A 57,671-nucleotide genomic window follows, 5' to 3' on the forward strand; every position below is an offset into this window, starting at 1 on the left:
TAAGAAGCGACTCTATGAATGACTGTTCTTATATAGAACACTCTTCAATGAGATAAATCGTTGTCGATGTATCTTCACTGTGAGTGCCCACACAGATTTGCTTGTCTCATTAATTGTTAAAGAGCAGATTCAGGGTTTACCCTGAACAGGGATGTGCATTCTACACTTTCCCGCTTTGGCGTCAAGTGGCTTGGCCACTCTTTTTTAACGCCGCTGATTAAGCTGCGTTTACGCTGTTTAATCAACCCTGTCACACCGTTAGCGTGTCGCTGTTGCCGTGTCAGTGGGTGCGCATTATAGGCCCCTTGACGGTTTGCGCAAGGGCTAATTTAAAGTTTTTATTTGTTTGTTCAAGAAACCATCCAACTGTTTAAAAGTTAAATGATTTGGGTGCAAAAATGCGCCGAATGGCCAGCCTTGGCAGGGAATTGAAGTGAACGTCCGTCTATTGAGTGTAGGCAATCATGACAATTGTGCCTAAAAAATTAGCAATACCGTGATGACGGTTGTGGCATTCTGTACTTACTATCGATGTGGGCCTTAAAGTATGATGAAGGCACCTCATGTAGCAGTGAGCAGGAAGGTAACATATGAGAGGGTGGATTATCTTGGCTGGTGTTGGTGGCCTTATCTATTATTTGGCAACCCAAACCCATACGTTGGATGAGCCCATAGCCACAACGGAAGTGTTGCTCAACAAAATTGAGCAGCGACTGGATGCGATGACGGGCACGCAGATCATCCGTATGGAGAAAAAGCACGCCCAGCTAAAAGCTGCGCTTTCAGAACGTTTGTCCAACGCTGAGCTACAAGAACTGAACCATGTGCTGGAATCCCAATATACAGTGGCGGATTTCAAGGCGGAGTACTGTAGGGGCAATGTGCTGACCCATCCGGTATTCAGTAAGGATAATCTGCAGTTTATCTGTGATAACTTCTAATCGTTTATCCTTTTAGGCCATCATACTATTCATATGACAGTGACCTCGGGTCACTTTCTTTTTTTATTTAGGGGCAGCAACCATGTCGCAATTTGTTTCAGATATTTTTGACGCCGAACGCTGGGAACAGGTTCCCGGTTTTGACTTTGAAGATGTGACCTACCACAGGGCCAAGGATCAGGGGACGGTTCGCATTGCCATCAACCGGCCAGATTGCCTGAATGCTTTTCGTCCCAAAACCGTGGATGAACTTTATACCGCACTGGATCATGCCCGCCAATGGTCAGATGTGGGATGTGTATTGCTGACAGGTAACGGCCCATCGGCCAAAGGCCAGTACTCGTTTTCTTCCGGCGGGGATCAACGCATTCGTGGCAAAGATGGCTACAAGTATGAAGGTGCGGAAGGCGGCAAGGCAGACTTGGCCCGCATGGGACGACTGCATATTTTGGAAGTGCAGCGCTTGATTCGCTTTATGCCTAAAGTGGTGATAGCAGTAGTGCCTGGCTGGGCAGTTGGTGGCGGCCACAGTTTGCATGTGGTGTGCGATTTGACCCTGGCCTCCAAAGAACACGCCGTGTTCAAGCAAACCGATCCGGATGTGGCAAGTTTCGACTCTGGCTATGGCAGTGCCTATCTGGCCAAAATGATTGGTCAGAAACGGGCCCGGGAAATTTTCTTCTGCGGCTTTAACTACAGTGCTGACGAAGCCTTTGCCATGGGCATGGTAAACCGTTCCGTGCCCCATGCCGAGCTGGAACAGGAAGCGCTGCGCTGGGCAAAAGAGATTAATTCCAAGTCACCCACCGCCATGCGCATGCTCAAATACGGCTTTAACCTGCCCGATGACGGCCTGGTGGGACAGCAACTGTTTGCCGGTGAAGCCACCCGTTTGGCTTATGGCACCGCCGAAGCACAAGAAGGGCGGGATGCGTTTTTGGAAAAACGGGATCAGGATTTTTCTGATTTCCCTTGGTATTACTGATAATTACCAAAAATATGGATACTGCAGACATCGTGGCCTGCGGTATCCATCATAAAAAACGTTTGGATTAATCTGGAATTTCCTCTTTTGTTTTTAATGAGAATCATTATCATTAAATTATCAACCAAGGGGGGAACCAGATTATGATTAAGACCATGACATTTGCCGTTTTGCACTTTAGTGTGGCATTCACCATTACTTATCTGTTAACCGGTAGCGTGCTGATTGGCGGAGCCGTTGCACTGATAGAACCCAGCGTGAACACCGTGGTGTTTTATTTCCATGAAAAAGTGTGGAAGCGCTACGAGATGAAAAAGCAACAAATGATGCCTCATTTGCCGGTGTAGCGGAGTAAGCATTTTGTGTGTGCCTGTCATCGCTGACAGCAACAGCCAACATCCGCCATCATGCGAAGCTCAGGCAAACAGTCCGGAAGACAGGTAGCGATCGCCCCGGTCACATATCATGGCCACCACCACCGCATCCTGCTGCTGACGGGCAATCTCTAATGCCGCAAACACCGCACCACCGGAGCTGACACCGGCACATATCCCTTCTTGCTGTGCCAACAGGCGGGCGGTGTTTTTGGCATCTGTTTCTTCCACGTCCCGGATCACATCCACCAGCGAGCGGTCAAATATCCCCGGCAAATAGGCTTCTGGCCAGCGGCGGATACCAGCAATGGCACTGCCGGGCGCAGGCTGCAACCCCACAATGGTCACATCCGGATTGCGGCTTTTCAGATAACGGGAGACCCCCATGATGGTACCGGTTGTGCCCATGCTGGATACAAAATGGGTGATCCGGCCATGGGTTTGCTGCCAGATTTCCGGGCCGGTACTCAAGTAATGGGCGTTGGCATTATCCTGATTGTTAAACTGATCCAGCACTTTGCCTTGCCCCTCGGCCTGAAGCTTTAACGCCAAGTCCCTCGCACCCTCCATGCCGGAGTCCACCAACACCAACTCAGCACCATAAGCCCCCATAGCATCCTTACGCTCCTGAGTGGCATCTTGCGGCATGATGAGTGTCATCCTATACCCCTTGATGGCCGCTGCCATTGCCAACGCAATGCCGGTATTGCCACTGGTGGCTTCAATCAGCCGGTCACCGGGGTGAATTTCCTGACGCAACTCGGCCTGACGGATCATGTTAAGGGCCGCGCGGTCTTTCACCGAACCTGCCGGATTATTGCCTTCCAACTTCACCAGCACACGGCTGTTGCCGCAGTTAAGGCGCTGCAAACGCACCAAGGGCGTATTGCCAACACAGGCTTCAAGGGTAGAAAAATCAGGCACGGTAGGGTCCTTTTTGTCACATCAAACGGCACTGAACAGAAGCGTCATTCTATGGGGATTGTGACGTTATGGCACGCCGCCGGTGCTTTTTTGGCTACAATAAATCGCTACTACATATTCCTAAATGATATATAAATTAGATTTATTATAAATATTAACTCCTATTAATCTAATGCTTCTCACGTCGAGCCATTGCCAGATTAAGGAGCCACACATGCCCGTGAAATTGATAAAGGCGCTGTTCATCCCGCTACTCTTGGGAAGTTCCCTGAGCGTTTCAGCCACAGAGCAAACGCTGCTTAATTCGTCCTACGATATTGCCAGAGAGCTGTTCAGCGCCTACAACCCTATGTTTGCCAAACACTGGCAGGCCCAAACCGGCAATACGGTCACTATCAAGCAGTCCCATGCGGGGTCTTCGGCCCAGGCCCGCTCCATTTTGCAGGGATTGCCCGCCGATGTGGTGACCTTCAATCAGGTGACCGACGTGCAAATCCTTCATGACCGCGGGCAGCTCATTCCTGCCAACTGGCAACAACAGTTACCCAATGCCAGTTCCCCCTATTACTCCACCATTGCGTTTCTGGTACGCAAGGGCAACCCCAAACAGGTGCATGATTGGGGCGATTTGGTCAAAGAAGACGTCAAACTGGTATTCCCCAACCCCAAAACCTCGGGCAACGCTCGTTACACCTATCTGGCGGCACTGGGCTATGCCCAGAAAACCTTCGGTAAGGACCACCAGCTGCAACAAGATGAATTCTTACGCCACATGCTGGCCAATGTGGCGGTATTTGATACCGGCGGACGGGGTGCCACCACATCGTTTGTGGAGCGAAACATCGGGGATGTGCTGATAACGTTTGAGTCGGAAGTGAACAACATCCGCCAGCAATACGGCGCTGATGACTATCAGGTGGTGGTGCCCAAGACCTCCATTCTGGCGGAGTTTCCGGTGGCGGTCATTGAGAAAAACACCCGGCGCAACGGCACAGAAGCACTGGCAAAGGCGTACCTCAGTTACTTATACAGCGAAGATGCGCAGCGCTTGCTGGCGGGATTCAACTACCGGGTACACAACCCCAAGGTGCAAGGCGAATTTGCCAAGCAGTTTCCGGCGGTAGAGTTACTCACGGTGGAACAGATTATCGGTGGCTGGGATAACGCCATGAAAACCCAGTTTGCCAATGGCCGCAAGCTCGATCAGCTGTTAACGCGCTAACGGGCATCCCCACTATCAGGGCAGTGATGACTGCCCGTTCTCCAGCCAGCTTCCAAGTAGGTGATGATATTGTCGTTAATTTTCACTAACCGCCGGTTTCGCCCGCTGCGGGTATTGCCGGGGTTTGGCATCAGCCTGGGAGTATCGCTGCTGTTTGTCAGCCTCATCCTGTTACTGCCCACCACCGGCCTTATCATGCAAACCAGCACCATGAGCGTAGCCCAATACTGGCAGGTCATAAGCGACCCGCGGGTGGTTGCCAGTTACCAGGTAACGCTTTTGGCAGCATTGTTGGCGTCTCTGCTCAATGGCGGTTTTGGCCTGTTACTGGCGTGGGTGCTGGTGCGCTATGAATTTCCGGGCAAACGGCTGCTGGATGCACTGGTGGATTTACCCTTTGCCTTACCCACTGCGGTGGCGGGCATTACCCTGGCAACGTTATATGCCGAAAACGGCTACATCGGCAGTGCGTTTGCCCAAATGGGGATCAAAGTGGCCTATACACCGCTGGGCATCATGGTGGCCATGATGTTCACCAGCATTCCGTTTGTGGTGCGCACGGTGCAGCCAGTGCTGGAAGCCCTGTCAAATGACGAGGAAGAGGCCGGCATGACTCTGGGGGCCAGCGACAGCACCATTTTTCGGCGGATTATTCTGCCCGCGTTATGGCCGGCACTGATGATGGGCATGGCGCTGTCGTTTACCCGCAGCCTGGGGGAGTTTGGCGCGGTGATCTTCATCGCTGGCAACATGCCTTATGTCAGCGAAATCATCTCGCTGATGATTTTTGTCCGGCTCCAGGAATTTGATTTTGCCGGTGCCAGTGCCATTGCATCGGTGGTGCTGCTCACGTCGCTCACTTTACTGCTGCTGATTAACTTGTGGCAGGGGCGTTATCTGCGCCGCATTCACGCGCATTAGGAGCCGGCCATGCACACACATAAAGCATCACGTATCGGGGATGGCGCGCTGATAAAATGGGGACTTGTCACTCTGGCGGTGTTACTGAGCGCACTGTTGCTGTTACTGCCGCTGTTGACCATTTTTCAGCAGGCGCTTACCAGCGGTTGGCAACGTTACCTGCAGCATCTGAGCCAGCCGGATGCGCTGCATGCCATAGGCTTGACCCTGATGGTGGCAGCGCTGACCATTCCGCTGAACCTGCTGTTTGGCATTTTACTGGCCTGGTGTGTCACCCGCTTTGCATTTCCCGGCCGCAAACTGCTGATGACGCTGATAGACATTCCGTTTGCCGTCTCCCCGGTGGTTGCCGGTTTGCTTTATCTCTTGCTGTACGGCAACAGCGGCTGGCTCGGCCAATGGCTGTTTGCCCGAGACTTGCAAATCATGTTTGCCTGGCCGGGAATCGTGCTGGTCACCCTGTTTGTGACCTGTCCGTTTGTTGCCAGAGAGCTTATTCCACTGATGCAACAGCAGGGCAGCGCCGAAGAGGAAGCCGCCGTGATTCTGGGCGCCTCCTGGTGGCAGCTGTTTCGCCGGGTCACCCTGCCCAACATCAAATGGGCATTGATTTACGGAGTTATTCTCACCAATGCCAGAGCCGTTGGGGAATTTGGCGCCGTTGCCGTGGTTTCGGGCAACATTCGCGGTGAAACCAACACCTTGCCTTTGCATGTACAGCTGCTGTACGAGGACTATCAGGCAGAAGCCGCATTTGCCAGCGCCTCGCTGCTGGCCCTTATCGCCCTGTTGACCCTGCTGCTGAAAGCCCTTGTGGAATGGCGGCAGCAACGCAGCCTGTCCAACCATCACCAACCGAGTCGTGTATGAGTATTCGTCTTAGCAACATTGCCAAACAATTTGGCCGCTTCCCGGCGCTTTCGCCACTGGATTTGACCATTCACCAAGGCGAAATGATGGGCTTGCTGGGGCCATCTGGCTCCGGCAAAACCACCTTGCTGCGCATTATTGCCGGACTGGAAACCGCTGATGACGGCACCATCCATTTTGGCGAACGCGAGGTAACCCGGCTACACGTGCGGGAGCGGCGAGTGGGGTTTGTATTTCAAAATTACGCGCTGTTTCGCCACATGACAGTGGCCGACAATGTCGCCTTTGGCCTGCAGGTAATGCCCAAGAAACAGCGGCCAGCAGCCGCGGTCATCGCCCAGCGCGTGGCCCAGTTGCTGGAAACCGTACAACTGGGGCATTTGGCCCAGCGCTACCCGGAGCAGCTTTCCGGCGGACAAAAGCAGCGCATTGCCCTGGCCCGGGCGCTGGCAACCCAGCCGGAGGTGTTACTGCTGGATGAACCCTTTGGCGCACTGGATGCCAAAGTGCGAAAGGAGCTGCGCCGCTGGCTGCGCACCTTGCATGATGAGCTTAAATTCACCAGCGTGTTTGTCACCCATGATCAGGATGAAGCACTGGAACTGTCTGACAGGGTGGTGGTCATGAGTCACGGGCGTATCGAGCAAATCGACACCCCGGCACAGCTTTATGCCAATCCCAACAGCCGTTTTGTATTTGATTTTCTGGGCAATGCCAATGTGTTTGACGCCCGCTGGCACGCGCAAGGCTGGCATAATGGTGCCGCGTTCTTGCTGCCCCCTGAGCAGCCCGCCTTGCAACAGGACGGACAGCTTTATGTGCGCAGCCATGAACTCATGCTCACGCACAAAGCCAGCAGCCAGGCATGTTTGCCCTTTACCGTGGTGAGCATTACCCCCATTGGCGCCGAAGTGCGGGTAGAGTTGTCACCCCGTGGCTGGCTCAGTGAAACATTATGGGAAGCCCGCTTGGCTCATCAGCAACTGCAGGAGCTTGCCATTACCCGGGGCAGTCAGGTGTTTGCCACCCCCACCACAGGTTACTTTTTCGGGGCGCAGCCCCCTGCAGACACGCCGCACGCCAGCGCCCCGGTAAAAATCCACTGGCCATTTCTGCCAAAAGGGATACTGGCATTTGATATTTAAGCATCGGCCTGGATGACGACGTCTAAGCCAATGGGTTGAATTTCAATGGTTACCGGCCCACATAAAAACAGGCCCTGCCGACATTTGACTGCCGCAGCGCCTGTTTTTACTCAATCAACGCATTAGTGGCTAATGCATTAGTGGCTATGGGACGCCTCGTCATCATGCTCAACGGGTACGCCTAACCAGCTAACGGCCGCTGGCACGAAATCCAGCTCAATATCACTCACGATGCTGCCATGGACGATATCCACTTGCAGCACATGTTGTGCAATGGGGTCGCTGATGTACACATACTCGCCATCCTGGGCGATGGCCATGGAAAAGCTTAATCCCGCAGGCATGGCGCCAAGGTCTTGCTCTGTAATGGCAATGCGCTGAGTCATTTCCCAGTGATGGTGATCATCATGTTCATGGGCAGTCAATACGGAAAGATACCCGTGATCATCCAGCACCATGAAGCGTTCACCACTGCTTGAAAACCCATAAGCCAAGGGGTTGGCACCGTCTTGCCCCTGCCAGTCAACCAGTTCCATTGTTTCATGGGCAGCAGAGATGGCCACCAGCATGGCGTTACTGCCTTTTTGTGATGCCACCCCAAAAATGTCATCGCTGTCATGATGGGCATACAGCGCGCCAACACGCCGCTCACCTAACGCCGCCAGGTTAGCGATTTTTTCAGCATGAAAGTGGTCATCATGCTGGTGCGCCAGCAATACGCCATCACTGCAGCCAAAGATCACATGATCCTCATTCTGGGCAGCGCCATGCAAATCGGGACAACGCACATCCAGGGTTTGCGTTAATTCATACGCTCCGTCATGGGCGTGAAATACGCCTACGGTATCGGGCAATACCGGATTGGCGGATTCACTTTCCACATCATCGCGCCGCACGGTTGCAAGCAGTGCATCACCCCGGGGTTCGGCCACGCCGTGCATGTTAATGGTGTAATCCAGGGTAGGAATATCGCGGCGCGCTGCGGCAATGTCCGTATCGGTTAACACCTGTACTTTGGCGGGCACGGCGCTGGCGGCATTACCATCAAAAAATACGGCCAGTTGCCCGTCATGGGCCACCAGGTGGGCAGGCGAAGTACCGCTTAAATTAAACGAGCTTAACGCCGGGGCTTCACTGTAATCATGCGCGTGATCCACATGATCTTCTTGCCACAAGCCACCATCAACAAACTCGATTAAGCCGTTATCCTTATGGGTGATAACGGCATAGCGGGCACCGGCAGAGGCCGACAGTGCGCCACCGCCATAACTTAAGCTGAAAGTGTCTAGCAGGCTTGCCTTGGCAATGTCGAACACGGCAACCTGGTTGCTGTCAGCCGCAAGTACCGAAAGACGCCCGCCAGCCACTTGTGCATCATCATGATCATGTTCATCAGCAGCTTCAATGGCGGGTTGCTCCACAATGGTGGTTTTGGCGTCACCGCACCCCGTTAGCATGAGCATGCTCACCAAGCCCGCCATATAGCTCATCTTCATAGTTGTCATGAATAATTCCTTTAATGCTTTAATGAGAATGGGTTAAAACGAACCTCGTAAGCCCACGGCGATACTGCGTCCCGGCCGTGGCGCGATATTTTTCAGAAATGACGAATGAACCCGTGCGGCTTCATTGGTGAGGTTGCTGCCTTTGAGATAAAAAGTGATGTCCTGGGCAAGTACGTAAGTGCTGTATGACACGGAAGCATCCACCAGCGTGTAGCCGTCGGTGGGGGTTTCATAAGCCGCTATGCGATCTTGCTTGCCGTAACGGGTGATATCCAGGTCGGCCGCAAAGCCCTCATGCAGATAGCTGAAACGGGAGCCGTAGCGCAACGGTGGCGTGTAAGGCAGGTCGCCGCCGCCGTTTTGCAATCTGGCACGCACATAATCGGAAAACACCGAGGCCTTGAAATCGTCAGTTACCTGCCATGAAATTTGTGCTTCAAAGCCGTGCAGCGTGGCGTCTGCCATTTGAAACAGGTACACCGGCAGTTCTGCGGCGTGGTCATGATCCGCATGTTCCTCACCGCCTTCATCACCGTGATGGTGACCGCTTTCGGCATAAAGCCCGGTGTCGATTTGGTAATAATAGTTATCTACCTGATTGTAAAAAGCGTTGATAACAAAACCGACATCGCCCTCGGTTTTACGCAAGGTCAGGTCAATGTTGTTGGCGGTTTCCAGCGCTATGTCGGTGTCCGATAAACCGATGGCCGGTTCCTCCTCGCCAGTCAGGCCGAACAAGGCCCCGACTTCGTAACTCCCCGTGCCAATATGGGGGCCAAATGAAAGCAGCTCAGAAGCTGATGGCGCCCGTTGTGAACGGGATACGGCAATCCCCAGGTTATATCCGGGGGTAAAATCCCACACCAACCCGGCTGAAAGGGAGATGGGGGTGAATTTTTGCGATACGTCAAACACGCGGGTAAGTGCCTCGCCGTGATCATGGTCATGATCATCGTGCCCCTCATCATGGGAATGGGCGGCCAATGAGGGTAATTTCACCGTATTCGCATCCAGGGTTACCCGCTCAACCCGCGCACCGAGTTGCAATAAAACGTCACCAAAGCGGCGCTCTTCCATCAGCGCTAACGCCTGCATTTCAAACTCGGATGGCGGGGTAAAAGCCTCGTCCCCCTGGGCCGCGACATCACTTTTTTTATAATGAAAGCTAATGCCGCCCTGCCAATCAGCAAATGCTGCGTGAAGAAAATCAAGACGCAATTCATCGGTCTTGTTTTTAAACACCGTACCTACTGCGCCATGCTCGATTTCAGCATGTTCGTACTTGGTATGGCCGGCCCTGAACAACAGGCGTTCAAGCCAGTCGCCATTGACATTGTATTCTCCGATGAGCTGGATTTTTGTTTGATCCAGGTCCGCATAAACATGCTCGGCTGCATCATCATGGTCATGTTCATCACCGCCATGTGTATGGCCAGGGATCCCGTATTCCCGGTTGAATTGCTCCACCGCTACGCCAACATAACCATCATCCATCAGGTAACTGGCCCCGAGCGTGAAACCATTGGACTCTTCACCACTATTGGCAACGAAATGCTCGCCTTGCGGATCATCCGCATCTGCCGCCACAGGGGTTTTATAGTCGTTGGACTCTCGCCAGTAACCGTCGGCATACACGGCAATGTTTTCCGTGCCGCTGGTAACATTAAATGAGCCTAACCGCTGATCATTTACCGAGTCCGTCTCCAGTAGCCACTCGCCACGCGTGTCACTGTTTGTGGGGATGCGATTGTCAACAATGTTCACTACGCCGCCAATGGCGCCGCTGCCATAAAACAAGGTGGCCGGGCCACGTAAGACTTCAATTTGCTGTGCGGTAGAAGCCTCGCCGGCAACGGAATGGTCAGGCCCCACCCGTGACACATCACTGACATCCAGCCCATTTTGGGCAATCTGTACCCGCGGGCCACTCAAGCCGCGGATAATGGGGGTGCTTGCCACATTACCGTGAAAATTTGATTGAACACCCGGCAGTTTCTCCAGGGTATCGCCCAAGGTGGCTGATTGCTCCCGTCGCAAAGCGTCACCCGCAAGCACACTCACTGGCGATGCGGACTCCATGGTCGACATGTGCATGGGCGTTGCCACCACATCAATGACCTCAATGGATGAGCGCTGCAACTGAAACTGCTGCCGGCTTATGGCATCAACAACGGACACTTTCTGGTGTAAGTGCGCGAATCCCGGAGCATAAACATGAAATTCATATTGCCCGGCGGGAATATCTTGAATACTGAACTGGCCGGACGCATCCGCTGTCACCGTAATGTTTTTCGCTTTTATCTCAACAATGGCGCCGCCAATGGGCTTTCCGTCCGGATGGGTGATTTGTCCTTGAAGGCTTTGTGCAGATGCGGCGAAAGGCAATGCCATGCTGATCAATATGGCAAGACGACTGGGTTTTAACATTTTGTTCTCCGTAATAACGCACGCTAAATTCGAACCGTATGACGCAATGTGGCAGTGCAGTATGGATAAAAGCGCTAACTGCCATTTTTAATTTGAAAACATATTTACAATTAAAAACAGCATCTTACCTATCAAATGCGGGTTATGAACGCTTTAAAAATAATGTTATAACATAACATGTGATTGCAAATCAAAAAATTCATGCTGGTTTAAGGGTGGGGAAATTACCGGGCAAAAGATGCTCGGCATCAAACGTCATTCACGATGTATCGGCTTACAGTGTCATCCTCTCCGTAATCCGCTTACCGGGAAAATCATCAAAATGTTATGATATAACGCTTTGGTGATTGAAATATGACATTGGGAGCCATGAACAAGCATGAATAACAAAACTCCGCTTATCATTTTGAGTGGCTTCCTCGGTGCCGGCAAAACCACACTGCTAAGAAACCTGCTACAACAGGCCCACCAGCAGCATGTTGCGATAAGCGTCATCGTGAACGACATGAGCACGCTGGATGTAGATGGGGTGGTCATCGCCAATACGGAATGGGTGAGCTCGGCAAAAGGTAACTTTGTAACCATCGCCGGATGCAGCATTAGCAGTCCCCAAGGCATGCAAAAACTGGCCGAGGCAATTGAAGAGCTTGTGCATCAAGGCCGGCCAGACTTGATCATATTGGAGACTTCAGGCGCAAGTCACCCGCTGCCTCTGGTTGAATATCTACAGTGGCATCAAGATGTGAGGCTCACAAGCATTCTCACGGTGGTGGATGCCTCGATGTTGGCGCAAGATTATGCCAATGGGCAACAGTTCATCCCCGCCCTGCAACAGCGCTTGCAACAGGGCTGCCGTGCCACGGAAAACCTGCTGGCGGAACAGATCATGTTTTCCAGCCAACTGCTTTTGAGCAAACATGACAAGGTTTCCTCCGGGCAACTGCAGTTGATTGCCCAAGCCATCCATCCGCTGAATCCTTACGTGGCAATCACGGCGGTATCTTGGGGTAACCTGTCCCTGGATGGCTTGCTTAATGCGCCCGCTTATGATTTTCAACGGGTCAGCACCCTGATTGCTGAACTGCGTGAAGAAGTGCAGCAAAGCCTGCAAGCCAGCCACAATCCCCAACAACCTTGCCACCAAGTAATCGCGGATGACAGGCCTTTTCACCCCCAACGCCTATGGGATGCCTGTCACCATCACCTGGGGCAAGGGATTTATCGCAGCAAGGGGTTTTTCTGGCTTCCAACGCGGGATGACATGGCATTGCTATGGAATCAAGCGGCGGGAAATATCAATTTGGAACTCATCAGCTACTGGAAAATCGGTGTACTGGCGCAAAGAAGCGGAAAACTGAACAGTGTGGAAATTGCCAGACTGCAACAACAACTGGCCAAGACCAAAGGGCGTTTTGGCGATCGTCGTTGCCAACTTACGGTGATTGGCGAAGCCGCTGCAACAGCTGCATTTTGCAACGCCTTGACAGCCTGCTTTCTCACTGATGCTGAAATTGAGCACTGGCAAGCCGGTGGAAAATTTGCAGATCCTTGGCCACAACGTTTTGCCATGCTCAAGTGAAATGCCGCGATTGCTGCACAACCTGCCAAAAGTTGACCAAGACGACAAAAGGTCATTTCTCTCGCGGGATTTTGTTGCCTGAGCCCAAACGGGCTAATAACCCGGATAAAGAATCTATATACTAGGCACGTATCAAGAATTGTTGGTGAATTGATGATGAGTGTTGAAAGTATTCTGGACCATGCAAAAGTGCGCTGCAAAGCCCAAGGCGGACAATTTACTCACAAACGCCAAATTGTACTTGCGGGCCTGTTGGCATCCGGCAAAGCGGTGTCGGCCTACGAACTGGCAGATTACTGCAAAAACGAGCTTGGCGAGAATATTCCGGTAATGTCGGTGTATCGTATTTTGGAATTCCTGCAATCCATGCACCTGGCGCACAAACTGAGTTTGGTCAACAAATTCGCCGCATGCTCCCACATACTGGATGATGACGAACATCAGCATCACGCCTCAACCATGTTTCTTATCTGCAATCAGTGCCAGACCATCAAAGAAGTGCCACTTACCCGTGACATTTTTCACGGCCTGCAAAAAAGCATCAACCAGGCCGGCTTCCAGTTCAAAAACAAACAGTTGGAATTCGATTGCATCTGCGATGCCTGCGCCGCCCGCCTGTCTTCGGATGCGTGATCATTCATTTCAAAATGGGCTCCCTCACATACCGCATTGCAGGTTGCAAGGGAGCATCTCAGTGCCTTCCAAGAGGCTTGGCTTCCTAAATCGGTTGAACTAACGCTTCTAACTTGTTGGATTACTTCAGGTGTGTTTCAAGTGTACTAGCTCAGACCTGATCTGACAGTTACCCCGTTTACTGGTGCCTTCGTCAGATTAGATTTGAGCTAAATTCTTTGTATTAGTGTGATTACCAAGGGATACAGGCGATATAATTACCGAGCAATTTTGACGTAATCACACTAGTACAGTTCAATTACCAGCGAAACAAGTTATCTTTCATCCCTTTGAGGCTATCAACAGCAACTGCTTTTAAAATGAAAAGCGCCCTTGAGCATTTAGTCAACGTCGATAGCTTCAGTTAAACAGAATTGCGCCAGAAATAGCGGGGCTAGAAAGGTTGCCCTTTCAACACCTTTTTGGACAAAAGTTTGTTAGGACGGTGGCTAAATCAGGCGAATTTCAGATAGGAATTTTTATGGGCTAACGCCTCAATAACCGGCGCAGCTTCGCTGCGTCCGGCGCCGAAGGCGCGTAGTTGATTGACTTGTTAAGCACTTACACCTTCAGCCAATTTAAGTAATTCGGTTTGATCTGCTGTGATTTTACCCCTTTCTACAGCATCATAGTATAAATTAACAAGGCTCTTTATATCGTCATCGATCAATAGCCCGTTCTCTTTTGCAGATCTAACTGTTTCAATTATTTTATTAACAAGCAATTTTGACCGAATATTACTTACCCTTTCAATGAGAAAGAAAGCTTGCGCATTAGTTGGGTTTTTCTCTGTATTACCCCAGAAGTGATTCATGGCTGCGACAACACCAAAGCATCGACGCTCGAAGCGCACGGACGAGATATAAATATCTAGAATTAGATCTTTACTAAAAACGCTCGTAATCCACGGTGCCAATGCCAACTCAATAAATTTACGCCTTTTTGTTTTGCTTAAATCTGTAATAAATAGCGTTCGCACAAGCTGCTGCACAATGGTTGAACCTCCGGATCTTGGCTTAAGATTAATCAAGCCTAATAAACTTCGAGCAAGCGATTTATAGCTAATTCCAGAGTGACTATAGAAGTCTTTATCCTCAATGAAAACGAGAAACTTCTTGATATTTATGGTAGATATTTTGAGCCTGTCAGTTTCATAGACTGCCAATTTAGCTCGATATGCGATGTACTCAGTATTTTCAGTTAATGGCAGCCCTATGATTCTAGATAAGAACTTATAAAATAGAAGCCGAGATGTTTCATGAGTATCTAACAAAGATAACCGATAGATAACCATTGCAGTTAAAAACCAGAGAAATCCCATTAACAAAATAAAAATTGAATTAATTTCCGTTGGAATAATACCAGGATTCTGTTTAATAAAGTAGGCGCTCAAGAATAATACTACCGAGCTTGAAATAATTGAAATAATCCAGAAAGGGTAAGCCGCATATGTTAGCCAACCGGGGAATAATCTCAGAGCAAGCGGCTGATCCGCTCCTTCGATTCTCCAGTTGGGCAGCAAGAGCTGGACATTTCCGTAACTTAACCCCAGCATTCGCCTCAATATAATGACCTTTCTTCCGGAAAAAACAATTGCCCTTTGTCGGTCAGAAAAATACTTTAGACTTATAAATGAGAACCCAATAATTATAGACAATAAAATTAATGAAATAATGTACGGTGGAATTACTCCACTAAAAACGCTTATTAGTTGGCTTGAAGAACCAACCAATAACGACCCTAATGCAGCCGATGAAACAAGCGTCACATTTGATGCGTTTAGAAAAACCCTTTCTTCTGACTCTAGGTTCTTGGCTGAAACCTTATACTCCTCTAAAGCAATATCGCGATCATCAAAATGGTAAGTAGGAAAGTGCTGTCGCCATCCTTGTTTATAGTCTTCTTCGATCAATGTACGATTTCCATTTTATTGCTTAACGCTTTGCTCACCGGAAAATTGGGAGCGCAGCGAGTAATTTTTCCGTGTGCAGCAACTTGTTATGCATTGGACTGCAGTGATTGTCCAATAACTCGAACCACGTCATCACCTGGTTCGAAGGTCATGGGAAAACCGCTGACATTAAGTATTTTGCTATTCATTTTAATTACCAGCTTGTTATTTTCTATTTCGAGATCAAATATTGCTGCTCTTTCTCTGAGAATAGTTTTAGCCAGAATTCTAATGTCTTGGGTATTAGTGCCAGAATTCAACTTAGCCATTGCTGGAGCTGCAATCGAAAGAAGTACATCCCTCAAGGATTCAGCTTCATTGATTTTCTCGCCCTGCGAAGCGTATTCAATACACCTAACGACCTCAGGAAGGAAAGAGATGATATTCTCATTATTCTGATTTTCTAAGAAATCAATTTCATCTACAGCAGCACTAGGTTTACCTTCAGAGGTAAGCCGGTCTGATGATTGATAATATGATTCAATTGCTCCACGACGGAGAATAAAGCAACCGGCAAATTCTAAAATATCAAGAGCTGCCTCTAGTCGTCTCTTCATTGCTATCCAGTCAGATCCAGAAACTAAGTCTGCTAAAGCACTTTCATCAAGTTCGAAAATAGTTGAAAAGCATGACCGTCTTTTAGCCAGAGACTCATCAATATCTTTCTTATTGATCCAGTAAGGATGTTGCATCGAATGACTAGATATTTCATTCCATTTTTCAGTCACCAAACTGCAGAAGTCTCTATAAATACTCGTAACTAGACTAGAGGCAGATGAAGCCCCCGATAAGGCAGCTTTCTGATCAGATTTTTCACAGCCAGTAAGAAGGTTATTTGCTAACTCAAGCCCATCTGCAAATGCATCTGCATCTGCGAGAACAATAGGCTTTTTACCTAATAATTTCATAAACTTGGATACAACAGGCATTTGCCCTGTACCTATAACAGGAAGTATTTGTGAACCAGCCGCTTCCAGATGATATTCCAATCTATGGGATAGAAAACTACATAGCAAAGCATCAGAAGGCCCTTCAACAAGAAGAGGCCGTTTACAAAATAATGATAATTTGTGCTCCTGCCCTAATCTAGCTACTAAAGTTTGTAACTTTCTGTTTTGCAACTCACCAGCCGATGGGTCAACTTGGGTGGGCGGTGTGTCTAAGTCATGGCAAAATACTAATGAGGAGAGATCTTCACATTTAGAGATTTTGAGCATTTCAGTTGAATGCGTCGCCATTATTATTATTTTTTTGAAACCGCCTTCGTCTGGGTGGCCTGAAGCCTCAACGATTTCGTTAAGGAGGAATGCTTGAAGCTGAGGATGAAGGGATACTTCTGGTTCATCCAATAATAGCGCTCCAACTTCATCATCATATAGTGCAGATAGAATACCAACTAAATGAAGTAAACCAGACGCCTCTCTTCCAGATGAATATGGCTGTGTATCATTATCTAATCGCGCAAATACGACTTTGAGAGTTCCTCCGTCCCATTCAATAATCAAGTCACGTTTAAATAACTTTCTCAATCGTTCTTGTACTTTTACAAGTATGTCAGCCCTTTCAGAAAGTGTCTGAAAATCACCGTTCAGAGTTTCAATATTATGCCTTCTTGACACATCGCTCTTAGAACCGAAATTAGCATCATCAAATCTGATATGACCTGATCTGTGGCCATCATAATCAGACCTAAAGTTTTCTAAAGAGCCCATTCGACCGGCAGAAACAAATCTTACCTTTTTACCGGCAACGTGAGCTGGTAATGAGTTTTTAATACCTCTTAAAAGATGCGTTTTTCCGCTTCCATTAGGTCCAATTAATACAGTTAGTCCACCTCTGATAAATAGTGTTCGTTGATATGAACCATTGTGGCTTTGAATAGTTGAGTTCAATTCAATCGGAAAAGTCATCGTAATCCTTTATAAATGCATAACGCCTTGCTAATGGGCGCGAAAATGCTTGGCTAAAATTAGCGACGAAGGAGCGCAAGCCAAGCGTTTTGCGTCCTTTTGAGCAACTTGTTATATGTACATTGCTCATTTTATTGGATTTTTATTTAGTCGTAACTTGGTTTTAAGGGCAATAAACAATGCTGGAATCTGTAAAACTATGAATGAAGTGCCTAAACCTTTAACAGAAATTTCAGCAGTTCCAGTCAAAATAAGAACCGAAGCCAAGATAAGCCAAATCACGAAGAAAAATAAGCCGTAACCGATCAGTGATTTGAAAACTATTTGATTATCTGGTGACATACTTTCCTGTACATATAACAGCTTATTAGCGAGACCTTGCAAGGTACGCTACCTTGTAAGGTAGGAGGCCAAGCATGTATAGACACACTAGTAAGACTCAAAAAACTTATTGTAAATTATACAGTAAAGTAAATTATGCTTCAGCACAATACGATCAGGGTGATGTATTAGCTAAACGAATTCCTGAGCTTCGTAGAGTTATTGAAATTACCGATTACGACAATGGCATACCAACTACGCACACGTTAAAGTTATATAAAAACAATCGTATTGACTGCTACAGAGTAATAGTTGATGGCAAGCTTTGGAAAGAGCGTATTGGGTGGAGCAACATTCTTGCAGGCATTAGAAAAGCACTACCAAGATTATCTAGAGAAGGGTAAGCCTCTAGAAGAGTAGACACTTTGTAGCATTACTGAAATTTGGTCAACAGAACAGTACCAAGCAAAGCTAGTTCAGTCATGCGAAACAAGCTTTGGGGCATTTTCGATTTAGAAATGGCAGCGTACCGATGTGAACGCTGCCATTTTAGATCTTAATTGTCAGACCACAACCCTATAATTGTTTGATTATCAAACTATTCCACTGTCACTGATTTGGCGAGGTTGCGGGGTTGGTCCACATCGGTGCCTTTTATCAGGGCAACGTAATAGGACAACAGCTGCAACGGGATGGTGTAAATCAATGGGGCCATGTATTCATCACAGTGAGGCACGGGGATGACTTTCATGGTGTCATCAGAGGCGAATTCGGCATCCACATCGGCAAACACGTACATCAAGCCCCCGCGGGCGCGCACTTCTTCCACGTTGGATTTGAGTTTTTCCAGCAGTTCATTGTTGGGGGCCACCACAATCACCGGCATATCCGCATCAATCAACGCCAGCGGGCCGTGTTTCAGCTCGCCGGAAGCATAGGCTTCTGCGTGAATGTAGGAGATTTCCTTGAGTTTCAGGGCACCTTCCATGGCAATGGGGTACTGATCACCCCGGCCAAGGAACAGGGCATGGCTCTTGTCGGCAAAATCTTCGGCCAGTCCGGCAATGGTTTCATCCAGCCCCAGAATTTGCTCGACCTTGGCCGGCAGTGATTGCAGGCTGTGCACCATGGCGGCTTGCATGTCGGCGCTCATGCCGTTGTAGCGGCCAATCACGGCGGTCAGCATCAGCAGGCCCGCCAGTTGCACGGTGAAGGCCTTGGTGGACGCCACACCGATTTCAGCACCGGCTTTCATCATGTAGGCCATGTCGGATTCGCGCACCAGTGATGAGCCGGGCACGTTGCAGATGGTCAATGACGAGGTGTATCCCATCTCTTTGGCCAGACGCAATGCCGCCAGGGTGTCGGCAGTTTCGCCAGACTGGGAGATGGTGACAAACAGGCTGTTGGGGTAGGTGAAGGATTTGCGATAACGAAATTCGGAGGCAATCTCCACATTGCAGGACACGCCGGCCCACTGTTCCAGCCAGTAACGGGCGGTCATGGCGGCATGGTAGCTGGTACCACAGGCGATGATTTGTACGTGGCGAACATCTTGCAGTAATGCTTCGGCATGATCACCAAAGGCGGATGCCAGCACTTCGCCCTGGGCGATGCGTCCTTCCATGGTGCGGGCCAGGGCCAATGGCTGCTCGTGGATTTCCTTCAGCATGTAATGGCGAAACTCGCCTTTATCGCCGGCATCATGGGTGATTTCAGATTCCTTCACTTCCCGCTGCACCACCTCGCCCTGACGGTTATAAATCGTCACGCTGCGGCGGGTGATTTCCGCCACATCGCCTTCTTCCAGATAGGAAAAAGAACGGGTGACCGGTAGCAGGGCCATTTGATCAGATGCCACAAAGTTTTCGCCCAGGCCATATCCCACCACCAGAGGGCTGCCGCTGCGGGCCACCACCAGGCGTTCGCTGTCGCGACGGTCAATCACTACCGTGCCGTAGGCGCCTTTGAGCAGTTTCACGCTGGCCTGCACCGCACTGAGCAAGGAGGTGGTTTGTTGCAGTTGCTGATGCACCAGATGGCAGATGACTTCGGTATCGGTGTCTGACTGGAACTCATAGCCCTTGGCAATCAACTGCTGGCGCAGTTCGGCATGGTTTTCAATGATGCCGTTATGCACCACGGCAATGTCGCCGTGGGACTCATGGGGATGGGCGTTGCGTTCGTTGGGTTCGCCATGGGTGGCCCAGCGGGTGTGGGCAATACCGGTACCACCTGCCAGAGGATGCTGCACCAGGGCGTCAGCCAGTTCCTGCACTTTACCCACCCGGCGGATGCGCTCCAGTTGCTGCTCGTGGATTACTGCCATGCCTGCTGAATCATAGCCGCGATATTCCAGTCGCTTCAGGCCTTCCAGCAGAATTTCCATCACATCCCTTTGCGCTACTGCGCCAACAATTCCACACATGTTATTTCCTGCATTAATGCTTAAATTATGAATGCTGCCAAGGCACCAATAAGACGTTGATGCCATGGCCGCGAATGGTGTCTGCCGCCTCACACGAGAGGCGGTCATCAGTGACCAGGGTTGACACGCTGCCCCAAGGCAGCTCCAGATTGGGAATGCGCCGCTGCATTTTGTCGGATTCCAGCATCACCACCACTTGCTGGGACACTTCGGCCATGACCTTGCTCAAGCGGGTGAGTTCATTGAAGGTGGTGGTGCCCCGTTCAAGGTCGATGCCGTCGGCACCAATGAACAGCTGGTCAAAGTTGTAAGAACGCAGCACCTGCTCGGCCATTTGCCCTTGAAAAGACTCGGAATGGGGGTCCCATGTGCCACCGGTCATCAATAATGTGGGCTCGTTTTCCAGTTCATGCACCGCATTGGCCAGTTGCAGGGAGTTGGTCATGACCACCAGCCCCTGTTTTTGGTTCAGCTCGGGGATTAACCCCAGCGTGGTGGAGCCGCAATCGATGATGATGCGGTTATGATCGCGGATAAGCCCGGCGGCTTTGCGGGCAATGGCCAACTGATTGGCTGAGGGCCCGCGCATGGGGGCTGCCACCAGCTCTTGCGGTAACGATACCGCGCCACCGTAACGGCGCAGCAGCAAGCCGTCGTTTTCCAGTGCCGCCAAATCCTTGCGGATGGTGACTTCCGAGGTGTCGAATGCTTGGGCCAGTTGCTCTACGCTCACTTCGCCCCGTTCATTCAACAGGGTGATAATGGTGTGACGCCGTTGTTGGGTATTGCGTTTGGTCATGCTTGCCTCAAGTTTCGATTCGAAAGAAATTATATTCAATCGAAACTTAAATGCAATCTGCCGCCATAAAAAAAGCAGCCGGATGATACCTGGCTGCTTGATGGGATGGGGGTTACCGGTTAGAAGCGGCTTTCCAGTGCCAGGCTCAGGTGACGGCCTTCACCCACGGTGACATCGGTGTTGCTGCCGCCATCAAGGTAATCCTTGTCGAACAGGTTTTTAACGTTCATGCGCACACTGACATCCGCCCCCAGAATGTTCATGGTGTAGGCGGCGCCCATGTCAAAACGCACATAACCGGCCTTGCTGATGGTGTTGGTCTGGTTGGCAAAGCGTTCGCCCACATATACCGCACCAAAGTTAAGTGCCAGGTCTTCGGTCATTTCATAACGGGTCCAGACGTTGGCCGACCATTCGGGGGCATCGATGGGGGTCTTGCCGTCCAGCTGCTGCGGGTCGTATTCATCGCGCACATATTCCGCATCCAGATACATCATGGAGCCGGTCATGAACCACTGTTCGCTGAGGCGCCCTTGCGCGCCCAACTCCATGCCGCGATGGCGTTGCTCGCCGCTTTGAGTGGTGATGGATTGCTTGCCATCGGCCGTGACGTTAGCCAACTGCTGGGTAACGGTGACGTTGGACACCTTGATGTCAAATACCGCGCCGGTCAGCAACAGGCCGCCGTCAAACAGTTCCCATTTGGTGCCAAGTTCGTACTGCTCGCCGTATTCCGGATCCAGATTGAGCTTGTAGTTGACGTCGTTTTCATCATTCACCAACCCTTGGGGCGTAAAGCTCTTGGAGTAGTTAACGTAAAAATTGCCGTAATCCACCGGTGAATAAATCACGCCGAACTTGGGCGACACGGCATAGCTGTTATTGCCAACGCCGTCTTTTTTCTGCTCGTCGTAACGCACCCCGGCCAGCACTTTCCACTGTTCGTTCAAGGTGATCAAATCTTGCAGATAGAAACCGTAATGCTTGTAGTCACTTTCCGACTTGGTGTCATCATCATGGTAATCCAGCGCCGGTCGCGCAACCGGCGAGCCGGGCATCACCAACTGGTTTTTAGTGCCGGATACCCGTAACTGGCCGTAGTAGTACTTGAGCATGTTGCCGCCCAGCAGCAGCTGGTGCTCGATGCCTGCGGTGGTGAACTGGCCGGTAATGTCCACAAACCCGGTCTTGTGCTGCCAGTCGTCGTAACGGTCAAAGGCGCTGATGGTGTACCCATCGGCAAAAGGGTCTTGTGAGTTTTTTGCCAAGGCCGGCGCGGAGTCCAGCCGTTGCCGGTTAAACTGCTGGTCGTTGTAACCGGTTTTTACCTGCCACTGGCTGTTGAAGTGATAGGTCAGTTCAGCCCCCAGATTTTCTACCGTGTTATCGGTAAACGCCCAAGGCATGTCCCAGATAATTTCCCGGCCGCCAATCAGCTGGCTGTCATCATTCAACCAACCGCCCCGATCGATACCGGTCTTGTCTTCGGTATGGTCATAGCGCAGTGCCAACAGCAGGTCGTCGGTCACATCAAATTCCAGGTTCAGGTACCCCAACCAGCGATCCCGCTCCTGATTGTCGCCGTTTTGGTATTCACGCCAATACTGGCTGTCCTGCTTAACCAGCACCGTGCGATAACGTATGCTTTGGGCCTCATTAAGGCTACCGCCGGCATCCAGCTGCAAGCGGGTGGAGCCGTTGTCATCGGTATCAAACCCCAGATTCAGCAAACGATCATGGGTGGGCTTTTTGGTCACCATGTTAATCAGGCCACCGGGGCCGGACTGGCCATACAGCATGGATGACGGCCCCTTGAGCACTTCAACCTGCTGCAGGGTTTCAATGGGCTGCACATAGTGTGACCACTGCTGGTGGCCATTGATCAGGTAACCCGAACCAGAACTCAGCTCAAAGCCACGGATGTTGAACACCTGGCGGTTCCATTTTTCACTGCCGCCGGTAACGCTGGAGTCGTTGACCAGGACTTCTGAGAGGTTGGTTGCCAGCTGCTCATCGGTAACAAAGTCTGGAATGACGGTAACGGACTGAGGGGTTTCCATCAGGCTGATATCGCCGCGCATGGCACCTGACGCAACACCGGTTTTATAGTCGTTAAACCGGTTGCCGGTCACTTCCATCCGTTCCATGTCCTGCGTCATTTGCTCAGCAACTGCCGGAACAGCGGTGAGTGCTGCCATAACGGCCATGCCTGAAGTGGAAAGCTTGAACCTCATAATTACCTCATTTTTAATGCTGGTAGATGATCGATTAATAAATTAGAGGCAAATATAAATGAGAAAGATTTGCATTTAAAGTGTTTTGATCATATTTCGCCATTTTTTATGTTTCATCCCCCAGTGAGGCGCCATAAACACGCTGATGATTTTTGCCATTACACAATGAGTTTTATTTTGTTTATTAATGAGATAAGCAATAAAAAGGGGAAGTGTTTGCCACTTCCCCCATAACCGTTGTTAAATTCGGGTATTGCTTTATTTGGGTTGTTTCACCGGCCGTTTCCATTCCGGGATATGTTTCTGCTTCACTCGGGTGATGACCAACTCATTGGCGCCCACATTGCGAGTGATGGTAGACCCGGCTCCCAAGGTAGCCCCTTTGGCAATGGACACCGGTGCCACCAGCTGGGTGTCACTACCAACAAACACGTCGTCTTCAATCACGGTAAGGTGTTTGTTGGCACCATCATAATTACAGGTAATGGTACCGGCGCCAATGTTAACGCCATTGCCGATTTGCGCATCCCCAAGGTAGGTCAAGTGCCCGGCCTTGGAGCCTTCCCCCAGCACCGCTTTTTTCATCTCGACAAAATTCCCCACATGGGCCTCGGCTTTCAGCTCTGCCCCCGGACGCAAGCGGGCAAAGGGCCCGGCATTGGCATTTGGCCCGATTTTGGCGCCTTCCACCACCGTATAGGGTTTTACTTCACCGCCATCGGCAATTTCACAATCCACCAAAATGGCACCGGCGCCAATGGTCACGTTATTGCCCAGTACCACTTTTCCTTCAAAAATGACGTTGATGTCAATCATCACGTCCCGGCCGATAACCACATCGCCGCGTACGTCGATGCGGGCAGGATCTCGCAAATTGGCCCCGTTTAGCATCAGTTGCTCGGCCATGCGTGCCTGATAGGCCCGCTCCAGCGTGGCCAGTTGCAGCCGGTTATTGGCGCCTTCGGTTTCAATAGCATCCGTAGGGTGGGTGGTGGTAATGCATGCCCCGTCCCGATGGGCCATGGCTATCACGTCGGTGAGGTAATATTCGCCTTGGGTATTGTGGTTATCCAGTTGTCCCAACCACTGTTTCAGCTGTTTGCCAGGAAGCGCCATAATGCCGCTGTTCACTTCCGTAATGGACAGTTGTTCTGTGGTGGCATCTTTTTGTTCCACAATGCCAACCACCTTGCCGTTTTCCCGCAAAATCCGGCCATAACCCGTAGGATTTGCCAGGTTGACGGTGAGCATGGCCACACCATCCTCGGCGCGGGTAGCCAGCAAGGCCTGCAATGTTTCGCTACGGATAAGGGGCACATCGCCATACAGCACCAGTACGGTGTCATCATCGGCAATGGCTGGAATGGCCTGGGCAACGGCATGGCCTGTGCCCAATTGCTGCGGCTGCGCCACCCAATGGATTTGCGGATCGTCAATGGTGGCCTGTAACTGCTCGCCACCATAACCGTACACCAGGTTTATCTGCTGGGCTTCAAGCGCTTTGGCGGTATCGATGACATGCTGCACCATGCTTTTATGAGCAACTTTGTGCAACACTTTGGGCAAATCGGAACGCATCCGGGTTCCTTTCCCGGCCGCGAGGATCACAACATTGAGCGACATAACCACTTCCTTTATCCAAATGACCGGCACATTCTAACCAAATTGGCAGCCATCTGCAGTGTTCAAATAATATCTTGGCGCTGCCAACATCAAATGCAGGCAATAAAAAAGGCGCCTGTAGGCGCCTTTTTTTGCAGAGTTACATTATCTGGCAATGTTTTTCTTGATGGTCTCGACCACACGCAACTGGGCAATGGCTTTTGCCAGCTCAATTGTTGCTGCCGCGTAATCAAAGTCAGCCCCCGCGTTAGCCATTTCGGCTTCGGCGCGACGCTTGGCTTCTACAGCGGCCTGTTCGTCAATCTCATCGGCACGCATTACGACATCAGCCAATACGGATACAGAAGAGGGTTGCACTTCCAGGAGTCCCCCGGACAGATAAAACACTTCTTCTGAACCATTTTGTTTGACGATGCGCGCCATGCCAGGTTTGATATTCGTCAGCAGTGGAGCATGTCCGGGCATTACACCCAGCTCCCCATCCGCACCGGTTACCTGCAAACTGGCAACTAAGCCGGAATAGATTTTGCTCTCGGCACTGACGATATCAAGTTGTACTGTCATGGCTGCCATCCCGTTCTCCTATCAAAACCAGAGTATTCTCTGATTACTTCTTGTTGGCTTTCTCTACTGCTTCTTCGATAGAACCAACCATGTAGAACGCCTGTTCTGGCAGGTGATCGAATTCACCGTCCAGAATGCCTTTAAAGCCACGAATGGTGTCTTTCAAAGAGACGTACTTACCTGGAGAACCGGTAAACACTTCAGCCACGTGGAATGGCTGTGACAGGAAACGTTCGATTTTACGAGCGCGGGATACTGTCATCTTGTCTTCATCAGACAATTCATCCATACCCAGAATGGCAATGATGTCTTTCAGCTCTTTGTAACGCTGCAGTACGTGCTGCACGCCGGTAGCCACATCATAGTGCTCCTGGCCAACCACTTGAGGATCCAACTGACGAGAGGTGGAATCCAGTGGGTCAACCGCTGGGTAGATACCCAGAGAAGCAATCTGACGAGACAGTACCACGGTAGCGTCCAAGTGGGCGAAAGTGGTTGCAGGGCTAGGGTCAGTCAAGTCATCCGCAGGTACGTAAACGGCCTGTACTGAAGTGATGGAACCCACTTTAGTAGAGGTAATACGTTCTTGCAGAACACCCATTTCTTCAGCCAGTGTAGGCTGATAACCCACCGCTGAAGGCATACGACCCAGCAGTGCTGACACTTCAGTACCCGCCAGGGTGTAACGGTAGATGTTGTCGATGAACAACAGTACGTCACGACCTTCGTCACGGAATTTTTCAGCCATGGTCAGACCGGTCAACGCCACACGCAGACGGTTGCCTGGTGGTTCGTTCATCTGGCCGTAAACCATTGCCACTTTGTCCAGAACGCCTGAGTCTTTCATTTCGTAGTAGAAGTCGTTACCTTCACGGGTACGTTCACCTACACCTGCGAACACAGACAGACCTGAGTGGGCTTTGGCGATGTTGTTGATCAGTTCCATCATGTTAACTGTCTTACCAACACCCGCACCACCGAACAGACCTACTTTACCACCCTTGGCAAACGGACAAACAAGGTCGATTACCTTGATGCCGGTTTCCAGCAATTCAGTGGTGTTTGATTGTTCTTCATAAGAAGGAGCTGCACGGTGAATGACGTAACGATCGTCTTCCCCGATAGGGCCCACTTCATCTACTGGCTCACCCAATACGTTCATGATACGGCCAAGTGTTGCATGACCTACCGGAACAGAAATGGGGGCACCAGTATTTTCCACCTCGATACCACGACGCAAACCATCGGAAGAACCCATGGCGATGGTACGAACTACACCACCACCAAGCTGCTGCTGTACTTCCAGCACCAGGCCTTTACAGGCGCCTTCACCAACGATTCTCAGAGCGTCATATACCTGAGGTACGGCATCATGTGGAAACTCTACGTCCACAACCGCGCCAATTACTTGGACAACAGTACCTGTGCTCATGATTAATCCTCTAAAACTTGTCTTGGTTACCCAGCCTAAACCGCAGCTGCACCGGATACAATTTCCGACAGTTCCTGCGTAATCGCAGCCTGACGGGCTTTGTTATATACCAGTTGCAGATCATCAATCAGGTTGCCTGCGTTGTCTGTTGCTGCTTTCATGGCCACCATTCGGGCAGCCTGCTCAGAAGCAATATTTTCTACAACGCCCTGATAAACCTGAGATTCCACGTAACGAACCAATAATTTTTCCAACAGTTCTTTTGGATCTGGCTCGTAAATGTAATCCCAGCGATGTTGCACATCGTCATCGTCGGATTTAGGCAGAGGCAGCAGCTGCTCGATCACGGGCGCCTGGGTCATGGTGTTAATGAACTTATTGAACACCACGTACAGACGATCCAGTTTGCCTTCGTTATAAGCCTGCAGCATTACCCGCACAGTGCCTATCAGGTCTGCCAGCTTGGGTGCATCACCCAAACCGGAGGCTGAGGCCTGCACCTTGCCACCAAAGCTTCTGAAAAACTGCACACTACGAGCACCGATAGGGCAAAATTGCACTTCGGCACCCTGTTGTTCCCAGTTTTTCACGTCTGCGACAACCTTTTTGAACAGGTTGACGTTCAGACCACCACAAAGACCACGGTCGGTTGCCACAACAATGTATCCAACCCGCTTGGCTTCTCGCACCTCCAAATAGGGGTGTTTGTATTCGAGAGAACCTTGCGCTACGTGACCGATCACCTTACGCATACTTTCCGCATAAGGACGACTGGCAGCCATGCGATCCTGCGCTCTGCGCATTTTACTGGCTGCCACCATCTCCATGGCGGAAGTGATCTTTTGTGTGTTTTTCACACTGGAGATCTTTGATTTAATCTCTTTTGCGCCGGCCATCTCTACTCTCCAATCTGGACCAGAGGTGCCTTATGGGCACCTCGCGTGTTGTTACCAGGTTTGGGTTGCAACGAACTTCTCGATGCCCGCTTTCAGTTCACCTTCAATATCGGAGTTGTAATCACCAGTATTGTTGATGAGCTTCATCAGCTCGGCATGCTCGCTATGCATAAAGGAGAGCAGGGCAGCTTCAAAATCACCGATTTTCTTCAGTTCGATGTTTTTCAGGAAGCCTTTTTCAGCAGCGAAAATGGACACAGCCTGATCTGCAACGCTCATCGGTGAATATTGCTTCTGCTTCATCAGTTCGGTTACACGCTCACCATGCTCCAACTGGGCACGGGTGGCGTCATCCAAATCGGATGCGAACTGAGAGAAGGCAGCCAACTCTCGGTACTGTGCCAGAGCAGTACGGATACCACCGGACAGTTTCTTGATGATCTTAGTCTGAGCTGCACCACCTACACGGGAAACGGAGATACCTGGGTTAACCGCTGGACGCAAGCCAGAGTTAAACAGGTCGGTTTCCAAGAAGATCTGACCATCGGTAATCGAAATTACGTTAGTCGGTACGAACGCAGATACGTCACCAGCCTGGGTTTCAATAATAGGCAATGCGGTCAAAGAACCGGTTTTGCCTTTTACTTCACCATTAGTGAATTTTTCAACATATTCTTCGTTTACGCGGGAAGCACGTTCCAGCAAACGAGAGTGCAAATAGAAAACGTCACCTGGGTAAGCTTCACGTCCTGGTGGACGACGGAGCAGCAATGAAATCTGACGATATGCAACGGCCTGTTTGGACAGGTCATCATAAATAATCAGTGCATCTTCACCGCGGTCACGGAAGTATTCACCCATTGAACAACCGGAATATGGCGCCAGGTACTGCAGTGCTGCAGCTTCTGATGCGGTAGCCACAACCACGATGGTGTTGGCCAGCGCGCCGTATTCTTCCAGTTTGCGTACCACGTTGGCAATGGTGGAGGCCTTCTGGCCAATTGCTACGTAGATACATTTAACACCAGAGTCTCTCTGGTTAATAATGGCGTCAATTGCCAGTGCAGTTTTACCCGTCTGACGGTCACCAATGATCAGCTCACGCTGACCACGACCGATGGGGATCATGGAGTCAACTGCTTTATAACCGGTTTGTACCGGCTGTGATACTGACTGACGCTCAATAACACCAGGGGCAATCACTTCAACAGGTGCAAATCCATCGTTATCGATAGGACCCTTACCGTCGATAGGTTCACCCAGGGTATTAACAACACGCCCCAGCAGACCACGACCTACCGGTACCTGCAAAATGCGACCGGTAGTTTTTACTTTGACGCCCTCAGCCAAATCGGCATAAGGACCCATTACCACGGCACCGACAGAATCACGTTCAAGGTTCAACGCGATTGCATAACGATTGCCAGGCAGCTCGATCATTTCACCCTGCATTACATCGGCCAGGCCATGAATGCGGATGATACCGTCACTTACCGAAACGATAGTACCTTCGTTACGGGCTTCGCTGACAACGTCGAACTGCTCGATCCGCTGCTTAATCAGATCGCTGATTTCAGTGGAATTCAGTTGCATGCTCAAACTCCCAATTACGATTGCAGCTTATCAGACAAACGGTCAAGTTTGCCGCGAACTGACCCATCAATCACCAGGTCACCCGCTTTGATAATCACGCCAGCGATAAGCTGGGCATCCACGCTGCAATTCAGCTTAACTTTGCGTGCGAGACGTTTCTCTAAAGAAGTGCTGATCTGCTCAAGTTGTGAGTCAGAAAGTGATGTCGCAGACACCACACTGGCCTCAACTTCCTTGGCCCATTCCAGTCGGTATTCAGCATATTGCTGAGCAACTGCAGGCAGTACTTCCAAGCGATCGTTTTCGGCCATCACCTTGATCAGATTTTGACCATTGGTATCCATCTGTTCGCCACAAACCTTAATGAAAAGCTCTGCAAGACGATCACTGGCCATAACACCAGCGAGTAGTGGCTGCATGGTCTCGTTTGCACTGACCAATGCGGCAAAGTCGAGCATTTCTGCCCACTTGTCCACAGCCTGATGTTCAACCGCAAAATCAAAAGCTGCCTTTGCATAAGGACGAGCAATGGTGGTTAACTCAGCCATAACTCCACTCCCTTATCAAATTTCCGCAACAAGTTTATCAACAATGTCACGCTGGGCGGCTTCATCAATAGAACGCTCGAGGATTTTCTCTGCACCAACAATGGCAAGAGTCGCGAGCTGCTTGCGCAGATCCTCTTTCACACGGTTACGTTCAGCTTCAATTTCTGCTTGACCCTGAGCGATGATTTTTGAACGCTCAGCGTCTGCTTCGGCTTTGGCTTCGTCAATGATCTGAGCCTTGCGTTTATTCGCAGACTCAATGATTTCGTTGGCGGTAGCTTTGGCTTCTTTGAGTTGATCAGAGGCTTTCTCCTGAGCCAACTCCAGGTCTTTAGCTGCACGGTCAGCGTCTGCAAGACCGTCAGCAATCCTTTTCTGGCGCTCTTCGATGGCATTCATCAAAGGCGGCCAAACAAACTTCATGCAGAACCACACGAAGATAAAAAAGGCGACCGTCTGACCGATTAGGGTAGCGTTGATATTCACAACAGCCTCCTATTTAGATTAAAGACAGAAGCGTTTTTTACAGCATTGCACCCAGAGGGTTGGTGAACAACATATACAGCGCAATACCCACACCGATCATGGTTACGGCGTCAAGCAAACCCGCTACGATGAACATTTTCACCTGCAGCATAGGAGCCATTTCTGGCTGACGAGCAGCACCTTCAAGGAACTTGCCGCCGAGCAGACCGAAGCCAATAGCGGTACCTAAAGCACCCAGACCAATGAGCAAAGCAACAGCAATTGCGGTAAAGCCCAGAATCGTTTCCATCTGTATCTCCAGTTTCTAAATCTATGTTAGTTAATGATTTAGTTTAAAAATTTCTTCAGCAATCCTTAATGATCTTCATGCGCCATGCTTAAGTAAACGATTGTCAGCATCATGAAGATAAACGCCTGCAGCGTGATAACCAAAATATGGAAAATCAGCCAGCCCAGGTGCAAAGTCACACCCAGTGCAGCAATTGCCATATTGGCACCATACATCAGCGCAATAAGGATGAAGATCAACTCACCAGCGTAAAGGTTACCGAATAGACGCAAAGCCAATGAAATAGGCTTAGCAATCAGGGTAACTGTCTCAAGCACGAAGTTGACCGGTATCATTGCCTTTACATTAAAGGGCTGCAGTGTCAGTTCTTTTACAAAACCTGAAATGCCCTTGATCTTAATGCTGTAATAGATAATCAGCCCGAACACACCCAGTGCCAGACTGAAAGTCACGTTAAGATCTGCCGTCGGAACCACCCTCAGATGTTGGTTGTGATCACCAGCAACCAGCGCTGCCACTTGTGGCAACCAGTCAACCGGGATCATATCCATGAAGTTCATCATGAATACCCATACGAAAATGGTCAGAGCGAGAGGTGCAATCAGTTTGTTGCGGCCATGGAAGGTTTCCTTAACGCTGCTATCCACAAACTCGACAATCATCTCGATAAAACATTGAAGTTTACCGGGAACGCCGGTTGTGGCTTTTTTGCCAACGCTGCGGAACAACCACAGGAACAGAACACCAAGCCCTACAGAAAAGAGCAATGAATCAATATGCCATGTCCAGAAACCACCGTCATGTCCTGAAGCCCAGAACGTCAGGTGGTGCTGGATATATTCCTGCGATGACACTTCACCAGTTGCAGACATGATTCATCCCACTTAACTTTGCTTGAAGTATAAAGGAGCTGTCCAATGCACAATTAACCCCAGCAAATAACAAACAAAAAGCGGCATGAATGCCGTTTTTAGTAAAATAAATGCCATTGAAAACAATGCGATAGTTAACAGCAACTTTACCGCTTCCCCCCAGTAAAAGCCTTTGAGCACTTTTGCTGCAGCGCTAGCCCCCGAATGGGAGAACGCCAGGGTCGCGAACACGAAATTAGGGACAACAGCAATAACAGCACCGGCTAATGCCGACATACCGCCATTCTCCCCTTGCATAACGAAGAACACCACCGAAGCCAATCCGGTAACCGCGGCTTGAAGCATTATCAGTTTGTAGGCTGACTTGCGGCCACGACGAGCCAAATTAGCAATCAATCGATCTTCTCCGTAATTCCTTTTTGTTTCGGTGACCGAGTATGAAAAAAACTGGGCGCCGGCGCAAAAAGCTTGCGAAAGTATACCTTTTCGATGCATTCACGCAACGTTGACAACACTAAAAAAAAACTACCCAAAGTTTCTTTAGTATTAAGTTATACAATCACTTATCATTTTAATTTGTAATTAATTTACAGATTTCTTTTTTGAAATAAGTTTTATTTACCAAAATCAGTTTATCTTGGCGATAATTCCGTCTAATTCCGATAAATCGTGGTAATTAATTACAATTTTACCTGCACCCTTGGCAGTATGGGTAATATTAACTTTTGTGCCCAATTTTTGAACTAATTCGCTTTCCAGCCGTGTCAGATCTGCATTTTTTATATTTTTTTCAGTTTTCTCTGGAGGATTTAACACTTTGTTGATCAGTCTTTCAGTTTCACGAACTGTCAATTCTTTTGCCACAACAACCCGCGCCACGTGCAATTGTTGATCCCCATCAAGTGCCAACAGGGCCCGAGCGTGGCCCATGTCAATATCGCCACGTTCAAGCATCACTTTCACGCCGTCATTCAGGGCATTGAGGCGCAACAGATTCGACACGCTTGCCCGCGATTTACCAACGGCATCGGCAATCTGTTGATGGGTCAGGGAAAACTCTTCAATGAGGCGATTGAGCGCAATGGCTTCTTCCATGGCGTTAAGATCTTCCCGCTGGATGTTTTCTATCAGGGCGATGGCAACAGCGCTTTCATCCGGGACCTGCTTGACGATGCAGGGGACTTTGTCCAGTTGTGCCAACTGGGCGGCCCGCCAGCGACGTTCGCCGGCAATGATTTCATAGTGTCCGTTATCAATCTGACGCACCACGATGGGCTGGATGACGCCCTGGGCCCGAATGGATTCGGCCAGTTCTTCCAGTGCGTCCGGAGACATGTCTTTACGCGGCTGGTATTTACCGGGTTTTAGCAAATCCAGGTCAAGATTCAGTAATAATTCACCCTTGCTGACATTGGATTCAGGCCCATCCGTTGTTTCCCGCTTTTGATTGGCGGCATGACTGGTGCTAAGCAGTGCATCCAGGCCTTTTCCCAAACCGCGTTTTTTCAATGTCATTGTGGTTCCTTTCGCTTTTTATACTTGTTCTGCCTGATGGGTTTGTTGCTCGGCGCGGCGGATGATTTCGCCGGCCAGTGCCAGATAGGCTTTGGCGCCGGCACTGCCCTTGTCGTAATACATGGCGGGGGCACCAAAACTTGGCGCTTCTGCCAAACGCACGTTGCGGGGGATGACGGTGCGGTACACTTTATCACCGAAATGCTGTTTAAGCTGATCGGAGACATCATTGGACAGGCGATTGCGCGGATCGTACATAGTCCGCAAAATGCCTTCAATCCCCAGCCCGGGATTGACCATGGACGCCAATTTGGAGACGGTGTCCATCAAGGCGGTCAATCCCTCCAGGGCATAATATTCACACTGCATGGGTACCAGCACGGAATCCGCCGCCGACATGGCATTCACCGTCAGCATGTTCAACGATGGCGGGCAGTCGATAAAAATAAAGTCATAGTCATCCCGCACGGCAGACAAGGCGTTACGCAGGCGGATTTCCCGGGCAAAAAACTCAATCAGTTTAATTTCTGCGGCGGTCACATCCCCATTGGCGGCAATGAGATCGTATTTGCCCACGGTATCCCTGATGACCACCTCATCAAAGGGTTTTTCATCCACCAACAGTTCATAGGCGGTGTTTTCCACTTCGTATTTGTCAACACCACTGCCCATGGTGGCATTTCCCTGGGGATCTAAGTCAATCAGCAATACCCGACGCTTGGTTGCCGCCAAAGATGCCGCCAGATTGACACTGGTTGTTGTTTTCCCTACGCCACCTTTCTGGTTGGCTACGGCAATGATTTTCGCCACTCTGTCACCTTATCCATCAAGATTATTTTTTACCCGATTGTTACCAAGTTGCTTGATACGCCAATGAATTGCAAGAAGCTCAGTCCCTTGGAGTGATGATCAACAGGTGCCGCTGTTCATCCAGTTGGGGCACGTTGAGGCGAATAGACTCCGCCACCGCGTATTTGGCTGGCAACATGGCAAGCTCTTCATCATCCAGCTGCCCCTTGAGCGCATAAAAGGCGCCGTGGGCAGCAGGCAAATGACCACACCAGTTCACCATGTCGCTTACCGACGCAAAGGCCCGGCTCAGTACGCCATCAAAGGGGGTTTCAGGCTGATAATCCTCCACCCGGCTTTCAACGGATGTAATGTTGTTAAGCTTCAGTTCTATTTGCACCTGCCGCTGAAAACGGATGCGCTTGCCCAGGCTGTCCAGCAGCACAAACTGTTTACCGGGATTCAATATGGCCAACGGGATCCCCGGTAATCCGGGCCCGGTTCCCACATCAATGAAACGCTCCCCTCGCAGGTAAGGTGATACCACCAGACTGTCCATGACATGGCGAACCAGCATCTGTTCCGGCGCCCGAACCGAGGTGAGGTTATAGGCCTTGTTCCATTTGTGCAAAAGCGCAATAAATGCCAGCAATTGCTGTTGTTGGGTGTCGCTCGCCACAATTTTGGCGTCGTCAAGATAGTGTTTCAGCTGCGCTGTCAGCACAAAAATAACTCCTGATTATGATGCGGAGGTTATTATGAAGCCCCAAAAAGACTAAGGGAAGCCTGACACTTCCCTTAAATGCCTTTAAAGGCGGGGATCAGGCACTGCGGCGCAGTAATCCACGTTTTTTCAGGTGTACCAGCAAAATGGAGATGGCCGCCGGTGTGACGCCGGAAATCCGCGATGCCTGACCGATGGTTTCCGGTTTGTGCGCATTGAGCTTGGCAATCACCTCATTGGATAACCCGGGCACTTCCTGGTAATCCAGTTCCAGTGGCAGGCGGGCATTTTCATTGCGCAGCGCTTTTTCTATCTCGTCCTGCTGGCGTTGGATATACCCGGCATATTTCACCTGGATCTGAATTTGCTCGGCTACATGGGGATCGCTGACGCCGGGGCCAAACCCTTCCACGGCCATCAGTTTTTCATAATCCATTTCCGGCCGGCGCAGCAGTTCCTCAAAGGAGGCTTCCCGGGAAATGGGGGTGTTAAGCTGCGGATTAAGCGCATTTACCAAAGGAGAGTTCACATGGACCCAATGGCTGCGTAAACGCTGCATTTCGGTGTCGATGGCTTCCATTTTTTCAGAAAAAGCCGCCCAGCGCTGATCGTCCACCAATCCCAGCTCACGTCCTTTCTCGGTCAGACGCAGATCGGCATTATCTTCCCTGAGCAACAAGCGGTATTCCGCCCGGCTGGTAAACATCCGGTAGGGTTCTTTGGTGCCAAGGGTGGATAGGTCATCCACCAGCACGCCTAAATAAGCCTGATCCCGCCGAGGGCACCAACTGTCTTTTTCCTGCACTTTAAGTGCCGCATTGGCGCCCGCCAGCAACCCTTGGGCCGCGGCTTCTTCATAACCTGTGGTGCCATTGATTTGTCCAGCAAAAAAGAGTCCGTCAATGGCTTTGGTTTCCAATGAGTTTTTCAAATTTCTCGGATCGAAATAATCATACTCAATGGCATACCCGGGACGCAGGATTTCAGCGTTTTCCATGCCTTTAATGGATCTGACCAAATTGATCTGCACATCAAACGGCAAGCTGGTGGAAATGCCATTGGGATATAACTCATGGGTATTCAAGCCTTCTGGCTCCATGAATACCTGATGGGAACTCTTGTCGGCAAAACGGTGGATCTTGTCTTCAATGGAAGGGCAATAACGAGGGCCAACCCCTTCGATGATCCCGGAATACATGGGGCTGCGATCCAGTCCGCCACGGATGATCTCATGGGTACGCTCATTGGTATGGGTGATATAGCAAGAGATCTGTTGCGGATGCTGAGCCACGTTTCCCATGAATGACATTACCGGCAACGGAAAATCGCCTTTTTGTTCCGTCATTTGGGAAAAATCCACAGTGCGGGCATCAATGCGTGGCGGAGTGCCGGTTTTTAGGCGGCCCACAGGCAATGCCAAGTCCCGTAAACGTTTGGCCAAAGCAATGGAGGGTTCGTCGCCGGCTCGTCCGCCGCTGTAATTTTGCAGCCCGATATGAATTTTACCGCCAAGGAAGGTGCCGGTTGTCAGTACCACCGCTGAGGCGGCAAATGCCAACCCCATTTTGGTGATAACGCCGGTCACTCGGCCATTTTCAACCACCAGATCATCTACTGGCTGCTGAAATAAACGCAAATTGGGCTGATTTTGCAAAATGCGTTGAATGGCTTGCCGATACAGGGCCCGGTCAGCTTGAGCCCTGGACGCCCTGACCGCAGGGCCTTTACTGGAATTAAGAATGCGGAACTGGATGCCGGCATGATCGGTAGCGGTTGCCATCGCACCGCCCAAGGCATCTATCTCTTTTACCAGATGCCCTTTGCCTATGCCGCCAATGGCAGGATTGCAGGACATCTGCCCAAGGGTGTCAAGGTTATGTGTCAGCAACAGGGTTTTACACCCCATTCTGGCCGCCGCCAACGCCGCTTCGGTTCCGGCATGCCCTCCACCGACAACAACTACATCAAACCGTTCATGAAAACGCATTTTAAACCTTCTGTGACACCAAATAATCAAAAACCAAGTAGCCGATCATTTTAGCATTTCAAAAGAGGTAGGTGAACGATCTATTTAGGGATTAGATCCCGTCAAGGATCAGGCTATTAGATCTTAAGATCTTTATATAGATCTGTTTATTACTCTTACTATTAGGATCGTCACTTTCTGTGGAAAATGGTATTTTTTAAATAAATACATAAGGTTATTTAAAAATTAAGCTGTGATCTATTGTCGATCTACAGGCGGATAGGGTGGGGATAGATCGGCAAGTTATCCACACCCCGGTGAGGTGGCCAATCGGGAGGATCATCCATGCAACGGTTGATCAGATCAATATGACATTTTATCCACATATTTATTATTTTATATTTATTTATGTGGATAAAATGGTACTTATCTGTGTGTATATGGGTATGAATTATATCGCCTAGATGATCACAGTTCGCCAATCCAGTTTCTAAGCCAATGTAAAGCAGCATCTTCCGGGACAGGATCCCGTTGTACATCAATCTGAATCTTATCCACAAAAGCCGTTGCGCCTTTTTCCGTTAACAGGGCGGCGAGTTTTTCTGGCCCCTGACAAAAAGTGTCATAGCTGGAGTCGCCAATGGCGCATAAGGCATATTCCAGTTGCTGGAAAATATCATCTTCATCGGCCACTTGTTGATAGAGGGGTTGCAGGTTATCCGGCAGATCTCCCGCGCCATGGGTGGACGATACAATCAGCCACAGGTTTGTGGGGTCCAGCTGCGATAGCTCCGCTGCCAAATGGATATTGGCGTTATGTCCCTGCTGTTGCAGTTCTGTTGCCAACTCATCCGCTACATATTCTGCGCCGCCCAAGGTGGTGCCTACCAGAATCTCAATTGTTGCCATGTTGTGTCCTTGATAATGCATCGGTAAAAACCGGGAAAAATGCTGGGGGCATGGTAATTCATTAAGGGTTAAGGCTGAAAGTGGTGGCTCACATCCGTTAAAAGGCTTTGTGTTAACTGTTTGTTTATTTGCCAGCTTTGCCCCTTGCCATTGTGGGTCAGCAGGTGCGCGTGGCTTGCCTTTCAGGCCGGTTAGGGTTAACAACCTGGGCAAAACTTATGCATTTTATTCATTAACAAGCCTGAATAAATGCTTTTTTATCTACCTAAACAGACATTAGGTTTAACCACTTAACCATTGTGTGTTCAGAAATATTTTGTGATAATCTTCACGTTTATCGAACTACTCAGACAAAAATCACATTTTGTTTGTGTGGAAAAGTGGCATCAATCAATCATCAATTGCGCCATGAGTGCAAATTACATCAAAACAAAATGTTAACACTTTGTTTTGAATGTAAATATAACAACGATGATGAGAGATGAAATGAACGATGCTTGGGCGATTGAACAAGGGTTTATTTTTCCGCCACTATCCAATGGTTTGATTTATACGGAATGGTGCTGACGTCTATGATGTCGTCGCCGAGCTGTTATCGGTTCGATATCAATAGCGTTGTTCACGCTGCTGCCTTTCTGGCAGTGGATGTTATCAACCTCTGTCATTAGAGGAAGGTTCTTTGTGTTTATTCGTAGCCTAAGTAAAGTCGCTTTGGCCAGCATGGTGTTATTCCTGGCTGGCTGTGAAGGGGGCGTGCTCGACCCGAAAGGACATGTAGGGTTGCAGGAAAAAAATCTGATTATTGTCGCCACGGCATTGATGCTGTTGGTGGTGATTCCCGTCATATTTATGACCCTGTATTTTGCATGGAAATACCGCGAAGGTCGCGATGAGCCCTATACGCCTAAATGGGCGCATTCAAAAACAATCGAAACTGTTGTGTGGATAGTTCCGGTTATCATTGTCATTATTCTTGGCACTATTGCCTGGAAAACCACCCATGAGCTGGACCCTTACCGGCCACTGGATCATGAACGTGATCATTTGACGGTAGAGGTGGTGTCACTCAACTGGAAATGGCTGTTCATTTACCCGGAACAGGGAATTGCCGCCGTTAATGAGCTGGTATTTCCAACAGATGTTCCCGTGCAGTTTAAGGTCACGTCCGATTCGACCATGAACTCGTTCTTCATTCCCCAGTTAGGTAGCCAGATATATTCCATGGCGGGTATGGAAACCAAGTTGCACTTGATTGCCAATGAGCCCGGCACCTTTAACGGTATGTCTGCCAACTACAGCGGAGCCGGTTTTACCGGGATGAAGTTCAAGGCCACGGCAACAGCAACAGACGCTGATTTTGAAAAGTGGGTTGCTTCCGTGAAGGCCACAGGTTCAGTGCTGAATTCTCAGAGTTATGCTGAGCTGGCCAAAACCAGTGAAAACAATCCTGTGCAGTATTATGGCGCTGTGTCAGACGGTCTGTTCCATGAGATCGTGATGAAATTCATGCAGCACTACAACGACTGGAGCAAGGACGGTAAAGCACATGGCGAACATCAGGGACACGGTAATGCTGAAGCGGCACCGTCTGATATGCATATGATGCATCATGATTCGTCATCTACCGTTGAACACGCCAAAGCCAATGGGGAGGCGTAGGGATCAACATGTCTTTATTAGGTAAACTTTCTCTTGATGCGGTTCCTTTCCATGAACCTATTGTAATGGTGACGCTTGCTGCTGTTGCTGTGGGTGGTTTGGGATTGCTGGCCGCAATTACCAAGTTCAAAAAGTGGGGCGTACTTTGGCATAACTGGATCACTTCAGTGGATCATAAACGCCTGGGGATCATGTACATCATCCTGGCGATGGTGATGCTTATCCGTGGTTTTGCCGACGCCATTATGATGCGTACCCAACTGGCGCTGGCCACCAATGGTGCAGAGGGCTATCTGCCACCTGAACACTATGATCAAATCTTCAGTGCTCACGGCGTCATCATGATCATCTTCATGGCCATGCCATTTATGGTCGGTTTGATGAACATAGTGTTGCCGCTGCAGATTGGGGCGCGGGATGTGGCTTATCCGTTCCTGAACAACCTGAGTTTCTGGTTAACGGCTTCGGGTGCGGTACTGATTAACATCTCCCTTGGGGTTGGTGAATTTGCCAAGACAGGTTGGGTGGCTTATCCGCCGCTGTCAGAGCTCACGTACAGTCCAGGGGTAGGGGTTGATTATTACATCTGGGCGCTACAGATATCGGGGCTTGGAACCTTGCTCACGGGGATTAACTTCCTGGTGACCGTGTTCAAGATGCGGGCGCCTGGCATGAAGCTGATGCAGATGCCGGTATTCACCTGGGCATGTACCTGGGCCAATATCCTGATTGTGGCTTCTTTCCCCATTCTGACCGCCACGCTGGGCATGCTGACGCTGGATCGTTACATGGACTTCCACTTCTTCACCAATGAAGCCGGTGGTAATGCCATGATGTACATCAACCTGTTTTGGGCCTGGGGTCATCCCGAGGTGTACATCCTGATTTTGCCCGCGTTCGGGATTTTCTCTGAAATCGTCTCCACATTCAGCTCCAAGCGGTTGTTTGGTTACACCTCCATGATTGTGGCCAGTGGTGCCATTTCGGTGCTGGGCTTCATTGTATGGCTGCACCACTTCTTTACCATGGGGTCCGGTGCCAACGTCAACGCCTTCTTTGGGGTGATGACGATGATTATTGCCGTACCTACCGGGGTGAAACTGTTCAACTGGATTTTCACCATGTACCGGGGCAAGGTGCGCATTACCGTCCCCATGATGTGGACACTGGGTGCGATGACCACCTTTACCATCGGTGGGATGACCGGGGTGTTGCTGGCGGTGCCTGGTGCGGATTTCGTGCTGCATAACAGTTTGTTCCTGGTGGCTCACTTCCATAACACCATTCTGGGTGGCGCAGTATTCGGTTACCTGGCCGGGTTTGCCTACTGGTTCCCGAAAGCCACCGGTTTCCACCTGAATGCCAAATACGGCAAGGCCGCTTTCTGGGGCTGGCAGATAGGTTTTTATGTTGCCTTCATGCCGTTGTACGTGTTGGGCTTCTTGGGGATGACCCGTCGTTTGAACCATACCGATAATCCGGATTGGAACATTTGGCTGTATATCTCCACAGTGGGTGCCTTCATTATCCTGTTTGGCATCATCTCCCAGTTCATTCAGTTGTATGTGTCCATTCGCGATCGTGAGCAAAACCTGGACACCACCGGGGATCCATGGGATGGCCGCACGCTGGAATGGTCGACTGCAAGTCCGCCACAGTTCTACAACTTTGCCAAATTGCCCGATGTTCACAGCATTGATGTGTTTGCCGAGCAGAAGGAAGAGGGCACCGCTTATGCGAAGCCGGCACAATATTCAGCTATCCACATGCCAAAAAATACTGCGGCAGGGGTGCTGATTGGCGCTGCGCTGACAGTCATGGGCTTTGCGCTTATCTGGCATATTTGGTGGTTGGCTGCGCTTAGTTTTGTCGGAACCGTGGGGCTGTTTATTGCCAGATCCTACGATTCAGACGTGGATTACTACGTACAGCCCGATGAAGTTAAGCAGATAGAAGAAGCCCATCTTAAAAATGTTGCGGAGGTAGCGGCATGAGCACCCTGAGTCACACTGTGGATGCCGGCGCACACGACGAGCATCATCACGATACCGGTAATGTCACGCTGTTCGGTTTCTGGCTTTACCTGATGACGGACTGTCTGTTATTTGCTTCCGTCTTTGCCACCTATGCCGTGTTGTTCATGAATACGGCCGGTGGGGTATCCGGTCACGATATTTTTGAGCTGGATTACGTGGCGGTAGAAACCGCGGCGCTGCTGCTCAGTAGTATCACTTACGGCTTTGCCATGTTGGCCGCCCATAAGAAGAATGTGTCAGGCACCTTGGGGTGGCTGATGATCACCTTCATTCTTGGGGCCGTCTTCATCGGCATGGAAGTGAATGAATTCTACCATCTGATTGCCCAAGGGAACGGGCCGGATCGTAGTGCATTCCTTTCCGCATTCTTCGCGCTGGTGGGCTTGCACGGCTTACACGTTACCGCCGGCTTGATCTGGATGGCCATCATGATGATGGAAGTGGTTAAACGGGGACTGGGTAACCGTACCATTACCCGCCTTGGCTGCCTGAGCATGTTCTGGCACTTCCTGGATGTTATCTGGATTTGTGTGTTTACCGTTGTATACCTAATGGGGGTTATCTAATGAGTGATTTAGCTAATCAAGCGGCTCATGATGAAAGCCATGGCAGCGTAAAATCCTATCTGACAGGGTTTGTGTTGTCGGTTATTCTGACGGCTATCCCTTTCTGGGCGGTAATGACCCAGGCATTCGATAAAACCACCACCATCGTGCTGGCGGTAACCTTGGCCGTTGTGCAGATCATTGTGCATCTGAAGTATTTCCTGCATCTGGATTTCACGCCACATGGCAAGGAAAACACCATTGCATTTTTGTTCTCTGCACTGATTATCGGTCTGGTTGTCGGGCTGTCTATCTGGATCATTTACAGTGCCAATGCACTGATGATGTATATGTGAGTTTGCCATGATGAACCCTTATCTCAATGTAACCAAACCCGGCATTATCATGGGTAACCTGATTTCTGTGGCTGGAGGCTTTTTCCTGGCATCCCGCGGGCAGATTGACTGGTTGCTCATGCTGGCAACCATCGTGGGATTATCACTGGTGGTGGCATCAGGTTGTGCCATTAATAACTGCATAGACCGCGACATTGACGCCAAGATGAAGCGTACCCGCAACAGGGTAACGGTCACGGGGGAATTGTCTGCGGCTAAAGCATTTTGGTTTGGGGTATTACTGGGAACGGTAGGGTTCACTGTATTGGCTGTTTACACCACCCCCATGGCCACCCTGTTTGCCGTCATAGGCTTTGTGGTTTATGTGGGGTTTTACAGCCTTTACATGAAACGGAACTCGGTTTATGGCACCGTTGTGGGCAGTCTTTCCGGCGCCGTACCGCCCGTTGTAGGGTATTGTGCGGTTGCCGGGCAGTTTGATGCCGGCGCCGCCATTTTGCTGCTGATGTTCTGTTTATGGCAAATGCCGCATTCCTATGCAATCGCCATCTTCCGTTATGATGACTACAAGGCGGCTAACATCCCCGTATTACCGGTGGCTAAGGGCATTGCCAAAGCCAAGATGCACATCGTGCTGTATATTGCGGTTTTCAGCATTGTTACCGCATTGCTGCCGCTTAGCGGTTATACCGGGGCGGCCTTTATGATTGTGGCTTGTTCCACCAGCTTGTGGTGGTTAGCCATGGCATTGCGGGGATATCGCAGTGATGTGGATGTGAACGGCTGGGCTCGTCAGGTGTTTGTCTTTTCCATTTTCACCATTACTGCGCTCAGCATCACCATGGCACTCGATTTCAGAATGGTCACACCACAACTGTTCGTGCAGTTGTAATCAGTCCTGTTAATGTGGCCAATACCAATTGGCCACTACACTTTTTTATATTGATTTTCATAGGTTTTTCTCATCTTGTGCACCAGAATTTATCTTCGGATCACATTTGGCGCAAGAATCGACAAACCCTTCAAATCACTTCCCGATACAAAAAGAGCTGAAAATTTTGCCCAGAAGATCATCTGAGGTGAATTGGCCGGTTATTTCCGACAGTGCCTGTTGGGTCATGCGCAGTTCTTCCGCCAGTAATTCTCCGGCATGAAAGACTTCCAACTGTGTTTTGCCCTCTTGCAGGTGTTTGCCGGCTTTTTCCAGGGCATCCAGATGACGTCTACGGGCAATGAAGCTGCCTTCCAGATTGCTCTGGTAACCCATCAGTTGCTTGAGGTGCTGTTTTAACTGGGGAATTCCCAATCCGTTCTTGGCGGAAATGCGAAAAACGCTATAACCCTGTTCTTCGGTGGCCGTTAATGGTTCACCGGTCAAATCCGCTTTGTTTCGGATGACGGTAATGCCCAACTTGGCGGGCAAGCGGTCTATAAAGTCTGGCCAGATTTCCTTGGGATCCACGGCATCGGTGTCGGTGCCATCCACCATGAACAGCACCCTGTCGGCACTGTCTATTTCATTCCAGGCGCGTGCGATACCGATTTTTTCTACGGCATCTTCGGTGTCTCTGAGACCGGCAGTATCGATGATATGCAGCGGCATGCCGTCAAGATGAATGTGCTCTCGCAGTACATCGCGGGTGGTACCGGCTATTTCGGTCACAATGGCGGATTCTTTCCCTGCCAACGCATTCAGCAGGCTGGATTTGCCGGCGTTGGGCCGTCCGGCAATGACGACTTTCATGCCTTCGCGGATAAGGGCGCCTTGTTGGGCGCTGTGTTGTACTTCATCCAGTTTGGCAATAATGCCGTAAAGGGCACTGGCTATTTTGCCATCGGAGAGGAAATCCACTTCTTCATCGGGGAAATCAATGGCAGCTTCCACGTACAGGCGCAGGTTGGTGACTTTATCCACCAGTTGGTGGACTTCGTTGGAAAACTCCCCTTGCAGGGAGGCCATGGCACTTTTGGCGGCTTGCTCGCTGGTGGCATCAATCAAATCGGCAATGGCTTCTGCCTGGGCCAAATCCAGTTTGTCGTTAAGAAAGGCCTGTTCGCTGAACTCGCCGGGTCTGGCCATGCGTATGCCATCAATGGCTAAGATGGAATGTATCAGCATGTCCATCACGATTTGCCCGCCATGACCCTGGAGTTCCAGTACATCTTCTCCGGTAAAGGAGTTGGGGCCCTGGAAGAACAGGGCAATGCCTTGGTCGAGGGTATGTCCTTGAGCGTCCTTGAAGGCGCAGTAGTCAGCATAACGCGGTTTGGGCTGATGCCCTAGGATGTGCATGGCAACATCCCGTGCTTTGTTGCCGGAAACCCTGACAATGCCTACGCCGCCTTTACCAGGAGCGGTTGCCTGCGCCACTATGGTATCTGCCACCTTGTTGCATCCTTTGTTGTTTGGTTACATTGAATAAGTTAAAAGGCGGCATTTAGCCGCCTTTTAAAGGAGTGGTACCGGGTTATTTCAACCCTTTTTTCTCCAGTCCAGCATAAATGATTTTCTGTTGGATGATGGCCACAATGTTACCCATCAACCAGTACAGAACCAGACCTGACGGGAACCACAGGAAGAATACGGTAAAGACGACCGGCATCCACTGCATCATTTTTGCCTGCATGGGATCCATGGTTGGCGACATCGGCTGCATTTTCTGCATGATGAACATGGATACGCCGTTCAGGATTGGCAGCACGTAGTATGGGTCCTGTACGGAGAGGTCGTGGATCCACAGCATGAAGGGTGCATGACGCAACTCTACGCTTTCCAGCAATACCCAGTACAAGGCAAGGAAAATAGGCATCTGCAACATGATTGGCAAACAGCCGCCCATGGGGTTTACTTTCTCCTTGCGATACATCTCCATCATCGCCTGGCCCATTTTCTGGCGGTCATCGCCCAAGCGGTCTTTCAGCTCCTGTATTTTGGGCTGCAGGTTGCGCATTTTCGCCATGGAGGTGTATTGCGCCCGGGTTAACGGGAACAAAATGCCACGCACGGTGAAGGTGATGAGAATGATGGCCAAGCCCCAGTTACCCACAAAAGAGTGGAAAAACAGCATCAGTTTGTAGATGGGCACAGCCAACCACCACAGAACCCCGTAATCCACCACCAGGTTTAAGGATTCAGACAGTTCAGACAAGGCAGCCTGATCTTTGGGGCCTACGTAGAAATCCGCACCCACGGTGGCAGATGTTCCAGGAGCCACGGTGCTGGGTTGGCCACGAAAACCGATGTTGGCCATGGCACCATTGGTCACGCTACTGTAAATAACGTTGTTCTGCTCAGCTGGTGGTACCCAGGCGGACACGAAGTAGTGCTGCAGCATGGCAGCCCAACCGCCTTGGGTCTCTTTGCGCAGGTCTTTTTCCTTGATGTCATCAAAGTTGTATTTTTCGTAGCGGGTATCGGCGGTTGAGAATGCGGCCCCACGGTAGGTTGGCATCATCATGTGGCTGTCAGACGGTTTGATGGTCTGCTTGATTTGACCATACATCTGTACCTGCAGCGGCTCAGAGGAGGTGTTATTAATCTGATAATCTACCCGGATATCAAATTTGCCTCTCTGGAAGGTAAAGATTTTGGTGTATTTAACGCCGTTTGGCGCCGTATAGGTAAAGGGTACCTTGAGGGTGTCATCACCCTGTTGCAGCGTAAACTCTTTGCTGCTTACGGCATAGGCAGGGCGGCCAGCATTGCTGTCAATGCCACCGCTGCCAATCAAGCCGCTTTGGGCAATGTAGGTAAAGCCCTGGGTTTGTTCCAGCAGCACGAATGGCGCATCTTTACCTTGCTCCAATTTATGCGCCACCAACGCGGATTGCACAATGTCACCACCAACAGGATTGATCAGTACATCCAGCTGATCGGTTTTTACCCGGACTAAATCTTTGGTGGCGGCAACCGTGGGGTCAGGTACACCGGCGCTGCTGTCTGCTGTGGGCACATCTTGCATGGTGTCCAGCGTTTGAGCGGCCACTGTGGTTTCAGTCACGGCCGGTTTGGGCGCTTTATCTGTTTGCCATTGCTGCCAGATGATGACGCTGACAGCCAATAGCGCGATAAGCAGAATATTGCGTTGAGATTCCATAGCCTATTTATTACACCTGTTTTTTTTAGGGGGGACTGGGTCATTGCCGCCCGGATGCAAAGGGTGACATTTTAATATGCGTTTTATGGCAAACCAACTCCCTTTGATAGTTCCGTGCACCTGCACAGATTCTATCGCGTAATGAGAGCACGAAGGGTTAAATCGACAGCGCTGTCCCAGCATGGGGCTGATAAAAATCTGATAGCCTCTAATGGCCTTGATTATCAACCATTGAAACGGCGACTGAGCTTGCGCCATAACTTTTCCACCAATTTCCTGAGCTGTTCGTTATCCAGCTCCAGAACACCGCCACGGACCAATACCACAATGTCCACCGGTGGCAGATTATACTGATTAAGTCTGAAACTTTCGCGAACAATACGTTTTACGCGATTGCGCTGATTAGCCCTTTTTACATGACGTTTGGCAACAGTCAAGCCTAATCTTGGATGTTCAAGACTATTAGACATCGCCAACAAGGTTATTTCAGCAGAGGAGGCTTTTTGCGGGTCAGTAAAAACAGAATTAAATTGCGCGGGAGTTAACAAGCGTAACTCCCGCGAAAAGGTGTAGCTAGTCACCTAAATTTCTACTCATTCTTAGATTAAGCAGAAAGACGAGCGCGACCTTTAGCACGGCGGCGAGCCAGTACCTTACGGCCGTTTGCTGTCGCCATACGTGCGCGGAAGCCGTGAGTACGCTTCCGCTTCAGGTTGCTAGGTTGAAAAGTACGTTTACTCATGATGGCAATCCGTATTGTTAGTTAATTTGCCTCGGCCGATGAAAATCATTTCGGGGAGGTATAAAAAAGAGGCCGAATTGTAATCACATTTATAACAGGCGTCAATAAGCAGAATGTCCTGAAACGTGAATCACGGCCTTTCATAAGCGGGTTAATTGACAAAATGCACTACAAATTGTGGATAACTCTGTGCATTTACCACAACATCTAGTAGTTAATGATAATATCAACCGATCGCCGGCGGCTATTATAGATCAACCCTGATCCCTTAATAAAGTAGCAAATATCATGGATTATCACCCCACAGATCCTGTAGGATCTAGCAAGATCTGATAACCACAGAGATCTCGATCCGCTTGGGGATAATTACACATGTTCCATAGCGATTATCCAGATCTCTCTATAGAATAGCCTCCCTTGCGGAGTTGGATTGGGGATAAGTTTGTGACTGTTTCACTATGGCAGCAGTGTACCGGGAGATTGCAGGATGAGCTCTCTGCTCAGCAGTTCAGTATGTGGATCAGACCGTTACAGGCCGAAATGGATGGTGAAACCCTGGTGTTGTATGCGCCCAACCGGTTTGTGCTGGATTGGGTCAGGGATAAATATCTTAATATCATCAATCAGTTTTTCAGCGAACAACTGGGCAGTGAAGCGCCAAAGTTGCGCTTTGACATTGGCAGCCGTCCGGTTGTCAGAAATGAAGCCATCAATGGCGCTGTTGGCAAAGCCCGCCCCAAGGCCGTGACCAAACCCAGTGTTGCCGCAGCATTCAACCGCGATGACGAAGAGCCGGTAAGCAATCATCCCTACCGCAGCAACATCAATCCTACTTACCAGTTTGACAACTTTGTGGAAGGTAAATCCAACCAGTTAGGGAAGGCGGCTGCGCAACAGGTGTCCGAAAATCCTGGTGGTGCCTATAACCCGTTGTTTCTATACGGTGGTACCGGTTTGGGTAAAACCCACTTGTTGCATGCCGTGGGCAATGGGATTTTACAAAACAATCCCAATGCCAAAGTGGTGTACATGCACTCGGAGCGTTTTGTCCAGGACATGGTAAAAGCGCTGCAGAACAACGCCATTGAGGATTTTAAGCGTTATTACCGCAGCGTGGATGCGCTGTTTATTGACGACATTCAGTTTTTTGCCAACAAGGACAGATCGCAGGAAGAGTTTTTCCATACCTTCAATGCCTTGCTGGAGGGAAACCACCAGATTATCTTGACTTCCGATCGCTATCCCAAAGAGATTGACGGCGTGGAAGACCGGCTCAAGTCCCGTTTCGGTTGGGGGCTTACCGTGGCCATTGAACCGCCGGAATTGGAAACCCGTGTTGCCATTTTGATGCGCAAAGCGCTGGAAAACGGCATTAACCTGCCGGATGAAGTGGCATTTTTCATTGCCAAACGATTGCGCTCCAATGTGCGTGAACTGGAAGGGGCATTGAACCGGGTGATTGCCAACGCCAACTTTACCGGTCGCCCGATAACCATTGATTTTGTGCGAGAAGCATTGCGTGACCTATTGGCTCTGCAAGAAAAATTGGTCACTATAGACAATATTCAGAAAACCGTAGCTGAATATTACAAGATCAAGATGGCTGACATGTTGTCCAAGCGGCGTTCCCGCAGTGTTGCCCGGCCACGACAGATGGCGATGGCGCTGTCAAAAGAGCTGACTAACCAGAGCTTGCCGGAGATTGGTGATGCTTTTGGCGGCCGCGATCATACAACAGTGCTGCATGCCTGTCGTAAAATTGCCCAGCTCCGAGAAGAGAGCCACGACATCAAAGAAGATTATGCCAACTTGATCCGAACCTTATCTTCTTAATCAGGGAACAGAATAATGAAATTTTCAATTGATAGGGATGACCTATTGAAGCCGTTGCAACTGGTTAGTGGGGCGGTGGAGAGACGGCATAACCTGCCGATTCTGGCAAACCTCCTTGTGGAAGTAAGTAATCACTCACTTAAGTTTACCGGTACCGATCTGGAAGTGGAGCTGGTGGGCAGCGCTGCACTTGAAGGGGATGTTCAGGAAGGCCGCACCACCGTGCCAGCCAAAAAACTGCTGGATATCGTCAAGTCCCTGCCAGAGCAGAGTGACGTCAAAATTGAGCAACAGGACAACAAATGGCTGTTACGCTGTGGCCGCAGCCGCTTTACCCTGGCCACCTTGCCGGCGGAAGAATATCCCAACGTGGAGAGCTTTCAGCCCAATATCGAATTTACCATCAAGCAGGGCACGCTGAAGTCATTGATTGATGCCACCCAGTTTTCCATGGCCAACCAGGATGTGCGCTATTACCTTAACGGCCTGTTATTTGAAACGGAAGGCAATGTCTTGCGGGCGGTTGCCACCGACGGTCACCGTTTGGCGTTAAGCCATCGGATGATTGAAGGCGCATTGCCTGAAAACCAGGTGATTGTGCCCCGTAAAGGCGTGGTGGAACTGGCTCGATTGCTAGAAGCCGACGAGCAGGAAATCACCATTGCCATTGGCGACAACGCCATTCGGGCTACCACCTCCGTGGCCGTATTGACCAGCAAGCTGGTTGATGGACGTTTCCCTGATTACCGCCGGGTGCTGCCAAAAGGCGGCGATAAAATCGTGCTGGCCAGTCGCAACGCACTGCGTCAGGCATTGCTGCGGGCTTCCATTTTGTCCAATGAAAAATTCCGCGGGGTACGGGTACAACTGGAAAATGCCCTGTTGAAAATTACCGCCAACAACCCGGAACAGGAAGAAGCCGAAGAGATCATCGATGTGGAATACAATGGTGAACCGCTGGAAATCGGCTTTAATGTTTCTTACCTGCTGGATGTGCTGAACAGCCTGAAAACGGATGATGTACGCATTACGCTCAGCGACGGCAACTCCAGTGCCCTGATTGAAAATCATCAGGAAGAAGACTCCATGTACGTTGTAATGCCTATGCGGCTGTAAGCCGGGCAGTGCATGAGCCTGAGCCATTTTCACATAGAGCATTTTCGTAATATTGATTCAGCCCAACTGCAGCCCTGCAGTGGGTTGAATCTTATTTACGGCCATAATGGCAGCGGTAAAACCAGCCTGTTGGAAGCCATTTACTTTCTGGGCATGGGGCGTTCTTTTCGCAGCCACTTGTCCCAGCGGGTGATAGCCAACGAACAGGAAGCATTGACCCTGTTTGCCAAGCTGCAATGGCAGCAAAACGAGCACAAAGTGGGTGTGCGCCGTTATCGCAGCGGTGACACTGAAGTGCGTATTGACGGCGATAAAATCAAGCGGGTCTCGGTACTGGCCGAAACCCTGCCCATACAGCTTATCACTCCTGAAAGTTTCTCCCTGTTGTTTGAAGGCCCCAAAGCCAGACGCCAGTTCATTGATTGGGGAGCGTTTCATTCTGAGCCGACATTCTATCCCCAATGGGTGAAAGTGAGGCGGATTCTAAAGCAACGTAACCAGTTGCTCCGGGATGGAGCGGATTATGCCCAAATCGCGTATTGGGACCGGGAATTTGTGCATTACGCTGAGGCGGTTACCCAAATACGAAACCACTATGTGGACTCGTTAAATGGCTTGCTAAAGGGTATAATCGATGGGTTTTTACCGCAATCAGACATCCGGGTTTCCTTTACCCGAGGCTGGGACAGTAAAACCGCATTGGCAGAGCTTTTGAAAGCGCAATACAGCCGTGATGTAGCAATGGGCTTTACGGTGAGCGGACCCCATAAAGCGGATTTGCGTTTACGGGTCGGCAATTTGCCAGCGCAGGATGCCTTATCCCGTGGACAACTGAAGTTATTAGTGTGTGCATTACGCATAGCACAGGGAAAATTACTAAAACAACAGCTAGATAAGGACAGTATCTATCTGGTGGACGATTTGCCGTCAGAACTGGATGCCAAACATAGAAAGTTATTGTTGCAGCAACTGGATGAAACCAGTGCGCAGGTATTTGTTACCGCAATTGATCCTGCAGCAATAGCCGATTCATTAAGCGCTCCGCCGAAACGGATTTTTCGGGTAGAACAGGGGCGGGTGACGGTCATTGAATAACCGATGAGAGATTAGTATGTCAGAGAACAGTTATGATTCTTCGAGTATTAAGGTTTTAAAAGGCCTTGATGCGGTTCGTAAAAGACCCGGAATGTATATTGGTGATACTGATGATGGCACGGGTTTGCATCATATGGTATTCGAAGTGGTTGATAACTCCATTGACGAGGCTCTGGCGGGTTACTGTAAAGATATTATCATCACCATCCACCTGGATGGTTCAGTATCAGTCAAAGATGATGGCCGTGGCATTCCCGTTGCCATGCACCCGGAAGAGGGCGTGTCTGCCGCACAGGTCATCATGACCGTGCTGCACGCCGGCGGGAAGTTTGACGATAACTCCTACAAGGTGTCCGGCGGTTTGCACGGTGTGGGTGTGTCGGTAGTGAACGCATTGTCAGAAAAACTGAAGCTGACAATTCGCCGTGATGGCAAAACATATGAACAATATTACAGTCACGGCAATCCGGTAGAACCCATTAAAGCGGTGGGCTCTTCGGAACACACAGGTACCGAAATCCGTTTCTGGCCCAGCCGGGAAACCTTTACCGATGTGGAATTCAAATACGACGTATTGGTAAAACGGGTACGCGAGCTCTCCTTTTTGAACTCGGGCGTAGGCATCCGCTTGCTTGATGAACGGGATCATAAAAACGAGTTCTTCCATTACGAAGGGGGGATCCGCGCCTTTGTTGAGTACCTGAACAAGAACAAGACACCGGTTAACAAGGACATTTTCCATTTTTCCCAGGAACGCGACGACGGCATTACCGTGGAAGTGGCCATGCAGTGGAACGACGGTTTCCAGGAAAACATCCTGTGCTTTACCAACAACATTCCCCAGCGCGATGGGGGAACCCACTTGGCGGGATTTCGTGCCGCGCTGACCCGCAACCTGAACAACTACATGGAAGCGGAAGGATACAACAAAAAGAATAAGACCAGCGCCACCGGGGATGATGCCCGTGAAGGGTTGACGGCGGTGGTTTCGGTGAAGGTGCCAGATCCGAAGTTCAGCTCCCAGACCAAAGACAAACTGGTTTCCAGCGAAGTCAAAACGGCCGTGGAACAAACCATGGCAGAGAAACTGAACGACTACCTGCTGGAAAACCCCAATGAAGCCCGCTTGGTGGTGAGCAAGATTATTGATGCGGCCCGTGCCCGTGAAGCGGCGCGTAAAGCCCGTGAAATGACTCGCCGCAAAGGGGCGCTGGATTTGGGCGGCTTGCCCGGTAAATTGGCGGATTGTCAGGAAAAAGATCCCGGACTGTCTGAAATTTATATTGTGGAAGGGGACTCGGCCGGCGGTAGCGCCAAGCAGGGCCGAAACCGTAAAAATCAGGCGATTCTTCCCCTGAAAGGTAAAATCCTTAACGTGGAAAAAGCCCGGTTTGACAAAATGTTGTCTTCCCAGGAAGTGGCTTCTTTGATCACCGCTTTGGGTTGCGGTATTGGCCGGGATGAATACAACCCGGATAAAACCCGTTACCACAACATCATCATCATGACCGATGCGGATGTGGACGGCTCGCATATTCGTACCCTGTTGCTGACCTTCTTTTTCCGGCAGATGCCGGAATTGCTGGAACGCGGCTATGTATACATTGCCCAGCCACCACTATTCAAGGTTAAAAAAGGTAAACAAGAACAATACCTTAAAGATGAGTTGGCGCTGGTGGATTTTCTGACCTCCCAAGCACTGGATGGTGGCTGCATCTATCCATCCAAAGATGCACCGGCCATGTCCGGCTCCGCACTTGAGCGTTTGGTACTGCAGTATCGTGAAGTGGAACATATCATCGAACGGTTGGAAAAACGCTATCCGGCCAACGTGATGGACAGAATGATTTATCACCCACGGGTGACTGACGAGATGCTGGCTGACGAAGCACAGATGGTGGCCTGGTGTAATGCATTGCTGACCGATTTGCAGGATAGGGAAACCCACGGGGTACTCTATAAGCTGGAACCGACCCTGGAACCGGAACGTCAGGTGTATTTGCCGCAGCTGACCGTGCGTAAACACGGTATTGATAGCCATTACCTGTTCAGCTACGACTTCTTCCACGGGGTGGATTATAAGCACATTGCTGATTTGGGCGAGAAGCTTGACGGGCTCATTGAGGAGTCTGGTTACGTACAGCGTGGCGAGCGCAAGAAGGATGTGAGTACCTTTGCTGAGGCTCTTGAGTGGCTGGTAGCGGAATCCAAACGCGGCATTTACATACAGCGTTATAAAGGATTGGGTGAAATGAACCCGGAACAGTTGTGGGAAACCACCATGGATCCGGAAACCCGCCGCATGCTGCAGGTAACGATTGATGATGCTTTGGCAGCGGATCAGTTATTCAATACGCTGATGGGGGATGCGGTAGAGCCCCGTCGTGAGTTTATTGAGTCCAATGCCTTGCATGTATCCAACCTGGACGTGTAAATAGTCCTTGGCAAGAGATCTCACTGAAGGTGAGATCTCTTGTATCCTCCCGCCACTTCCCCATTTGTATTTTTGAATATTCTCCTTTCCCCGTTTCATCCCGCTACTTATGAGTGTTTTCCAAGTCATGTGCGTTTTGGCTGTCTGTTGCCACAGAGTGCTGAACGCCACAGTTGATAGGCGGTGACGGGAATTTTGGGCAATAAAAAAACGCGCCATTGGCGCGTTTTTTATTTGAAGGGTTTTGTTACTGCAACAAGGAGATGTCTGCTACCCGTAAGAACTGGTTACGTAACTGGTTCAGCAAGGCCAAACGATTGTTACGCAGTGCAGCATCATCCGCCATCACCATTACCTCGTCAAAGAAGCTGTCCACACTTTCCCTTAATTGTGCCAATTGGGTAAGTGCTTGCTGATAATCACCTGCGGCAAACAGGGGCTCCAGTTGCGGCATCAATGTTTGCAGGGTGTTTGCCAGTGCCTTTTCTGCCGATTCTTGCAGTAGCTTGTCATCTACCTCTTGGGGCAGGTCACCCTCTACTTTGGACAGGATGTTGGATACACGCTTATTGGCGGCTGCCAGTGCTGCAGCTGGTTCCATTTCGCGAAAATGTGCTACGGCCATGATCCGGTCATCAAAATCTGCCGGTTTGGTGGGGTAACGAGCTAGCACAGCTAGGATGACATCAGTGCCAATGCCTTTGTCCTGATACCAGGCGCGGAAGCGTCCCATCAGGAACTCCAGTACCTCGGCAGCAGTATTGGCATTGGAAAGATTGTCGCCATGGGCGCTGATGGCGCTGGCGATGATGTCTACCAAGTCCAGCGGCAGTTTGTTTTCGACAATGATGCGCAAAACCCCGATGGCAGCGCGGCGCAGTGCAAATGGATCTGCAGCTCCCTTGGGCGCTTGGCCGATGCCAAAAATCCCAGTGAGGGTATCCAGTTTTTCTGCCAATGCTACGGCGCAGCTAACGGGCGCTGTTGGGACACTGTCGCCGGAAAAACGGGGTTTGTATTGTTCATCCAGGGCTACGGCTACCGCTTCGCTTTCTCCATCAAGACGGGCATAGTGCATGCCCATGGTGCCTTGCGTATCGGTAAATTCCATCACCATATTGGTCATCAGGTCGGTTTTGGACAGTAATCCGGCCCGCTTGGCATCGGTTTCGCTGGCGTTAATGCTGCTGGCAATGGTGCCAGCCACTTGGGCGATGCGTTGAACCCGGTCTTTCAAGGTACCAAGTTGTTTCTGGAATACCACGCTGTCCAGGCTATCGATGCGGGATGCCAGACTGTGTTTCTTGTCGGTATTAAAGAAAAATTCGGCATCAGCCAGCCGAGGACGTACGACTTTTTCATTACCGGCAATCACTTGTGATGGATCTTTGGACGCGATATTGGCAACAAAAATGAAGTTGGGCATCAGCTGTCCGGCATTGTCAAATACCGGGAAGTATTTCTGATCGCCTTTCATGGTATATACCAATGCTTCTGCAGGTACGGCTAAAAACTTTTCCTCGAAGGCAGCTGTCAGCACTACTGGCCATTCTACCAGTGAGGTCACTTCTTCCAACAGGCTGTTATTGATATCGGCTTTACCACCCAATTGGGCTGCGGCCTTTTCTGCATCCTGTTTAATGATGGCTTTGCGCTTGTCATAGTCGGCAATGACTTTGCCGCGCTCATAAAGTGCAGTGAGGTAATTATCGGCATGATCCAGCTCAAAGCTGGCTTCACCCATAAAGCGGTGACCGCGAATGGTACGGGCTGACTCAATACCCAATACGGTGCCGGGCACGACCTGATTGCCCAACAACATGGTTACGGTGTGTACCGGACGAATGAATTGGGTTTTGTTGTTTCCCCAACGCATGGGCTTGGGAATGGGCAGTTTGTCGAGGGCATGCTGAGTCATGGTGGGGATCAGGCTATCGGTATTAACCCCAGCCACTTTAGCATGGTAAACCAGCCACTCACCTTTATCAGTGGTTAAACGTTCTGCTTGTTCAACACTAATGCCATTACCTCTGGCCCAGCCCAAAGCGGCCTTGGTGGGGTTGCCCTGATCATCAAACGCTGCGGTAACCGATGGCCCGCGTTTTTCAACGATCTTGTCTTCCTGTGCCAGTGCTAACTGTTCAATGTACAGCGCCAGTCTTCTTGGGGCGGCATACCATTTGGCTTTTCCAAAGGGCAGCTGCGCTTTTTTCAGTTCATCTGTGAAATTTGCCAGAAAAGATTCAGCCAGATTGCGCAGGGCTTTGGGAGGCAGTTCTTCTGTTCCAATTTCGATGAGTAAGTTGTCAAAATTCATTAATGTTTACCTCACTTACACATGGGGAATCCCAGCGCCTCCCGGGAATGGTAATAAGCTTCTGCAACGGCTTTGGCCATGGTTCTTACTCGCAGGATGAAACGCTGCCTTTCCGTGACGGAAATGGCATGGCGGGCATCAAGCAGGTTAAAGGCATGGGATGCTTTCATGACTTGTTCGTAGGCTGGCAGGGGCAATGGTTGTTCCAATGCCAGCAACTGGTTGCAGCTTTTTTCACATTGATCAAACAGGCCAAACAGGAAATCCACATCGGCATATTCGAAGTTATAGGCTGACTGTTCAACTTCATTTTGGTGGAATATATCGCCGTAGCTGATTTTACCCCGTGGGCCATCGGTCCAGACCAGGTCGTAAACACTGTTCACGCCCTGAATGTACATGGCCAAGCGTTCCAGACCATAGGTGATTTCACCGGTTACAGGGCTGCATTCCAAACCGCCTACCTGTTGGAAATAGGTGAACTGTGATACTTCCATACCGTTTAACCAGACTTCCCAGCCTAAGCCCCAGGCGCCTAGTGTGGGCGATTCCCAGTTGTCTTCAACAAAGCGGATGTCATGCACGGTTGGGTCAATCCCCAGGGCTTGTAGCGACCCGAGGTAAAGCTCCTGGATATTGTCCGGAGATGGTTTCAGTACCACTTGAAATTGGTAATAGTGCTGCAACCGGTTGGGGTTTTCCCCATAGCGACCGTCGGTGGGTCGGCGTGAGGGTTGCACATAAGCACTGCTCATAGGCTCTGGCCCCAGAGAACGCAGGAAGGTTTGTGGGTGGAAGGTTCCGGCGCCCACTTCCATGTCTAAGGGTTGCACGATGGCACAACCTTGCTGTGCCCAATAATCCTGCAGGGTCAGAATGAAGCCCTGGAATGTTTTCACATCATGTTTGGTCGTCATATCTACTGCTGTCAGCCATTTATAGAAAATGGTTTCGATTATACCTTGTAGGCTCTTGCTTATGTAGGTTATTTTTTATCGGGTCACGGTTTTTCAAGGAAATGGCATGATGCAAAAACAACGTTGTGGTTGGGTGTCTGATGATCCGTTATATCAACAATACCACGATGAAGAGTGGGGGCGGCCGGTGTATGACAGCCAGCGCCTATTTGCCAAGCTGTGTCTTGATGGACAGCAGGCCGGGCTGTCCTGGCTAACCGTGTTGCGTAAGCAGCACAACTACGAGGCTTTTTTTGCCGGTTTTAACCCTCAAGTCATTGCGGCCTACGACGATGATAAGGTGGAGCAGTTACTACAAAACCCCGGCATTATCCGCAATCGGGCAAAGGTGAAATCCATTATCCAGAATGCTCGTGCTTATGTCCGTTTCACCCAGCAAGGGAATGATTTTTCAGAATTTTTATGGGGTTTTGTTGGCGGCACTCCCCAGCAGAATCATTTTACCGCTTTGGCGCAAGTTCCTGCGCAGACGGCAGAGTCTCAAGCGATGTCAAAAGCATTAAAAAAGCTGGGATTCAATTTTTGTGGCCCAACAATTTGTTATGCCTTTATGCAGGCCGTAGGCATGGTGAATGATCATTTGCAGGACTGCTGTTGTTATCCGGAACTTTGCGGGCAATCCCATAACCAGTGATGAAGATGTTCCACGTGGAACATCTTCGAGTAAACGGTAGATGTTTTTTAGGAAAGCAAACCAGAGGATTTGATGGGTGATATTGGCCGATATTTTCATTCACCCTGGGTTTTTGGCACGCTATTCACTGAGCCAATTATCCCGTTATAGCCCTTTTTTAATCAAGTAGCGATAGGGCGTTACTTCTGTTTCGCTGGCCAACAGGGTGTGATCCATGAATTGACAGAAACTTGGGATGTCTCGAGTGGTGGCTGGATCATCAGCAATAATCAGTAATGTTTCACCTTCCGCCATATGACGGACAGTTTTACGCACCATCATCACCGGTTCAGGACAACGTAATCCCAAGGCGTCTAATTGATGCTGGGCATTAGCAAAGGGCGAGTTCATACAACCTCGTTTATTATAAGACTCAC

At 50.1% G+C, this 57,671-nt stretch carries 52 protein-coding genes; 20 read left to right on the forward strand and 32 right to left on the reverse strand.

The window, feature by feature from the left end:
- Nucleotides 1-590 precede the first annotated feature (590 nt).
- The 3 genes from ACIDEJ_RS12645 to ACIDEJ_RS12655 all read left to right on the forward strand — a co-directional run bounded on the left by ACIDEJ_RS12645 (nt 591) and on the right by ACIDEJ_RS12655 (nt 2,273).
- Nucleotides 591-941: a hypothetical protein gene (locus tag ACIDEJ_RS12645; protein ID WP_411988425.1), complete on the forward strand. Its 351-nt coding sequence runs from the start codon at nt 591-593 to the stop codon at nt 939-941.
- Between the two features lie 82 nt (nt 942-1,023).
- The gene (locus tag ACIDEJ_RS12650; RefSeq protein WP_411988426.1) at nt 1,024-1,926 is read left to right on the forward strand and encodes a 1,4-dihydroxy-2-naphthoyl-CoA synthase; all 903 of its coding nucleotides are present in this window, start codon (nt 1,024-1,026) and stop codon (nt 1,924-1,926) included.
- A 143-nt stretch (nt 1,927-2,069) separates the two neighbouring features.
- Nucleotides 2,070-2,273, forward strand: a complete 204-nt coding sequence (locus tag ACIDEJ_RS12655; protein ID WP_411988427.1) for a DUF2061 domain-containing protein — start codon at nt 2,070-2,072, stop codon at nt 2,271-2,273.
- A 69-nt stretch (nt 2,274-2,342) separates the two neighbouring features.
- On the opposite strand, the gene cysM is transcribed toward ACIDEJ_RS12655, so the two are convergent.
- Nucleotides 2,343-3,224 carry a cysteine synthase CysM gene (gene cysM, locus ACIDEJ_RS12660; RefSeq protein WP_411988428.1) on the reverse strand — a complete coding sequence of 294 codons (882 nt, stop codon included), beginning with the start codon at nt 3,222-3,224 and terminating at the stop codon, nt 2,343-2,345.
- Between the two features lie 214 nt (nt 3,225-3,438).
- Here cysM and cysP point away from each other — a divergent pair, with 214 nt between their 5' ends.
- From cysP to ACIDEJ_RS12680, 4 genes are all read left to right on the forward strand, one after another.
- Nucleotides 3,439-4,446, forward strand: coding sequence for a thiosulfate ABC transporter substrate-binding protein CysP (gene cysP, locus ACIDEJ_RS12665; protein WP_411988429.1), 1,008 nt, complete (start codon nt 3,439-3,441; stop codon nt 4,444-4,446).
- 69 nt (nt 4,447-4,515) lie between these two features.
- Nucleotides 4,516-5,367, forward strand: coding sequence for a sulfate ABC transporter permease subunit CysT (gene cysT / locus ACIDEJ_RS12670; protein WP_411988430.1), 852 nt, complete (start codon nt 4,516-4,518; stop codon nt 5,365-5,367).
- Between the two features lie 9 nt (nt 5,368-5,376).
- Nucleotides 5,377-6,237, forward strand: coding sequence for a sulfate ABC transporter permease subunit CysW (gene cysW / locus ACIDEJ_RS12675; RefSeq protein WP_411988431.1), 861 nt, complete (start codon nt 5,377-5,379; stop codon nt 6,235-6,237).
- Entirely contained in the window at nt 6,234-7,382 is a 1,149-nt protein-coding gene (locus ACIDEJ_RS12680) for a sulfate/molybdate ABC transporter ATP-binding protein (protein WP_411988432.1), read from the forward strand. Before cysW ends, ACIDEJ_RS12680 begins: the two co-directional genes overlap by 4 nt.
- Nucleotides 7,383-7,519: 137 nt before the next feature.
- Here ACIDEJ_RS12680 and ACIDEJ_RS12685 read toward each other — a convergent pair whose 3' ends face one another.
- Nucleotides 7,520-8,887 (reverse strand): 5-methyltetrahydrofolate--homocysteine methyltransferase, encoded by a 1,368-nt coding sequence (locus ACIDEJ_RS12685; RefSeq protein ID WP_411988433.1) that lies wholly within the window; start codon nt 8,885-8,887, stop codon nt 7,520-7,522.
- Nucleotides 8,888-8,920: 33 nt separating this feature from the next.
- Entirely contained in the window at nt 8,921-11,314 is a 2,394-nt protein-coding gene (locus ACIDEJ_RS12690) for a TonB-dependent receptor (RefSeq protein WP_411988434.1), read from the reverse strand.
- Nucleotides 11,315-11,693: 379 nt separating this feature from the next.
- On the opposite strand from ACIDEJ_RS12690, the gene ACIDEJ_RS12695 reads away from it, so the two are divergent.
- Entirely contained in the window at nt 11,694-12,893 is a 1,200-nt protein-coding gene (locus ACIDEJ_RS12695) for a CobW family GTP-binding protein (protein WP_411988435.1), read from the forward strand.
- 156 nt (nt 12,894-13,049) lie between these two features.
- Nucleotides 13,050-13,526 (forward strand): Fur family transcriptional regulator, encoded by a 477-nt coding sequence (locus tag ACIDEJ_RS12700; RefSeq protein ID WP_411988436.1) that lies wholly within the window; start codon nt 13,050-13,052, stop codon nt 13,524-13,526.
- Nucleotides 13,527-14,118: 592 nt separating this feature from the next.
- Here ACIDEJ_RS12700 and ACIDEJ_RS12705 read toward each other — a convergent pair.
- The 3 genes from ACIDEJ_RS12705 to ACIDEJ_RS12715 form a co-directional block, all read right to left on the reverse strand.
- Nucleotides 14,119-15,477 carry a biosynthetic peptidoglycan transglycosylase gene (locus ACIDEJ_RS12705; RefSeq protein WP_411988437.1) on the reverse strand — a complete coding sequence of 453 codons (1,359 nt, stop codon included), beginning with the start codon at nt 15,475-15,477 and terminating at the stop codon, nt 14,119-14,121.
- 86 nt (nt 15,478-15,563) lie between these two features.
- Nucleotides 15,564-17,426: an ATP-dependent nuclease gene (locus ACIDEJ_RS12710; RefSeq protein ID WP_411988438.1), complete on the reverse strand. Its 1,863-nt coding sequence runs from the start codon at nt 17,424-17,426 to the stop codon at nt 15,564-15,566.
- Between the two features lie 126 nt (nt 17,427-17,552).
- Nucleotides 17,553-17,768: a hypothetical protein gene (locus ACIDEJ_RS12715; protein ID WP_411988439.1), complete on the reverse strand. Its 216-nt coding sequence runs from the start codon at nt 17,766-17,768 to the stop codon at nt 17,553-17,555.
- Nucleotides 17,769-17,842: 74 nt separating this feature from the next.
- Here ACIDEJ_RS12715 and ACIDEJ_RS12720 point away from each other — a divergent pair, with 74 nt between their 5' ends.
- Entirely contained in the window at nt 17,843-18,151 is a 309-nt protein-coding gene (locus tag ACIDEJ_RS12720; protein ID WP_411988440.1) for a hypothetical protein, read from the forward strand.
- A 194-nt stretch (nt 18,152-18,345) separates the two neighbouring features.
- Here ACIDEJ_RS12720 and glmS read toward each other — a convergent pair whose 3' ends face one another.
- From glmS to mioC, 18 genes are all read right to left on the reverse strand, one after another.
- Nucleotides 18,346-20,175 carry a glutamine--fructose-6-phosphate transaminase (isomerizing) gene (gene glmS, locus ACIDEJ_RS12725; RefSeq protein WP_411988441.1) on the reverse strand — a complete coding sequence of 610 codons (1,830 nt, stop codon included), beginning with the start codon at nt 20,173-20,175 and terminating at the stop codon, nt 18,346-18,348.
- Nucleotides 20,176-20,200: 25 nt separating this feature from the next.
- Entirely contained in the window at nt 20,201-20,974 is a 774-nt protein-coding gene (locus tag ACIDEJ_RS12730) for a DeoR/GlpR family DNA-binding transcription regulator (RefSeq protein ID WP_411988442.1), read from the reverse strand.
- 119 nt (nt 20,975-21,093) lie between these two features.
- The gene (locus ACIDEJ_RS12735) at nt 21,094-23,208 is read right to left on the reverse strand and encodes a TonB-dependent receptor (protein ID WP_411988443.1); all 2,115 of its coding nucleotides are present in this window, start codon (nt 23,206-23,208) and stop codon (nt 21,094-21,096) included.
- Between the two features lie 258 nt (nt 23,209-23,466).
- Nucleotides 23,467-24,831 carry a bifunctional UDP-N-acetylglucosamine diphosphorylase/glucosamine-1-phosphate N-acetyltransferase GlmU gene (gene glmU, locus ACIDEJ_RS12740; protein ID WP_411988444.1) on the reverse strand — a complete coding sequence of 455 codons (1,365 nt, stop codon included), beginning with the start codon at nt 24,829-24,831 and terminating at the stop codon, nt 23,467-23,469.
- Nucleotides 24,832-24,975: 144 nt separating this feature from the next.
- Nucleotides 24,976-25,404, reverse strand: coding sequence for a F0F1 ATP synthase subunit epsilon (locus tag ACIDEJ_RS12745; protein WP_411988445.1), 429 nt, complete (start codon nt 25,402-25,404; stop codon nt 24,976-24,978).
- A 34-nt stretch (nt 25,405-25,438) separates the two neighbouring features.
- Nucleotides 25,439-26,827 (reverse strand): F0F1 ATP synthase subunit beta, encoded by a 1,389-nt coding sequence (atpD, locus tag ACIDEJ_RS12750; RefSeq protein WP_411988446.1) that lies wholly within the window; start codon nt 26,825-26,827, stop codon nt 25,439-25,441.
- Between the two features lie 35 nt (nt 26,828-26,862).
- Nucleotides 26,863-27,723 carry a F0F1 ATP synthase subunit gamma gene (atpG, locus tag ACIDEJ_RS12755; protein WP_411988447.1) on the reverse strand — a complete coding sequence of 287 codons (861 nt, stop codon included), beginning with the start codon at nt 27,721-27,723 and terminating at the stop codon, nt 26,863-26,865.
- A gap of 51 nt (nt 27,724-27,774) precedes the next feature.
- Nucleotides 27,775-29,316 (reverse strand): F0F1 ATP synthase subunit alpha, encoded by a 1,542-nt coding sequence (atpA, locus tag ACIDEJ_RS12760; protein ID WP_411988448.1) that lies wholly within the window; start codon nt 29,314-29,316, stop codon nt 27,775-27,777.
- Nucleotides 29,317-29,330: 14 nt separating this feature from the next.
- On the reverse strand, nt 29,331-29,864 hold the full coding sequence (atpH, locus tag ACIDEJ_RS12765) for a F0F1 ATP synthase subunit delta (RefSeq protein WP_411988449.1): 534 nt from the start codon (nt 29,862-29,864) through the stop codon (nt 29,331-29,333).
- A gap of 15 nt (nt 29,865-29,879) precedes the next feature.
- A complete protein-coding gene (atpF, locus tag ACIDEJ_RS12770; RefSeq protein WP_411988450.1) occupies nt 29,880-30,350 on the reverse strand; it encodes a F0F1 ATP synthase subunit B in 471 nt (156 codons plus the stop codon).
- A gap of 37 nt (nt 30,351-30,387) precedes the next feature.
- A complete protein-coding gene (gene atpE / locus ACIDEJ_RS12775; RefSeq protein ID WP_025011729.1) occupies nt 30,388-30,639 on the reverse strand; it encodes a F0F1 ATP synthase subunit C in 252 nt (83 codons plus the stop codon).
- A 65-nt stretch (nt 30,640-30,704) separates the two neighbouring features.
- Nucleotides 30,705-31,511, reverse strand: a complete 807-nt coding sequence (gene atpB / locus ACIDEJ_RS12780) for a F0F1 ATP synthase subunit A (RefSeq protein WP_411988451.1) — start codon at nt 31,509-31,511, stop codon at nt 30,705-30,707.
- A 12-nt stretch (nt 31,512-31,523) separates the two neighbouring features.
- Nucleotides 31,524-31,856, reverse strand: a complete 333-nt coding sequence (locus ACIDEJ_RS12785) for an ATP synthase subunit I (protein ID WP_411988494.1) — start codon at nt 31,854-31,856, stop codon at nt 31,524-31,526.
- Nucleotides 31,857-32,138: 282 nt separating this feature from the next.
- A complete protein-coding gene (locus ACIDEJ_RS12790) occupies nt 32,139-33,026 on the reverse strand; it encodes a ParB/RepB/Spo0J family partition protein (protein WP_411988452.1) in 888 nt (295 codons plus the stop codon).
- Between the two features lie 18 nt (nt 33,027-33,044).
- Nucleotides 33,045-33,836: a ParA family protein gene (locus ACIDEJ_RS12795; protein ID WP_411988453.1), complete on the reverse strand. Its 792-nt coding sequence runs from the start codon at nt 33,834-33,836 to the stop codon at nt 33,045-33,047.
- A 79-nt stretch (nt 33,837-33,915) separates the two neighbouring features.
- Entirely contained in the window at nt 33,916-34,539 is a 624-nt protein-coding gene (gene rsmG / locus ACIDEJ_RS12800; RefSeq protein ID WP_411988454.1) for a 16S rRNA (guanine(527)-N(7))-methyltransferase RsmG, read from the reverse strand.
- Between the two features lie 97 nt (nt 34,540-34,636).
- A complete protein-coding gene (gene mnmG, locus ACIDEJ_RS12805; protein ID WP_411988455.1) occupies nt 34,637-36,526 on the reverse strand; it encodes a tRNA uridine-5-carboxymethylaminomethyl(34) synthesis enzyme MnmG in 1,890 nt (629 codons plus the stop codon).
- Between the two features lie 447 nt (nt 36,527-36,973).
- Nucleotides 36,974-37,414: an FMN-binding protein MioC gene (mioC, locus tag ACIDEJ_RS12810; RefSeq protein ID WP_411988456.1), complete on the reverse strand. Its 441-nt coding sequence runs from the start codon at nt 37,412-37,414 to the stop codon at nt 36,974-36,976.
- A gap of 681 nt (nt 37,415-38,095) precedes the next feature.
- Here mioC and cyoA point away from each other — a divergent pair.
- The 5 genes from cyoA to cyoE are packed head-to-tail and all read left to right on the forward strand — an operon-like array spanning nt 38,096 to nt 42,902.
- Nucleotides 38,096-39,073: a ubiquinol oxidase subunit II gene (cyoA, locus tag ACIDEJ_RS12815; RefSeq protein WP_411988457.1), complete on the forward strand. Its 978-nt coding sequence runs from the start codon at nt 38,096-38,098 to the stop codon at nt 39,071-39,073.
- 8 nt (nt 39,074-39,081) lie between these two features.
- On the forward strand, nt 39,082-41,067 hold the full coding sequence (gene cyoB, locus ACIDEJ_RS12820; RefSeq protein ID WP_411988458.1) for a cytochrome o ubiquinol oxidase subunit I: 1,986 nt from the start codon (nt 39,082-39,084) through the stop codon (nt 41,065-41,067).
- Entirely contained in the window at nt 41,064-41,675 is a 612-nt protein-coding gene (cyoC, locus tag ACIDEJ_RS12825; RefSeq protein ID WP_411988459.1) for a cytochrome o ubiquinol oxidase subunit III, read from the forward strand. The genes cyoB and cyoC overlap by 4 nt, the downstream gene beginning before the upstream one ends.
- The gene (gene cyoD / locus ACIDEJ_RS12830; protein WP_411988460.1) at nt 41,675-42,010 is read left to right on the forward strand and encodes a cytochrome o ubiquinol oxidase subunit IV; all 336 of its coding nucleotides are present in this window, start codon (nt 41,675-41,677) and stop codon (nt 42,008-42,010) included. The genes cyoC and cyoD overlap by 1 nt, the downstream gene beginning before the upstream one ends.
- A gap of 7 nt (nt 42,011-42,017) precedes the next feature.
- Nucleotides 42,018-42,902: a heme o synthase gene (cyoE, locus tag ACIDEJ_RS12835; protein ID WP_411988461.1), complete on the forward strand. Its 885-nt coding sequence runs from the start codon at nt 42,018-42,020 to the stop codon at nt 42,900-42,902.
- Between the two features lie 135 nt (nt 42,903-43,037).
- On the opposite strand, the gene mnmE is transcribed toward cyoE, so the two are convergent.
- The 5 genes from mnmE to rpmH all read right to left on the reverse strand — a co-directional run bounded on the left by mnmE (nt 43,038) and on the right by rpmH (nt 46,849).
- A complete protein-coding gene (gene mnmE / locus ACIDEJ_RS12840) occupies nt 43,038-44,396 on the reverse strand; it encodes a tRNA uridine-5-carboxymethylaminomethyl(34) synthesis GTPase MnmE (protein ID WP_411988462.1) in 1,359 nt (452 codons plus the stop codon).
- Nucleotides 44,397-44,478: 82 nt separating this feature from the next.
- Nucleotides 44,479-46,107, reverse strand: a complete 1,629-nt coding sequence (gene yidC / locus ACIDEJ_RS12845; RefSeq protein ID WP_411988463.1) for a membrane protein insertase YidC — start codon at nt 46,105-46,107, stop codon at nt 44,479-44,481.
- A 3-nt stretch (nt 46,108-46,110) separates the two neighbouring features.
- On the reverse strand, nt 46,111-46,365 hold the full coding sequence (gene yidD, locus ACIDEJ_RS12850) for a membrane protein insertion efficiency factor YidD (RefSeq protein WP_411988464.1): 255 nt from the start codon (nt 46,363-46,365) through the stop codon (nt 46,111-46,113).
- A complete protein-coding gene (rnpA, locus tag ACIDEJ_RS12855; protein ID WP_411988465.1) occupies nt 46,332-46,688 on the reverse strand; it encodes a ribonuclease P protein component in 357 nt (118 codons plus the stop codon). Before rnpA ends, yidD begins: the two co-directional genes overlap by 34 nt.
- Before the next feature lie 23 nt (nt 46,689-46,711).
- Nucleotides 46,712-46,849 (reverse strand): 50S ribosomal protein L34, encoded by a 138-nt coding sequence (rpmH, locus tag ACIDEJ_RS12860; protein ID WP_133038348.1) that lies wholly within the window; start codon nt 46,847-46,849, stop codon nt 46,712-46,714.
- A 444-nt stretch (nt 46,850-47,293) separates the two neighbouring features.
- Between rpmH and dnaA the strand changes: the two genes are divergently transcribed.
- Genes dnaA through gyrB form a run of 4 tightly spaced genes read left to right on the forward strand, consistent with a single transcriptional unit; the run spans nt 47,294 to nt 53,327 of the window.
- A complete protein-coding gene (gene dnaA, locus ACIDEJ_RS12865; protein WP_411988466.1) occupies nt 47,294-48,682 on the forward strand; it encodes a chromosomal replication initiator protein DnaA in 1,389 nt (462 codons plus the stop codon).
- A gap of 15 nt (nt 48,683-48,697) precedes the next feature.
- Nucleotides 48,698-49,798 (forward strand): DNA polymerase III subunit beta, encoded by a 1,101-nt coding sequence (gene dnaN, locus ACIDEJ_RS12870; protein ID WP_411988467.1) that lies wholly within the window; start codon nt 48,698-48,700, stop codon nt 49,796-49,798.
- Nucleotides 49,799-49,810: 12 nt separating this feature from the next.
- Nucleotides 49,811-50,893 carry a DNA replication/repair protein RecF gene (recF, locus tag ACIDEJ_RS12875; protein ID WP_411988468.1) on the forward strand — a complete coding sequence of 361 codons (1,083 nt, stop codon included), beginning with the start codon at nt 49,811-49,813 and terminating at the stop codon, nt 50,891-50,893.
- A gap of 16 nt (nt 50,894-50,909) precedes the next feature.
- Entirely contained in the window at nt 50,910-53,327 is a 2,418-nt protein-coding gene (gene gyrB, locus ACIDEJ_RS12880; protein WP_411988469.1) for a DNA topoisomerase (ATP-hydrolyzing) subunit B, read from the forward strand.
- A 247-nt stretch (nt 53,328-53,574) separates the two neighbouring features.
- Here gyrB and glyS read toward each other — a convergent pair whose 3' ends face one another.
- Entirely contained in the window at nt 53,575-55,644 is a 2,070-nt protein-coding gene (glyS, locus tag ACIDEJ_RS12885; RefSeq protein WP_411988470.1) for a glycine--tRNA ligase subunit beta, read from the reverse strand.
- Between the two features lie 11 nt (nt 55,645-55,655).
- Nucleotides 55,656-56,561, reverse strand: a complete 906-nt coding sequence (gene glyQ, locus ACIDEJ_RS12890) for a glycine--tRNA ligase subunit alpha (RefSeq protein ID WP_411988471.1) — start codon at nt 56,559-56,561, stop codon at nt 55,656-55,658.
- A 109-nt stretch (nt 56,562-56,670) separates the two neighbouring features.
- Between glyQ and ACIDEJ_RS12895 the strand changes: the two genes are divergently transcribed.
- Nucleotides 56,671-57,255 (forward strand): DNA-3-methyladenine glycosylase I, encoded by a 585-nt coding sequence (locus ACIDEJ_RS12895; RefSeq protein ID WP_411988495.1) that lies wholly within the window; start codon nt 56,671-56,673, stop codon nt 57,253-57,255.
- Nucleotides 57,256-57,399: 144 nt separating this feature from the next.
- On the opposite strand, the gene tusA is transcribed toward ACIDEJ_RS12895, so the two are convergent.
- Nucleotides 57,400-57,645, reverse strand: a complete 246-nt coding sequence (gene tusA, locus ACIDEJ_RS12900; protein WP_411988472.1) for a sulfurtransferase TusA — start codon at nt 57,643-57,645, stop codon at nt 57,400-57,402.
- Nucleotides 57,646-57,671 lie beyond the last annotated feature (26 nt).

The sequence above is a fragment of the Shewanella mytili genome (genome assembly GCF_046765975.1).
In the GTDB taxonomy this organism is placed as follows: domain Bacteria; phylum Pseudomonadota; class Gammaproteobacteria; order Enterobacterales; family Shewanellaceae; genus Shewanella; species Shewanella mytili.

Bases quoted from the DNA above. Each gene is read 5' to 3' on its own strand.
- ACIDEJ_RS12645 (WP_411988425.1), top strand. From the start codon at position 591: ATGAGAGGGTGGATTATCTTGGCTGGTGTTGGTGGCCTTATCTATTAT.
- ACIDEJ_RS12650 (WP_411988426.1), top strand. From the start codon at position 1,024: ATGTCGCAATTTGTTTCAGATATTTTTGACGCCGAACGCTGGGAACAG.
- ACIDEJ_RS12655 (WP_411988427.1), top strand. From the start codon at position 2,070: ATGATTAAGACCATGACATTTGCCGTTTTGCACTTTAGTGTGGCATTC.
- cysP (WP_411988429.1), top strand. From the start codon at position 3,439: ATGCCCGTGAAATTGATAAAGGCGCTGTTCATCCCGCTACTCTTGGGA.
- cysW (WP_411988431.1), top strand. From the start codon at position 5,377: ATGCACACACATAAAGCATCACGTATCGGGGATGGCGCGCTGATAAAA.
- ACIDEJ_RS12680 (WP_411988432.1), top strand. From the start codon at position 6,234: ATGAGTATTCGTCTTAGCAACATTGCCAAACAATTTGGCCGCTTCCCG.
- ACIDEJ_RS12685 (WP_411988433.1), bottom strand. From the start codon at position 8,887: ATGACAACTATGAAGATGAGCTATATGGCGGGCTTGGTGAGCATGCTC.
- ACIDEJ_RS12690 (WP_411988434.1), bottom strand. From the start codon at position 11,314: ATGTTAAAACCCAGTCGTCTTGCCATATTGATCAGCATGGCATTGCCT.
- ACIDEJ_RS12695 (WP_411988435.1), top strand. From the start codon at position 11,694: ATGAATAACAAAACTCCGCTTATCATTTTGAGTGGCTTCCTCGGTGCC.
- ACIDEJ_RS12700 (WP_411988436.1), top strand. From the start codon at position 13,050: ATGAGTGTTGAAAGTATTCTGGACCATGCAAAAGTGCGCTGCAAAGCC.
- ACIDEJ_RS12710 (WP_411988438.1), bottom strand. From the start codon at position 17,426: ATGACTTTTCCGATTGAATTGAACTCAACTATTCAAAGCCACAATGGT.
- ACIDEJ_RS12715 (WP_411988439.1), bottom strand. From the start codon at position 17,768: ATGTCACCAGATAATCAAATAGTTTTCAAATCACTGATCGGTTACGGC.
- ACIDEJ_RS12720 (WP_411988440.1), top strand. From the start codon at position 17,843: ATGTATAGACACACTAGTAAGACTCAAAAAACTTATTGTAAATTATAC.
- glmS (WP_411988441.1), bottom strand. From the start codon at position 20,175: ATGTGTGGAATTGTTGGCGCAGTAGCGCAAAGGGATGTGATGGAAATT.
- ACIDEJ_RS12730 (WP_411988442.1), bottom strand. From the start codon at position 20,974: ATGACCAAACGCAATACCCAACAACGGCGTCACACCATTATCACCCTG.
- ACIDEJ_RS12735 (WP_411988443.1), bottom strand. From the start codon at position 23,208: ATGAGGTTCAAGCTTTCCACTTCAGGCATGGCCGTTATGGCAGCACTC.
- glmU (WP_411988444.1), bottom strand. From the start codon at position 24,831: ATGTCGCTCAATGTTGTGATCCTCGCGGCCGGGAAAGGAACCCGGATG.
- ACIDEJ_RS12745 (WP_411988445.1), bottom strand. From the start codon at position 25,404: ATGGCAGCCATGACAGTACAACTTGATATCGTCAGTGCCGAGAGCAAA.
- atpD (WP_411988446.1), bottom strand. From the start codon at position 26,827: ATGAGCACAGGTACTGTTGTCCAAGTAATTGGCGCGGTTGTGGACGTA.
- atpG (WP_411988447.1), bottom strand. From the start codon at position 27,723: ATGGCCGGCGCAAAAGAGATTAAATCAAAGATCTCCAGTGTGAAAAAC.
- atpA (WP_411988448.1), bottom strand. From the start codon at position 29,316: ATGCAACTGAATTCCACTGAAATCAGCGATCTGATTAAGCAGCGGATC.
- atpH (WP_411988449.1), bottom strand. From the start codon at position 29,864: ATGGCTGAGTTAACCACCATTGCTCGTCCTTATGCAAAGGCAGCTTTT.
- atpE (WP_025011729.1), bottom strand. From the start codon at position 30,639: ATGGAAACGATTCTGGGCTTTACCGCAATTGCTGTTGCTTTGCTCATT.
- atpB (WP_411988451.1), bottom strand. From the start codon at position 31,511: ATGTCTGCAACTGGTGAAGTGTCATCGCAGGAATATATCCAGCACCAC.
- ACIDEJ_RS12785 (WP_411988494.1), bottom strand. From the start codon at position 31,856: ATGCTTCAAGCCGCGGTTACCGGATTGGCTTCGGTGGTGTTCTTCGTT.
- ACIDEJ_RS12790 (WP_411988452.1), bottom strand. From the start codon at position 33,026: ATGACATTGAAAAAACGCGGTTTGGGAAAAGGCCTGGATGCACTGCTT.
- mnmG (WP_411988455.1), bottom strand. From the start codon at position 36,526: ATGCGTTTTCATGAACGGTTTGATGTAGTTGTTGTCGGTGGAGGGCAT.
- mioC (WP_411988456.1), bottom strand. From the start codon at position 37,414: ATGGCAACAATTGAGATTCTGGTAGGCACCACCTTGGGCGGCGCAGAA.
- cyoB (WP_411988458.1), top strand. From the start codon at position 39,082: ATGTCTTTATTAGGTAAACTTTCTCTTGATGCGGTTCCTTTCCATGAA.
- cyoC (WP_411988459.1), top strand. From the start codon at position 41,064: ATGAGCACCCTGAGTCACACTGTGGATGCCGGCGCACACGACGAGCAT.
- cyoD (WP_411988460.1), top strand. From the start codon at position 41,675: ATGAGTGATTTAGCTAATCAAGCGGCTCATGATGAAAGCCATGGCAGC.
- cyoE (WP_411988461.1), top strand. From the start codon at position 42,018: ATGATGAACCCTTATCTCAATGTAACCAAACCCGGCATTATCATGGGT.
- yidC (WP_411988463.1), bottom strand. From the start codon at position 46,107: ATGGAATCTCAACGCAATATTCTGCTTATCGCGCTATTGGCTGTCAGC.
- yidD (WP_411988464.1), bottom strand. From the start codon at position 46,365: ATGGCGCAAGCTCAGTCGCCGTTTCAATGGTTGATAATCAAGGCCATT.
- rpmH (WP_133038348.1), bottom strand. From the start codon at position 46,849: ATGAGTAAACGTACTTTTCAACCTAGCAACCTGAAGCGGAAGCGTACT.
- dnaN (WP_411988467.1), top strand. From the start codon at position 48,698: ATGAAATTTTCAATTGATAGGGATGACCTATTGAAGCCGTTGCAACTG.
- recF (WP_411988468.1), top strand. From the start codon at position 49,811: ATGAGCCTGAGCCATTTTCACATAGAGCATTTTCGTAATATTGATTCA.
- gyrB (WP_411988469.1), top strand. From the start codon at position 50,910: ATGTCAGAGAACAGTTATGATTCTTCGAGTATTAAGGTTTTAAAAGGC.
- glyS (WP_411988470.1), bottom strand. From the start codon at position 55,644: ATGAATTTTGACAACTTACTCATCGAAATTGGAACAGAAGAACTGCCT.
- glyQ (WP_411988471.1), bottom strand. From the start codon at position 56,561: ATGACGACCAAACATGATGTGAAAACATTCCAGGGCTTCATTCTGACC.
- ACIDEJ_RS12895 (WP_411988495.1), top strand. From the start codon at position 56,671: ATGCAAAAACAACGTTGTGGTTGGGTGTCTGATGATCCGTTATATCAA.
- tusA (WP_411988472.1), bottom strand. From the start codon at position 57,645: ATGAACTCGCCCTTTGCTAATGCCCAGCATCAATTAGACGCCTTGGGA.